The sequence below is a fragment of the Rothia nasimurium genome, assembly GCF_928392795.1.
Classification (GTDB): Bacteria; Actinomycetota; Actinomycetes; order Actinomycetales; family Micrococcaceae; genus Rothia; species Rothia nasimurium_F.
In genome coordinates, this window is record NZ_CAKMTJ010000010.1 from 57,672 (window position 1) to 99,239 (window position 41,568).

Here is a 41,568-nt window from a genome sequence, read left to right on the forward strand (position 1 = left end):
TCCGGTGGTGAAGCCCAGCGCGTCAAGCTGGCTACCGAACTGCAAAAGCGTTCTAACGGCCGCTCCATCTATGTGCTCGATGAGCCCACCACCGGTCTGCACTTTGAAGATATCCGCAAGCTCCTTGGAGTGGTACAGGGCCTGGTGGATAAGGGCAACACCGTCATTACCATCGAGCACAACCTGGACGTCATCAAGAGCGCCGACTGGCTCATCGACATGGGCCCCGAAGGCGGCGACGGCGGTGGCACCGTGCTGGCAACCGGTACCCCCGAGCAGCTGGCAACCGTTCCCGAATCCCACACCGGCCGCTTCCTAGCTGAGATGCTCTAGGGCAGCACCCCGCCGGGGTATGCTAAATAGGTCAAAACAGCCCTAAAATTTCAAAAAGCATACCCCGGGTGGGGTGCCTGCCACGGTAGGCCCTGCCAGCTGTGCACCAAGGAGTTCTCATGTCCCTCAAATACAAGGCAACTCAAAAGACCGTCGAAGCCCTGCTCCGTACCGTCTTCCGCGCCCGCGTGACCGGCCTTGAGAACTTCCCCGCTGAGGGCCCCGTCATCGTGGCCTCCAACCACCTGGCCTTCCTTGACTCCGTGATTATCTCAGCCCTCATGCCCCGCCGGGTTGCCTTTCTCGCCAAGTCTGAGTACGTCAACTCACCGGGTCTTAAGGGCAAGGCCATGAAGACCCTCTTCCAGGTCATCGACATTATTCCGGTCAACCGCACCGACAAAAAAGAGTCCATGAAGGCCCTCGAAACTGCCCTCGACCGCCTCAACGAGGGCAAGGTCTTCGGTATCTACCCCGAGGGCACCCGCTCCCGCGATGGCTACCTCTATAAGGGAAAAATCGGGGTAGCCTGGCTGGCTCACATGACCGGGGCCACCGTAGTGCCTATCGGCCTGATTGGTACCGATAAGATTCAAAAGCCGGGCTCCAACATGGTCTACCCTCACCGTTTTACGGTGCGGGTGGGGGAGCCCATGACCTTCGAAAAACTGGGGGAGCGTATGAGTGGCAAGCAGCGCCGCCAGACCACCGACCAGATTATGGACGCTATCGCCCAGCTCTCTGGCCAGCCCCGCAAAAATGAATACAACGTCTCACCGTCAGCAGAACGCGACGGGGGAATCTAGCCCAGCACCCAGCGCGGGCTAGAGGCTCCTGCCGCTCCTGACCTAGCTCAAAGGACCTGATACACGTGGCCGATCCTGCCTCCTACCGCCCGGCGTCCGGCGAAATCCCTACCAACCCCGGGGTCTACCGCTTCCGCGACGAGGTGGGTCGTATTATCTACGTGGGTAAGGCCAAGAATCTGCGCAACCGCCTGAACTCCTATTTTGCCCGCGTAGATTCCCTGAGCCCCAAAACCTACGCTATGGTGCACACGGCCGCCTCGGTGGAGTGGACGGTGGTGGGCAGCGAGCTCGAATCGCTGCAGCTGGAGTACACCTGGATCAAGGAATACAAGCCCCGTTTCAACATCGCCTTCCGCGATGATAAGTCCTACCCCTACCTGGCTGTCACCCTTAAAGACCGCTTCCCGCGCGCCCAGGTCATGCGCGGGGAAAAGAAGAAGGGGGTGCGCTATTTCGGCCCCTACTCCCAGGCCTGGGCTATCCGCGAAACCCTTGACGCCCTCTTGCGGGTCTTCCCGGTGCGCACCTGCTCAGCCGGCGTTTTCAACCGGGCGCAGGCGTCCGACCGACCCTGCCTGCTGGGCTACATCGACAAGTGCGCCGCCCCCTGTGTGGGTAGGGTGAGCCGCGAAGACCACCAGAAAATTGCTGAGGACCTGTGCTCCTTCATGGCCGGGGGAGCCGAGAAGTTCATTGCCGACCTGACTCGGCAGATGAAGGACGCCGCCGCCGACTTTGATTTTGAAAAGGCTGCCCGCCTGCGCGATGACATCGAAGCCCTGACCAAGGCTTTTGAACGCAACGCCGTGGTGCTGCCCGATTCGGTGAATGCCGACCTGTTCAACTTTGTTGAAGATGACCTAGAAGCTGCGGTGCAGGTGTTTTATGTGCGCGGTGGACGCATTCGCGGCCAGCGGGGCTGGATCGTTGAGAAGGTCGAAGACTCCACCCCCGAAGCCCTGGTCGACCACCTACTGGTTCAGGTCTACGGCGAGGCCGCTGCCGCCCTGGCCGCTGGGTCAACCGAGGAAGAGATCAACCACAACCTCAACGAGATACCCCGCCACATCAACGTGCCGGTCCTACCCGAAAACCACGAGAAGCTCGAAGAATGGCTCTCAGGTGTGCGCGGAGCCAAGGTGACCATTAGCGTGCCCCAGCGCGGCGACCGGGTTGAGCTGATGGCAACCGTTGCCGAGAACGCCAAACAGGCCCTGACCCTGCACAAGACCCGCCGGGCAGGGGACCTCACCACCCGCTCGGCCTCCCTGGTGGAACTCCAAGAAACCCTGGAACTGCCCGAGGCCCTCATGCGCATTGAGTGCTACGATATCTCCCACGTGCAGGGGACCAATGTGGTTGCCTCCATGGTGGTCTTTGAAGACGGCCTGCCCAAGAAAAGCGACTACCGCAAGTTCTCCGTCACCGGGGACGCCGCCCGCGACGACACCGCCAGTATGTACGACGTCATCTACCGCCGCTTCCGCCGCTACCTCACCGACGAGGCCCCCGGAACCCGGGTGCGGGCGTCCGGCCAAATCAGCGAAGATGACCTACACGCCAAGGAACCCGCTAAGTTTGCCTACCCGCCCAACCTGGTTGTGGTGGATGGCGGCCAGCCCCAGGTCGCTGCCGCGACCCGTGCCCTCGAAGATTTGGGTATTACCGATATCTATGTGGTCGGTATCGCCAAGCGCCTTGAAGAGCTATGGCTACCGGGCGATGACTTCCCCGTCATTCTGCCCAGAACCTCTAACGCCCTCTACCTGATTCAGCGCATCCGCGACGAAGCCCACCGCTTCGCTATCACTTTCCACCGCTCTAAGCGGGGTAAAGAAATGGTCAAATCAGCCCTCGACACCGTACCCGGGCTGGGCCCCGCCAAACGCGAAGCCCTCATCAAACACTTTGGCTCTCTCAAACAGCTTTCTGAAGCAAGCGCCGAAGAACTTCAAGAGGTACCGGGCATTGGCCCCGCTATGGCCCAGAAAATACGGGAACGCTTTGCTCCGGGACCTGGGAATGAACCCGAGAGTGAAGCAGTGCACTAAGCTAGAAGTACCAACCGAATGATTCGTGGAAGCGAGAGACCCCCACCCATGTCACCCAACTCCAGCGAGCAGACCGTCAAGCCGCAAATTCTTGTGATCACCGGTATCTCGGGAGCCGGTCGATCCACCGCAGCCAACACCCTCGAAGACGAGGGCTGGTACGTGGTCGATAACATCCCCCCGCAGATGCTCGGCTCCCTGGCCCAGCTCGTCAAAGATTCACCGGGCAAACTCCCCAAGGTAGCTGTGGGCATCGATATTCGTGCCCGCCGACAGCTGGCCGACCTGCCCGAGGCTATTAACAAGCTCCGTGCCTCAGATATCGATTTCTCCATGCTCTTCATGGACGCCGCCGATAAGGACATCATCGCCCGCTACGAGGCTCAGCGCCGCCCCCACCCCCTGCAACAGGGAGGTCTGGTTGCAGAAGCTATCGCCGAAGAACGCCGTATCTTTGCTGGCCTGCAAGAAGAGGCTGACTACGTCATTGATACCACCGGCATGAATATCCACCAGCTGGCTAAGAAGGTGCGTGAAACCTACGCTCCGGGCAAGGAACGCCTGGTCAACATCACCGTCATGAGCTTCGGTTTTAAGTACGGCACCCCCTCGGACGTTCACTACATGGCCGATATGCGCTTCATCCCCAACCCCCACTGGGTGCCCGGCTTACGGGCCCAGACCGGGCAGGACGCCGGCGTCCGCGACTTTGTCTTCGCTCAGGACGGCACTGAAGAGTTCATCAGCAACTACATCGCTGCCCTGCAGCCCGTTATCGCCGGCTACCGCCGTGAGGGTAAGCTCTACGCTACCTTCGCTATCGGTTGCACCGGCGGTAAGCACCGCTCGGTGGCCGTAAGCGAAGAAATCGCCCGCCGTTTGAGCGAGATGGAAGATGTCAACATCTCCGTGCACCACCGCGACATGGGGCGAGAATAATGTCTGAGGCAACCCGCATGAGCCGGTTCCCCGAAACCGGACTACTGCCTGTCACTGCCCAGGGGCACGACCTACCCGTGCGCGTCACTGCCCTGGGTGGTGGGCACGGCCTCTACGGCTCCCTATCTGCCCTCAAGCTCATTACCACCGCTCTGACCGCCGTGGTGACCGTGGCGGACGACGGTGGCTCCTCGGGCAAGCTCCGGGAAGAACTGGACGTGCTCCCGCCCGGTGACCTGCGTATGGCCCTCTCAGCTCTGTGCGACGATACCGATTGGGGTCGCACCTGGCGCGATGTCATGCAGCACCGCTTCACCTCTCGCAGTGCAGATCGTCCCACTGCTTTAGAAAACCACGCCCTGGGCAATCTACTGATTGTCACCCTTTGGGAGCTGCTGGGCGACACTATCGCTGGCCTGGACTGGGCTGGAGCCCTGCTCAATGCCCGCGGGCGCGTACTGCCCATGGCCACCCGTCCGCTTGTCATCGAGGGCGACATCATCAGCACCAACGAGCACGGGGTGACCTTCCGCGATACCGTCCAGGGGCAGGCAACCCTGGCCAAGGCAGGGCGGGTCGACAAGGTCCGCCTGCTGCCAGAGAACACCGACGCTTGCCCGGACGCCGTCCGCTCGGTGCACGAGGCAGATTGGGTGGTGCTGGGCCCCGGCTCCTTCTTTACCTCCCTGCTGCCGCACCTGCTCCTACCCGGGCTACGCGATGCCATTCTTAACACCAGCGCCAAAATTTGCCTGGTCATGAATCTCGAACTGGATGCACAAGAAACCCGCGGCATGAGTGCCGCAGACCACCTGCTCGTTTTGCGTGAATACGTTCCAGAAATTAGGGTTAATACAGTCATCGCTGATCCCGCCGCCGCAGGAGAAGGCACGACATTTGAAGATGTAGCAGCCCAGCTAGGGGCGAAGGTGCTCTGGGCTGATGTGGCAGAAGCTGACCAACCCGGCGTGCACGACCCCCTCAAACTAGCAGCTGCCTACAAGCACGTCTTCAAACACTAACGCCGACCACACACCGGCACCCCGCGCTTACGAGAGCAGACACAACTTTGGAGGAAGACCCGCATGGCCCTGACGGCATCGGTCAAAGAAGAGCTGGCACACTACGAAGCCACGCGCTCATCCGTGCGCAAAGCTGAGGTAGCCACAATCTTGCGCTTCACGAACGGTCTGCACCTCGTGCAAGGCAAAATCGTGGTCGAAGCTGAAGTTGACCTCGAAACCACCGCAGAGCGCCTGCGCTATAACATCGCCGAAATGTACGGCCATGAGGCTTCCATTACCTCTATCTCCGGTGGCGGGCTGCGCCGGGGCGGGCGTTACGTTGTTCGCGTTGATCAGGGCGGTGAGGCGCTGGCCCGGCAGACCGGTTTGTTAGACGGACGCGGCCGCCCCGTCCGCGGTCTACCCCCTGCCGTGGTCAACGGCTCCCTGGCCGATGCTGAAGCTGTCATGCGCGGGGCCTTCCTGGCTCACGGTTCGCTGACCGAGCCCGGGCGTTCGTCCGCCCTGGAATTTACCTGCCCCGGCCCCGAGGCTGCCCTAGCCCTGGTCGGTGCCGCCCGCCGACTCGACGTGATTGCCAAGGCCCGCGAAGTGCGCGGAGTAGACCGGGTGGTCGTGCGCGACGGTGAGACCATCTCCCTGCTGCTAGAGCGCATGGGTGCTGTTGACGCCCTCGATAACTGGCGGGAACGCCGCGCCCGTAAAGAGGTTCGCGCGACCGCTAACCGCCTCGCTAACTTCGACGACGCCAACCTGCGCCGTTCAGCCCAGGCCGCTGTCGCCGCCGGTGCCCGTGTTGAACGGGCTCTGGAAATCCTGGGCGATAAGGTGCCCGAGCACCTGCGCTACGCCGGTGAACTGCGGGTTGCCCACAAGCAGGCGTCCCTTGACGAATTGGGCCGCCTGGCTGAACCACCCATGACCAAAGATGCTATCGCCGGTCGTATCCGCCGCCTGATTGCCATGGCCGATAAGCGAGCCGCCGAGCGTGGAATCCCGGGTACTGAAGCGGGCGTGAACGGCACAAACCACCCCAACTAGGCTGTGTGGGTTTTTGTTGGTTTGCCCTTTACTGGGTGGTCTTCCTCATGCTCTCACCCGACAAAACCCATATTTGCAGGTCAAAACGGGGGTCAAGCGTCCATAAACGCACGTAAGTCCACTTAAAAAAACGACAGAAACACACCAAAACTCACATAAACAGGGTATGATGGTTAACGAACCGGACGAGAGCTCACCCGCTTGAGCTGAAGGAACCACGTTTTCCCAAGTTCGGCGATGAAACGCCAGAACCGGCGTCTCGTCCACCAACGTCACTAACTGTATCTAGGAGTTTGATTTCAGTGACTGTACGCGTAGCTATTAACGGCTTTGGCCGCATCGGTCGTACCTTCTTCCGCGCAGCACAGCAGCACGGCGAAGGCTTCGAAATCGTTGCTATCAACGACCTGACCGACGTCAAGACCCTCGCACACCTGCTCAAGTACGACTCCATCATGGGTCGCTTCGACGGCGAAGTTGCTGTTTCTGAAAACGGCCTGACCGTCAACGGCAAGGAAATCAAGGTTCTGGCTGAGCGCAACCCCGCAGACCTGCCCTGGGCAGACCTCGGCGTAGACGTTGTTCTCGAATCCACCGGCTTCTTCACCGACGGTGAGAAGGCAAAGGCTCACCTCGAAGCTGGCGCCAAGAAGGTTATCCTCTCTGCACCCGGTAAGAACATCGACGGCACCTTCGTTATGGGCGTCAACGACGACCAGTACGATTCAGCCACCATGAACATCGTTTCAAACGCATCCTGCACCACCAACTGCCTGGCACCCATGGCTAAGGTACTGAACGACAAGTTCGGTATCGAGCGCGGTCTGATGACCACCATCCACGCCTACACCGCTGACCAGCGCCTGCAGGACGCCCCCCACTCAGACCTGCGCCGCGCCCGCGCCGCAGCCCTGAACATGGTTCCCACCTCAACCGGTGCAGCAGCAGCTGTTGGCCTGGTTCTGCCCGAACTCAAGGGTAAGCTGGACGGCTTCGCAGTTCGCGTTCCCACCCCCACCGGCTCCATCACCGACCTGACCTTCACCGCTTCACGCGAAGTTACCGTTGAAGAGGTCAACGCAGCCGTCAAGGAAGCAGCAGAGGGTGCCATGAAGGGCATCATCACCTACTCCGAGGAGCCCATCGTCTCCAAGGACATCGAAGGTGAGCCCGTTTCAACCGTCTTCGACGCACCCCTGACCAAGGTCATCGGCAACCAGGTCAAGGTTATCGCCTGGTACGACAACGAATACGGCTACGTTTCACGCCTGGTCATGTTCACCAACAAGGTAGTTGCAGCTCTCTAAGCTGTCATCCACCGGTCTTTCATGAGACAGCAATAGGATAGGGTTAGCGAATCGACGCGCATACGCGCGGTTCGCTAACCCTTACCTATACCCGGCACCGCCCTGGTGTCCACCCCATTTACCCTCACAAACAATGGAGATGAAAACTCCCATGGCTAAGACTCTCGCAGAGCTCATTGACGGTGGCGTAGCAGGCCGCCGCATTCTCGTCCGCTCCGACCTGAACGTACCCCTCAAGGACGGCGTCGTCACCGATGACGGCCGCGTCCGCGCCTCCCTGCCCGTACTCAAGAAGCTCACCGATGCCGGTGCCCGCGTCATCGTCACCGCCCACCTGGGTCGTCCCAAGGGTCAGGTAGACCCCCAGTACTCCATCAAGCCCGCCGCAGAACGCCTGGCAGAACTGGCAGACTTCCCCGTCATCATCGCAACCGACCTGGTGGGCGAGGACGCCAAGGCTAAGGCCGAGGCGCTGAAGGACGGCGAACTGCTCGTTGTTGAAAACGTACGCTACGACGCCCGCGAAACCTCCAAGGACGACGCCGAGCGCGCCGAATTCGCAGCAGAGCTGGCAGCCCTGACCGGCGAGAACGGCGCCTACGTGAATGACGCCTTCGGTGCTGTGCATCGCAAGCACGCTTCGGTGTACGACATCGCTAAGGAACTGCCCGCATACCTGGGCGACCTGGTCAAGACCGAAGTTGACGTTCTGCAGAAGGTCATCAAGAACCCCGACCGCCCCTTCGTCGTTGTCATGGGTGGCGCTAAGGTCTCAGACAAACTGGCAGTTATCGACAACCTCATCGGCAAGGCAGACACCCTGCTGATCGGCGGCGGCATGGGCTACACCTTCGCCAAGGCCATGGGCTACGAGATCGGCCAGTCCCTGCTGGAAGAAGACCAGATCGAAAACTGCAAGCGCTACATGGAAGAAGCCCCCAAGAAGGGTACCGAACTCATCATCGCCTCAGACATCGTCTGGTCAGATGACTTCTCCAACGACGCTAACACCGAAATCCGCCCCATCGAAGACCTCACCGGCGGCAAGCTGGGCGCCAAGGCAGAGGGTCTCGACATCGGCCCCGCCACCCGCGAACTCTTCGCCCAGAAGATCAAGGAAGCTAAGCTGGTCTTCTGGAACGGCCCCGTAGGCGTCTTCGAAATTGAAGCCTTCGCAAGCGGCACCAAGGCAGTAGCCGACGCCCTCGTCGAGTCAGAGGCATTCTCCATCATCGGTGGCGGCGACTCAGCATCAGCAGTGCGCAACCTGGGCTTCTCCGACGACCAGTTCGGCCACATCTCCACCGGCGGCGGCGCTTCCCTCGAATACATCGAAGGTAAGACCCTGCCCGGCCTCGAAGCACTCGGCGCCTAAAACAACACCACGTGGCAGTAAGCCACCCGGCGGTTAAACCACCAGCGGGCAGGACGGGCGCACCCGCTACGTCCTGCCCACCTACCTCAAGATTTCGCGAAAGGAACGAGCCAATGACTCGCAAGCCCCTCATCGCAGGCAACTGGAAGATGAACATGGACCACACCGAAGGTGTGACCCTGCTCCAGAAACTGGCCTGGACCCTGGACGACACCAACTTCGACTACGACACCGCCGAAGTTGCCGTTTTCCCTCCCTTCACCGACATCCGCTCCGTACAGACCCTCGTTGACGGCGACAAGCTCAACATCGTCTACGGCGGCCAGGATCTCTCAGACCAGGACTCCGGCGCCTACACCGGCGACATCTCCGGTGTCTTCCTCAAGAAGCTCGGCGCAACCTACGTGCTGGTCGGCCACTCAGAACGCCGCACCATCCACGGTGAAACCGACGCCGTCTGCGCCGCTAAGGTACAGGCTGCCTACCGCAACGAGCTCACCCCCGTACTCTGCGTCGGTGAAGGCCTCGACAAGCGTGAAGCCGGCGAGCACGTCGACTTCACCCTGGACCAGCTGCGCGGCTCCATCGAGGGTCTGACCGCAGAAGAGGCTGAGACCCTGGTCGTAGCCTACGAACCCGTCTGGGCTATCGGTACCGGCAAGGTTGCAACCGCAGCTGACGCCCAGGAAATGAGCAAGGCTATCCGCGAGGAACTGACCAAGCTCTACTCCGCAGAGGTCGCCGATAAGGTTCGTGTACTCTACGGCGGTTCCGTCAAGGCAGCATCAGCCCCCGAGATTATGGCAGAGGCAGACGTCGACGGCGTACTGGTGGGCGGTGCATCCCTCGACGCCACCGAATTCGCTAACATCGCACGATACAAGGCCTAAAAAATACCCTAACTAGGGGTATAGTAGATTGGTGGCGCTTCGAAACGCCCTTCAACCCGACTGAAAGGTTCTGCGTGGAAACCCTCAAGATTATCCTGATGGTCCTGATCGCTATCGCGAGCATTCTTACCATCCTGCTGGTTCTACTGAACCGCGGTAAGGGCGGCGGCCTCTCAGATATGTTCGGTGGTGGCATGACCACCTCACTGAACTCTTCGGGCATGGCATCTAAAAACCTGATTCGCCTGACCGTCACAGTAATTCTGCTGTGGGCTTTCGCGATCATCGGTTACGCCCTGGTGATGCGTTTCTCTGAGGTTGCTGTTATCTAGGCTTACATCAAAAATTCCCGCCTACCGGTTCACCGGTAGGCGGGAATTTTTTTGTCTCTGAATACCTGAACTTTAGGAAGCTGAGCCGAGGGCGTCTTCGGTTGCCAGAATCAGGGTTTCGAGCAGGCCGCGGGCCCCAGCTGCCGGGGTCTGGGTGAGGATCTCGGCGGTTAGCTGGGTTTCAGGCAGAGCGGACGCCGCCCGCAGGCGGGCAGTTGCCTCGGCCTTGTCGCTACCGGCAACCAGGAACCAGATGCGCTCTGAGTAGTTGATCACCGGCAGGGTCAGGCTCACGCGGGTGGGCGGGGGCTTGGGGGAGTTGTGCACCGCAAGGGCGGTGGCCTCAGCCTCTAGAATCTCGGCCCGGTCGGGGAAGAGGGAGGCGATGTGGCCATCGGGTCCCATACCCAGCAGGGTCAGGCCAAAGAGGGGGGACGCCTCACCCTCGGGGGCGTAGCGAGCCAGCTCAGCGGTGTAGGCTTCGGCAGCTTCCTCCGGGGTGTCAAAAATATCTGAGGCACCCATGACGTGCAGGTTCTCCTCCGGTAGTCCCAGGGACGTGAGCCAGGCGTCCTTGGCCTGCTGTTCGTTGCGATCAGCGTGGCCGCGCGGCACAAACCGCTCGTCTGACCACCAGAAATGAACCTTGGACCAGTCCACGGTAGCGCTCAGAGGGTTTTCTGCAATACCCGCAAGTACCGCAATGCCCATGGTGCCACCGGTCAGCGAGAGGTGGGCAATACCGCGGGCAGCCACAGCGGTGGCAGCTACATTGATGATGCGGGTGGCACCGGCCAGCTGCAGCTGGGCCTTATCGAGGTGGGGAACGACGATAGGGTTAGGCATCGTAGACCTCCGTGTAATCAGCGTTGTCATCGTGAACGTCATCGGAATTAACATCCACCACGATGTTGCCACTGGCGACAACAGACTTGAGCACCTCGCCGTAGACCTCATCGGGGTCAAGGCGGCGCAGTTCTTCTGCCAGGCAGTCAGCCAGGGAGCGGGCCGGCAGGGAAATCTGCTGGTCGGGTACACCGGGGGAAGAAATGGTAGCAATGTTGCGACCGGGGCGGTGGATGATGATGGAGCCGTCTTCACGTTCAAGTTCTACCTTGTAGAGGCCGCGCTGCACGTCGGTGGTGCGCAGGTGCACCTCAGCGCCCAGGCGGTCACCCAGCCAGGCACCGAGCAGAACAACCGAGGGGCTCATGGATGAACCGGAGACCATCACGCGCTTGACGGGGGCAGGCTCAATCTGGTCGAAGACAGCAGCAATCTGAATACGCCAGAGGGTCAGGCGAATCCAGGCCAGGTCGGTGTCGCCGTCCTTGTAGCTGGCAGCCAGCTTCTCTAGCACACCCAGGGGGTCGTAGGCACGGGCTGAATCGGTGATACGGCGCTGGGCAATCTTGCCGATCGAGTGCTCTGCTGGGTTCTCGGGGACCGAGTGGGGCCACCAGGCAACGATGGGGGAGTCGGGTAGCAGCAGCCCCGAAATCAGGGACTCGGTAGCAACAGCCGCTGAACCGTACCCGCGCAGAATGATGAGTTCTGAAGCACCCGCGTCGCCGCCCACGTAAATGCGGGCATCGAGCCGATCATCGGCGTCCTGACCGTAATCAATGTGCACGATAATGCGGGAAGGGTGTTCGTAGGAGGCCTTCAGGGCCGCCTCAACCGCGGTCTTGGAGTGCCCCTTTTCAGCCAGAATAACCAGGGTCAGCACGCGAGAGGACGTGGTTGCCCCCTCCTCACTGCGCAGGCGGGAGAGCTCCTTGGCAACCTCGCCCACGGTGGTGTCTTTGAGTTTCTTCATCATGGGCGCCTCCAAGCACGGCCGTCGCGTTCTAGCATTTCGTGGGCGGAAGCCGGGCCCCAGGAACCGGGTGCGTAGGCTTCGGGTTTGATCTTGTTCTCTTCCCAGTATTCTTCGAAGGGGTCAAGAATCTTCCAGGAGAGTTCGACCTCTTCGTGGCGGGGGAAGAGCGGGGGCTCGCCCAGTAGCACATCGAGAATCAGACGCTCGTAGGCCTCGGGGGACTCTTCGGTGAAGGAGTGGGAGTAGCCAAAGTCCATGTTGACGTCGCGGATTTCCATCTGGGTGCCGGGCACCTTCGAGGCAAAGCGCAGGGTCATTCCCTCATCGGGCTGCACGCGAATCACAATCGCATTCTGGCCGGAGCTATCGGCGCTGCCGCCAAAGAGCAGGTTGGGAGCCTTCTTGAAGACCACGGCAATTTCGGTGACGCGGCGGCCCAGACGCTTACCCGCGCGCAGGTAGAAGGGCACGCCCGCCCAGCGGCGGGTGTTTATGTTCAGCTTGAGGGCGGCGAAAGTTTCGGTGCGGGAGTCGGCGGGAATGTCGTTCTCGTCAAAGAAGCCGTTGACCTCTTCACCGCCCTGGTTGCCGGCAGCGTACTGGCCGATGGCAAAGGCTGAGGCAATATCATCGGGAATCTGGACTGCCTCAAGCACCTTGGCCTTCTCGGCGCGCAGGTGCTCAGCGTTGAAGCTGACGGGCTCTTCCATGGCAGTGAGTGCCAGCAGCTGCAGCAGGTGGTTCTGAATGACGTCGCGGGCAGCGCCCACGCCGTCGTAGTAGCCAGCGCGGGTACCGATGCCGATGTCTTCGGCCATGGTGATCTGCACGTGGTCGACGTTGGTGGCGTTCCACAGGGGCTCGAACATCTGGTTGGCAAAGCGCATGGCCAGAATATTCTGCACGGTTTCCTTGCCCAGGTAGTGGTCGATACGGAAGACCGAATCGGCGGGGAAGACCCGCTCAACAATGGCGTTGAGCTCGCGGGCGGTTTCGAGGTTGTGGCCGAAAGGCTTTTCGATAACCACACGGCGCCACCCCTCGTGCTGGTTGTGGTTGGCCAGGTCGTGATCGGCTAGCTTCTGTAGTACCTGGTCGAAGTCCTTGGGAGGAATTGACAGGTAGAAGGCGTGGTTGCCGCGGGTGCCTCGGGTTTCGTCGAGCTCTGCCAGGGTTGCCTTGAGCTTTTCAAAGGACTCATCGGAGTCGAAGGTGCCGGTGACAAAGCGAATGCCGGCAGCGAACTGGTTCCAGACGTCCTCGCGAAAGGGGGTGCGGGCGTGGGCTTCAACGTGCCCGCGCACCTCCTGCTGGAAGTCCTCGTGGCTCCACTCGCGGCGTCCAAAACCCACCAGGCCAAAGCTGGGCGGGAGCAGGCCGCGGTTAACCAGGTCATAGACCGCGGGGAGTAGTTTCTTGCGCGCAAGGTCGCCGGTGACGCCGAAGAAGACCAGGGAGGACGGGCCTGCCACGCGGGTCAGTCTGCGGTCGCGCGGGTCGCGCAGGGGGTTTGAATCGTGAGTGTTGGCCACCGCCGTGAATCCTTCACAGGTTGGTTGGGGCGGCAGCTGTGAAAGGTGTGGGTGCTGCCGCGGTTCTCTTGTTCTAGTGTACTAGTGCCCACCGCCGGCGGGTGCTTGCCGCCGGGCTGGGGTGATGGTGAGCGGGTGCAGTGAGGGTGGGGGATACGACCCCCACCCTCAGCGTGAAACGGTACTACTTGCTGTCAGCCAGTGCGGCGGTGACGGTGTTGAGCAGTTCCTTCCAGGAGACCTCGAACTTCTCAACGCCTTCGGTTTCCAGCTTTTCTACCACGTCGTTGTAGGAGATACCTACAGCTTCGAGCTGGTTGAGGATCTCGGTGGATTCCTCGTAGGTGCCCTCGATAGCGTTACCGGCAACCTCTGCATGGTCGAAGGTTGCGTTGAGGGTTGCCTCGGGCATGGTATTGACGGTGCCGGGGGCTGCAATTTCGGTGACGTAGAGGGTGTCGGGGTAGGCGGGGTTCTTCACGCCGGTGGATGCCCAGAGCGGACGCTGGCGGTTGGCACCTGCGGCTTCCAGACGAGCCCAGCGCTCGGAGGAGAAGGCCTGCTCGTAGACTTCGAAGGCCAGGCGGGCGTTAGCTACACCGGCCTTGCCGCGCAGGGCGAGGGCTTCGTCGGTGCCGATGGCCTCAAGACGGGCATCGATTTCGGTGTCGACGCGGGAGACGAAGAAGGAGGCAACGGAGTGGATCTTTGAGAGGTCCTTACCGTTTTCCAGTGCCTTTTCGAGGCCCAGCAGGTAGGCGTTGATGACGGCGCGGTAACGCTCCAGGGAGAAAATCAGGGTGACGTTGACCGAGATACCTTCAGCCAGGGCCTCAGCGATGGGCTCTAGGCCCTCTTCGGTGGCGGGAATCTTGATCATGACGTTGTCGCGGCCAACTGCTGAGTAGAGTTCCTTAGCCTGGGCCAGGGTTGCAGCTGATTCGCGGGCCAGCAGGGGAGAGACCTCGATGGAGACGCGGCCGTCAAAGCCCTGGGTTGCCTCGTAGATGGGGGCAAACACGTCGCAGGCGTCGCGCACGTCGTCAATCATGGCAGCAAAGCCAGCTGCCTCTGCTTCGGTGCCCTCTGCTGCCAGCTTCTTCATCTGCTCGGCGTAGGCTGCGCCGTTCGACAGAGCGGCAGCGAAGATGGAGGGGTTGGTGGTTACACCGACCACGTTCTTGGTGTCGATGAGCTCCTGCAGGTTACCGCTGGTGAGGCGCTCGCGGGAGAGGTCATCGAGCCAGATGGAGACGCCTGCGTCTGAAAGCTTCTGGGTGGGGGTAGTCATAATGTTTTCCTTAACTTGACGTTCGGTTAGCGGGCAGCGGCGATGGACTCGCGGGCCTTGGCTGCGACGTTCTCGGCGGTGAAACCGTAGTCGGCGAAGAGTTCCTCGGCGGAGGCTGAGGCACCGTAGTGTTCCAGGGAAACGGCGCGGCCTGCTTCGCCCAGAATGTCCATCCAGGGCATGGCCAGGCCGGCTTCAACGGTCACGCGGGCCTTAACTGCGGAGGGGATGACTGACTCGCGGTACTCGGCAGACTCGGCTGCGAACCACTCGCGGCAGGGCATGGAGACAACGCGGGCGGCGATACCCTCTTCTGCCAGCTGGGTGCGGGCAGCTAGGGCAACCTCGACCTCAGAACCGGTGGCAATGAGGATGACGTCGGGGGTGCCTTCGGTATCAGCCAGCACATAACCGCCGCGGGCAGCGCCGTTAGCTGAAGCGAACTTCTCGCCCTCGGCGTCCGCGTGCAGGTCTTCACGGGCCACGTTGGTCAGGTTCTGGCGGGAGAGCACCAGGCCGGCGGGGTGGTCCTTGATGTCCAGGATCTTGCGCCAGGCTACAGCGGTTTCGTTACCGTCAGCGGGGCGCACAACATCGAGGTTGGGGATTGCGCGCATAGCGGTCAGGTGCTCAACGGGCTGGTGGGTGGGGCCGTCCTCGCCCAGACCGATGGAGTCGTGGGTCCAGACGAAGATGTTGGGCACACCCATGAGCGCTGCCAGGCGGACGGCCGGGCGCTGGTAGTCGGTAAAGACGAAGAAGGTTCCGGAGAAAGGACGGGTGGGCGAAGACAGCGCGATACCGTTGGTGATAGCTGCGGCGGCGTGCTCGCGAATACCGAAGTGCAGCACACGACCGTAGGGGTGACCGGTCCAGCTCTTGGTGGAGCGGGACTCGGGGTTGAAGGACTTCTCGGTATCGATGGTGGTGTTGTTTGACCCTGCCAGGTCGGCTGAACCGCCCCAGAGCTCGGGCAGAACCGGAGCGATTGCGTTGATGACCTTGCCCGATGCTGCACGGGTTGCGATGGAGGTGCCAGCCTCAAAGGTGGGCAGGGCCTCATCAAGCTCGGCGGGGAGCTCGCCAGCAACCAGGCGCTCGTAGAGATTGGCCTGCTCGGGGTTGGCGGCAGCCCAGGCATCGAAGGACTTCTGCCACTCGTCGCGCTCAGCTGCGCTGCGCTCAACCAGGGCGCGGGTGTGCTCAAGAATCTCGGGCTCTACCACGAAGTGCTGTTCGGGGTCGAAGCCCAGTACCTTCTTGGTGGCTGCAACTTCGTCGGCACCCAGCTTGGAACCGTGGATGCCACCGGTGTTCTGCTTGGTGGGGGCGGGGTAGCCGATAATGGTGCGCAGCTCGATGAAGGAGGGCTTGTCGGTGACCTTGGTTGCTGCGACGATAGCGTCGTAGAGGGCCTCGACGTCTTCCTTGTAGTCGCCGCCAGCGGTCCAATCGACCTTGGCAACGTCCCAGCCGTAGGCCTCGTAGCGGGCTGCGACGTCCTCGGTGAAGGCGACGTCGGTGTCATCTTCAATGGAGATGTGGTTGCGGTCGTAGATCACGACCAGGTTGCCCAGCTGCTGGTGGCCGGCCAGAGCGGACGCCTCGGCGGTCACACCCTCCTGTACATCGCCCTCAGAAGCAATGGTGAATACGGTGTGGTCAAAGGGGGAAGTGCCGGGGGCAGCTTCGGGGTCGAAGAGGCCGCGCATGCGACGCTGGGCGTAGGCAAAGCCCACAGCGGACGCCAGACCCTGGCCCAGGGGGCCGGTAGTGATTTCGACGCCCTTGGTATGGCCAAATTCGGGGTGGCCGGGAGTCAGGGCGCCCGCGGTGCGCAGGGCCTTAATGTCGTCAAGTTCCAGACCAAAACCACCCAGGAACAGCTGGTTGTACAGGGTCAGTGAGGTGTGGCCGGGGGAGAGAATAAAGCGGTCACGACCCTCCCAGCGGTCATCGCGGGGATCTTGACGCATGACCTTCTGGAAGAGCAGGTAGGCCACAGGAGCCAGGCTCATCGCGGTACCGGGGTGGCCCGAGCCAACCTTCTCAACGGCGTCCGCAGCAAGCACGCGAGCGGTATCAACCGCGCGCTGGTCTTTCTCGGTCCATTCAAGCTTCTGATTCAGGTTAGGCATCAGCCGTCCTCTCTCAATCTGGCTACCCAGAAATATTCATCAAACTTATCCTTCTACCCGCCCACCGACGCCCAGCGAGACAAGCCCACACAAGCACACGGTAAAACCGGCAAAAGACGCTACTTCCAGGATAGTTCACCTGCGCATATGTGGGCTTGGTTTGCCTCTCAGCGGACGCCCCCGCTTTAGGGGTGCGCTTAATCTATTAGCCAGGGGGTAGGTAGGCGTTATACGATGTAATTTGACCAAAAGCTCTTTTGGCGTGCTCACAAACCGGCCAACCCCGGCTAAAAGTGATGGGCACCACCCCAAAAATCGGTGTGAGGGGCACCCGGGCGCGCAGACGGCGTCCGCACCCCAACACGCCGAAAACCGCTACCTGTTTCACATAGTGAATCACCCGGCGGGGGAACCGAAGAGCTGAACACACAACAGTCAAGGGAAGTCAGCATACGTGAAGGGCCATGGCATCAACACCGTGATCGACCGTACCGAAGAAGGCCAGCAAACCCCCGCTGCGCCTGCACCCGGCCGCGTCTCCCTGGGTCGTAAAATTAGGGCCTACATTCACCTCACGAAGCCTCAAATTATTGAGCTGCTTCTGGTAACCACCGCGCCCACCATGATTTTTGCTGCCGGTGGCTTTCCCAACCTCTGGCTGGTGCTCCACACCATGATTGGCGGGTCACTTGCCGCTGGTGCGTCCTGTGCCTTCAACTGCTATATCGACCGCGAAGCTGATCGACTGATGAAGCGCACCGAGAAGCGTCCGCTGGTCACCGGCGAGCTGACTGACCGGGAAGCCCTTATCTTTGCCTGGGTGCTGTCGGTTGTTTCAATCGTGTATCTCTACTTCCTGGTGAACCCGCTGGCTGCCGGTCTCGGTGTCGTAGCGATTTTCCTCTACGTTGTCTTCTACTCCCTGTGGCTGAAGAAGCGCACCAAGCAGAACATCGTCTGGGGCGGCCTGGCGGGCTGCATGCCGGTCTTTATCGCCTGGGCGGCTGTAGAGAACACCATTTCTTGGGCAGCTGTGGTGCTCTTTATGGTGATTTTCCTCTGGACACCCCCGCACTACTGGCCTCTGTCGATGAAGTACGCCGAGGACTACCGGGCCGCCGGCATTCCCATGCTGGGTGCGACCGATTCTGCTAAGAGTGTTTCGGTGCAGGTGGTGCTGTACGGCTGGGCCATGGTGATGTGTTCCCTGCTGCTGGTGCCCCTGGGCGGCGCTGGCTGGGTGTACACGGCGACCGCTGTGCTGATTGGGGCCTGGTTCCTCTACCACTGCCACAAGCTGCACCGCCTGGCGCTGGCGGAGCAGGCAACCAGCCGGACAGCTATGGTGGTCTTCCACGGCTCAATCACCTACCTGACCGTGCTGTTCATTGCCCTCGCAGTCGACCCCTTCGTGGGCGGCCCGGTGCTCCCCCTCTAAACAGGTAGGTACCATCTAAATCAGAAAAACCCACCAACTAGGTGGGTTTTTCTGATTTAAATGGTCTTTTCTGGCGGACGCTAGCGGTTAAGGAGGTAACGGATTTCGGCAACGATTTCTGCCCGACGTGTCATAAGATCAACCCATCGATACCGGCGGACTGTCCACCCCGAATTTTGGAGAAGAGACTCCCGACGGCGCTCAGACCACTCAGCATCTTGTCGTGGGCCGAAGTTCTCATACTTGACCTCGCCATCAAACTCAAGGGCAATCATCTGATCAGGGTAGGCCAAATCAAGCCTGAAACGTAGCCCGCCAACGGTTACCTCAACCTGTTCGGCCGGTGCTGGCAGACCCGCATCAATCAAGATAAGACGAAGTAAGGTTTCACCCGGGCTTTCGGCATGGGGGCTCATACCCAGTGCAACCCTTCGGCATTTGCGAGAACCCCACCCAACTATCTGAGAAAGCTCGTGTGAGAGTTCCTCCACACTCACCAGTTTTTGGTTCAAGGCACTATCTGCGATGACGGTTGACTCGTTTACGGGAAGATACCGCGCGCAATCTACCACCGTCTGAAGCAAGCCTGTCACTCTCAAGCCGCCCACGAGCGTCCTGTGCTCCTCTATCGGTTTGTAGGTGTAATGTTTGCGGGTTCCGGCAGCCCGTCCGCGTGAATCTGGTGGGCCAACGATATCGACTGCTGGCGGGGTTTTCGCTAGAGCTAATCCGTGTAGGCAAGCGGCAGCGGCGTGCGAAAAAGTGGTAGATGGGTCTGACAGGTGTACTGCGGCGATCTGGACTCTGTAGATTTCATAGGGTTTCAGGGAGTCCCACCAGGCTGTTGGGCAGTAGATACCCTTTCTGACGCGTGTGAGTTTCTGGGTTTTTACGTCTCGGTTGATGTGGTCGTAGGTGTAGCCCTGGTTCAGAAGCTGCCGGGCCGTGCGGACTGCGTTGATGTATTCATGCATTGACATGGCTCTAGACTCACTGATGCAGTCTCACTTTTGCTAGAGCCAGTGCAGTCTGTGGATAACCTGAAGGCGGGTGAAGCGAGAAAATTCAAGGGAATGAGCCCTGACACGGTAGTAAGTTGGTGCAGTGATGACGCCTCTATGAAGCATTGGCGCGCGCCTGTGGAAAAGACCATTTAAATCAGAAAAACCCACCTAGTTGGTGGGTTTTTCTGATTTAGATGGTACCTACTGGAGGAGGAGGAGGGCTACGCCGTCCGGACGCGCCCCGCCGCCTTCTCGCGCGCAGCGGGGGATGACAGCACCAGCTGACGCTCAAACAGCGAAGACGCCGCCAGAGCGAACACACCCGACCCGATCAGGTGCATCTCCACCAGCCAAATCGGCAGCCCGTTGAAGTACTGGGTGTAACCCACGATAGCCTGGTAGCCCAGCACCGCCAGCACAAAGGCCAGAGACTTCCCAAAGATAGGGGCCCACCCCTTTGACCGCCACAGCGCAAAGAAGCCCAGCACCGAAGCGCAGTAAATCCACACAAGAGAACCGTGCAGGCGGGTCACCCACACCGGGTTAAAAGCGTGGCGGTGGGTTTCGGCGTCCCCGGCGTGCGGGCCGGTGCCCGTAGTAACGGTGCCCATGAACATCAGCGCAACAACCAGCACCACACCGATCCAACCGAGTGCCCGCATGAGATGGGCGGACGCGGGGGCGGCGGCGTCCGCACCCCGAGACTGGCCAGCGGGGGAAAGACCTTCGCGGGCTGCGGTTCCCTCAAAGTAGCGGTAGACGCGGTTGAGGTAGATACCGGCGATCATGATCATCAGGGCTGAAAGCATGTAGTGGGCGGTAATCATCCAGGGGTTGAGGCGCAGCCAGACCGAAATACCGCCGACCACAGCCTGCACCGGAATACCCCAGAGCAGCAGTAGGGTGAGGTTAAAGAGATCGGAGTAACGAGACCGAGGGGCTACGAGACAGCGGGCTTCGAACCAGGCGCCCAGGCCGCCAGCTTTGTAGGCCTCTGGGCGGGCACCAACGAGAAGTCCCCACAGGAAAGAGATGGGGGAAAGGCGCTTAGGGAATACCACTCCCAGCACCGCCAGGAAGGCGATGACGGTAACGGCAACCAGTACGAAGGTTAGTAGGCGGTTGCCGAATTCGACCATGCCGTGGATGCCCATTTCGGGGGTGGTGGTCCAGGAGCCGTCTGAGGTGCAGCGGGGCCAGGCATCGCAGCCCAGGCCGGAGCCGGTCAGGCGGACGACGCCGCCGGAGATAATGAGCACGATGTTGGCGATGGCTACGGCCCAGGCGGTCTGTCTGATCCAGCGGGTGTAGGAGCGGGGGATAAGTTTTTCACCCAGGCTGGCTTGCTGGTTGGCGCCGGGGGTGGGTGTGTGCGTGGTCGGCATGGAGCTTTCCTTCACGAGGGTTGCGGACGGTGTGGGTCAGGTTAGGCTGACCATTTGAAGAATCGGGTGGCCAGGGTGGTAAAAACGACGGTTGCTATTACCAGGATGAGATGGGGGAGCAGCAAGAAGCTGTGGTAGATGTAGTCCCCGCGCAGGGCGTTGCCTAAGGCGGCTGAGGGCAGCAGGTCGATGATGGAGCCCAGCCAGCTGGGGTAGCGGTCGGTGGGAATCAGGATTCCCCCGGCTGCGGCCAGCAGCACCCAGGCCATGTTGACGATAGCCAGGGTTGCTTCGGCACGCACGGTCCCGGCGATGAGTAGCCCCAGGGAGGTGAAGCAGGCTGCCCCCAGTAAGAGGGTCGGCAGGGACATGAGGACGCCGGGCACGGTGGCCGTCCAGCCCAGCAGCTGGCCGAGTGCCCCCACCAGCAGGTACTGAATTAGGAGGACCGCGAGCACCGCCAGCACCTTGCCCGCGATCAGGCCGCCCTTGCCGAGCGGGGTGGTGGAGATAAAGCGCAGCACCCCGTAGCGGCGGTCGAAGCCGGTGGCAATACCCTGACCTGAGAGCGCGGTGGAGAGCACGCACAGGGCTAGCACGCCGGGCACAGCAATGTCGACGCGGCTTACCCCGTAGCGGTTCGCCCAGGGGTCGAGAAAGCCGGTGTAGGCAAGTGCCAGTAGGCCCATGATGGGGAAGGCGATGTTCAGCATGAGCTGCTCACCGTTTTTGAGCATGGCGATGGTTTCGAACTTGCCCTGGGCTAGCACACGGGTGAGGGCTGGTGCTGCTGTTGAGGTGGTGCTCATCGGATATCACTGCCTGATAGTTCGAGGAAGACGTCTTCTAGTGTTCGGCTGGCCAGGGAGAATTCGCCGGGCATGTAGCCCTGGGCTGCCCAGTAGGCGGTGAGGTCGGCTAGGTACTGGGCCGTGAGCGGGCCGGTGAGCTGGTAATGACCCTGGGGCTCTTCGACCAGGTGCAGGGGGGAGTCGCCTGCGGGCCAGATGGCTGCAAGGGTGATGCCGGGCGGGGCGGTAAAGGTGAGGCGGCGGGCGTCGTCCTGCCCGCTGGCTAGCACCTGGACCATGGTTCCGGCCAGTACGACTCTGCCGTGCTCAATCATGTAGACGTAGTCGGCGATGCGCTGGGCGTCGTCGAGCAGGTGGGTGGTGAGTACAACGGCTACGCCAGCGTCGCGCTGTTCGCGGATGATGTCGAAAACGACGCTGCGTGATTGGGGGTCAAGGCCGGCGGTGGGTTCGTCGAGAAAGAGAATGTCGGGCCGGCCGATGATGGCAGCTGCCAGGGCGACCCGCTGCTTTTGCCCGCCCGAGAGTCTGCGGATGGTGGTGCCGTTAAAGGCATCAATCCCGAGTCGGGCTGCTAGGGCGTCAACGTCGAGGGGGTTGGTGTACATGCTGGCGATGTGCCGCAGCAGGGGAAGCGGACGGACGGACGGGGGTAGGCCGCCGTCCTGCAGCATGATGCCAACGCGGGCACGCAGTTCAGGGGAGGCCCCCCAGGGGGTGCGACCGAGCAGGGAGATGCTGCCGCCGGTGGGTTTGAGCAGACCCTGGGCGCAGGCTAGGGTGGTGGTTTTCCCGGCCCCGTTAGCTCCCAGCAGAACCGTTACCTGACCCGGTTCAATGGTGAGGGAGAGGTGGTCTACCGCTCGTTTGAGCCCCTCGCTGGTGAGGGCTTCGGGGTGCTTGCGCGCGAAGTCCTTGGAGGGGGTGAAGTCCTTGACCAGGTTGTCAATGATGAGAGCGGCGGACGCGGGTGCGTCAGATACGCTCTCACGTGGGCTAAGGCTGGGGGGCAGGTGGTGTGTCGTCACCCGTCTATTCTAGCCCTTTCGTTTCGGCTCTGGGCGGACGCCTGCTGCCGTACTGCCTTAAATAGGTAGTCCTTACTAGCTTAAAGGACCCCAATTACGACATACTTTATTTGTGTATTCCGCAGAGAAAGGCAGAACTGTGACCACTAAAACTGCCCGCCCTGCAGAAACAGAGGAACGCACGCGCGACCGCGTGCTCCAGGGAGTTCTCACTCACGGCCCTGTTTCTGCGGCCAAACTGGGTGAACTGCTCAGCCTCACCCCGGCAGCCGTCCGCCGCCACCTCGACGCGCTTGAAAAGAACAGCCTCATCGAGGTTGCCTCCCACCGCCAGCACGGTGCCGGAGCGGGCCGTCCCGCCCGCCGCTACGTCATCGCCCCGCAGGGGCACAGCGAACTGGGCAACGACTACCTCGACATCGCCCGCGACGCCCTCACCATGCTGAAGGACGCCGTCGGCGAAGACGCCCTGCGCCAGTTCGCCTCAGCCCGCGCCCACGACATGGCAGAGCGCTACCGCCCCATCGTCGAAGCGGCAGGCGATGACGTCTCAGCCCGCGCCGAAGCGCTCGCAGAAGCAATGACCCACGACGGCTTCGTCGCCACCGCCAACGAAATGGCCCCGACTGTTGGCATGCGGTCTAAGCTGCCCGATAACCTGCTGGCCTCCATCCAGCTCTGCCAGGGCCACTGCCCCGTACGAGATCTAGCCGAAGACTTCTCCGTCTTTTGTGACCAGGAAACCGAGATTATCTCCGAACTCCTCGGCGTCGATGTGCGCAGACTCTCCACCATGGCAGGTGGCGCCCACGTCTGCACCACCCACATCCCGCTCGGCCGCCCACCGGCGTCCGCACCGCAGACCCCCGAAGAAACCCCAGGCGACACCGCCCCCTAAACTTTCCACCGGCAGGACCTGCCTCGCAGAGCCTCGCCACTGAGAAGAAGATTTCACCGACTTACCTCGGTGAAAACCAACCCACCAAGAAAGGCCGTAATGACTGAACAGGTTGAGCGCACCGCCAACAACACCGTCATTTCAGAAATTCTGGAGGCAAACCCCGAACTCGAAGGTATCGGTACCTACGAGTACGGCTGGGCTGACTCCGATGAAGCAGGCCAGGCTGCAAAGCGTGGTCTTGACGAAGATGTCGTGCGCGACATTTCAGCCAAGAAGAACGAACCCGAATGGATGCTGGACCTTCGCCTGAAGGCCCTCAAGTTCTTCGACCGCAAGCCCATGCCCACCTGGGGTGCAGACCTCTCGGACATCGACTTCGATAACATCAAGTACTTCGTCCGCTCCACCGAGCGGCAGGCAGAAACCTGGGAAGAACTGCCCGAAGACATCCGCAACACCTACGAGAAGCTCGGCATCCCCGAAGCAGAACGTAACCGCCTGGTCGCCGGCGTTGCCGCCCAGTACGAGTCTGAGGTTGTCTACCACCAGATCCGCGAAGACCTCGAAGCCCAGGGCGTTATCTTCCTAGATACTGACACCGCCCTCAAGGAGCACCCCGAATTCTTCGAAGAATACTTCGGCTCCGTGATCCCCGCAGGCGATAACAAGTTCGCAGCCCTGAACACCGCCGTATGGTCAGGTGGCTCCTTCGTCTACGTTCCCCCGGGAGTTCACGTAGAGATCCCCCTGCAGGCCTACTTCCGCATTAACACCGAGAACATGGGCCAGTTCGAGCGTACCCTCATCATCGCTGACGAGGGCTCCTACGTTCACTACATCGAAGGCTGCACCGCCCCCATCTACAAGACCGACTCCCTGCACTCCGCAGTCGTTGAGATCATCGTGAAGAAGAACGCTCGCGTTCGCTACACCACCATCCAGAACTGGTCCAACAACGTCTACAACCTGGTGACCAAGCGCGCCATCGCCCACGAGGGCGCCACCATGGAATGGATCGACGGCAACATCGGCTCCAAGGTCACCCAGAAGTACCCCGCTGTCTACATGGTCGGCGAGCACGCCAAGGGTGAAACCCTCTCCATCGCTTTCGCCGGCGAGGGTCAGCACCAGGACACCGGTTCCAAGATGGTTCACATCGCCCCCAACACCTCATCCACCATCGTGTCCAAGTCTGTGGCTCGTAACGGTGGCCGTGCCGCCTACCGCGGCCTGGTGCAGGTGCGCGAAGGTGCCTCCCACGCTAAGAGCTCGGTAGTCTGTGACGCCCTGCTGGTTGACACCATCTCCCGCTCAGATACCTACCCCTACGTAGATATCCGCGAGGACGACGTCACCATGGGCCACGAGGCAACCGTCTCCCGCGTCTCAGAAGAACAGCTCTTCTACCTGCAGCAGCGCGGCCTGCCCGAAGACGAAGCCATGGCCATGATTGTGCGCGGCTTCGTGGAGCCCATCGCCCGCGAGCTGCCCATGGAATACGCGCTTGAACTCAACCGCCTGATCGAACTCCAGATGGAAGGATCCGTAGGCTAAATTATGGCTAACGCAGAAAACCAGGGTCACAACAACCCCGCGATTCCCGGTATGGACCAGGAAGGTGAGAAGCTCGCAACCGAGCTGGCCACCGACGACACCATCCGCGTCTCAAAGCACAACACCGACAAGGTCGAGATTGACGGCTCCCGCGCCGAGCGCAAGACCTCCTACAAGGTTGAAGACTTCGCAGCCCTCACCGGCCGCGAAGAAGACTGGCGTTTCACCCCGCTCAAGCGTCTGGGCGGCCTGCACACCGATGAACTCACCGGTGCTGCCCCCGCCGTAGAGGTCAACGCCCCCGTCGGCGTCCAGGTCGAGACTATCACCCGTGACGACGCCCGCATCGGCTCAGCCGGTATTCCCGAGGACCGCGTAGCGGCCAACGCCTGGAGCACCTTCTCCGAGGCAACCGCCATTACCGTTCCCGCCGAAGCTGAACTGGAAGGCCAGATTGAGGTTGCTATCAACGGCACCCACAAGGACGCCGCGGCCCAGCACCTCTTCATCGAGACCAAGCCCTTCTCCAAGGCCGTTGTCGTGCTGCGCCACACCGGCTCAGCCGTGCTTTCCCAGAACGTTGAATTCAAGGTGGGCGACTCGTCCTCACTGACCGTCATCACCGTTCAGCAGTGGGAGGACGACGCGATTCACGCCTCAGCCCAGTACGCTGCTCTGGGTCGTGACGCCAAGTTCAAGCACGTCAACATCTCCCTCGGTGGCGACCTGGTGCGCGTCACCCCCTCCACCAAGTTCACCGCCCCCGGCGCTGAAACCGAGATGTACGGCCTCTACTTCGTCGATGCCGGCCAGCACATTGAGAACCGTCTCTTCGTGGCCCACACCGAGCCCAACTGCAAGTCCCGCGTCACCTACAAGGGTGCCCTGCAGGGCAAGGGCGCACACTCGGTATGGGTGGGCGATGTGCTCATCGGTAAGGATGCAGAAGGCACCGACACCTACGAGCTCAACCGCAACCTGATTCTCGAAGACGGCCCCCGCGCTGACTCCGTGCCCAACCTGGAAATCGAAACCGGCCTGATTGAAGGCGCCGGCCACGCATCCACCACCGGTCAGCTCGACGAGCAGCACCTCTGGTACCTGCAGGCCCGCGGTATTCCCGAGGCTGAAGCCCGCCGCCTGGTCGTCCGCGGCTTCCTCAACGAGATTATTCAGCAGATCCGCATCCCCGAGCTCGAAGAACAGCTCACCGACGCCCTCGAAGCTGAACTCGCGATTTCCAACAACTAAAGCTTTACCTTTTACAGGAGAAACAAACTATGGCAACCCTTGAAATCAAGGACCTCCACGTCTCCGTTATTCTGGACGACGAAAACACCAAGCCCATCCTCAAGGGCGTTAACCTCACCATCAACTCCGGTGAAATCCACGCCATCATGGGCCCCAACGGCTCCGGTAAGTCCACCCTGGCTTCTACCATCGCCGGCCACCCCAAGTACCAGATTGACTCCGGTGAGATCCTGCTCGACGGTGAAGACGTCACCGAGATGTCCGTCGACGAGCGTGCCCGCGCTGGTCTCTTCCTGGCTATGCAGTACCCCGTTGAAATCCCCGGCGTCACCATGAGCAACTTCCTGCGCTCAGCCAAGACCGCTGTTGACGGTGAAGCACCCGCCCTGCGCACCTGGACCAAGGACGTCAAGGCAGCCATGGAGAACCTCTCCATCGACCCCGCCTTCATCTCACGTAACGTCAACGAAGGCTTCTCCGGCGGCGAGAAGAAGCGCCACGAGATCCTGCAGCTGGAACTGCTCAAGCCCAAGTTCGGTATTCTCGATGAGACCGACTCCGGCCTGGATGTTGACGCCCTCAAGGTCGTTTCAGAAGGCGTCAACCGCGCCCACCAGGCAAACGACATGGGCGTTATGCTGATTACCCACTACACCCGCATCCTGCGCTACATCAAGCCCCAGTTCGTTCACGTCTTCGTGGACGGCAAGATGGTAGACCAGGGCGGCCCCGAGCTCGCTGACCGTCTTGAAGAAGAGGGCTACGAGCGCTACCTGGCTGCTAAGTAGTAGCGGCTGAACTGAAAGGTGACTGCTATGTCAGAAGCCCCCGCTGGTGCCCCCAGCCAAGAGGTCATCGAAGAAGCCCTCATGAACGTGATTGACCCCGAACTGGGCGTCAACATCGTTGATCTGGGTCTGCTCTACGGTATGCGCTGGAATGACGAAGGCGCCCTCGTGCTCGACATGACCCTGACCACCGCCGCCTGCCCCCTGCAGGATGTCATCGAGGAACAGGTTCAGCAGAACCTGGAAACCATGATTGACGAGTGGCACGTGAACTGGGTTTGGATGCCCCCGTGGGGCCCCGAGCGCATCACCGAGGATGGCCGCGACCAGATGCGCGCCCTAGGCTTCAACATCTAACCAACGCGGTTAACATGTGAGGACGCCGCCCCGCACCTTTCTTGCCCTCGGGCAGGGGAGTGCGGGGCGGCGTCCTTGCTGCAACCGGTCATGGTGAGCCGGTGTGGCTGGTTCCACAGTTTGGTCTTTATTGCGCTGAAGACTCATCTTGGGCGCTGCAGGGGCTTTCACGTGGTCATATACCCTGACCGGTTTTTATTTGTGGGCCGGTTGGTGGTGATTAGCCCCAGCAATGACCACAGGCCGCAATAGGCAGGATGGGTGCGGTAAACCCTAAGCTATATATAACGCACATTGATTCGCCGACTAACCGGCGGACAACTCGCACACTAGGGAACACATGGAACATAAAGACACTTCGGCGCGCCCGTCGAAGCGCACCACAGCGCGCGATTTTTGGGCGGCTACCCGCACCCAGCTCAAAGCCCCCTTCTCACTCAAAAAACCCAACTTGGCCACCAAAGCCGGGGTGGGCGTCCTCGCTCTTGCCACCGCAGTAACCGTGCTGCCGGGAGCAACCGCATCCGACACCTACACCCCCGACGGCAAGACCAGCGAAACCGCTGCGGCCAGCTGCTGGGAAGCCAAGCAGACCGACCCCGCCGCAACCAGCGGCACCTACTGGCTCTGGACCCCGGAGATGGCAGCCCCCGAACAGTTCTACTGCGACCAGGAAACTGACGGTGGCGGCTGGGTCATGATCGGCCGAGGCCGCGATGGCTGGGAAGAAAACTACAACGGCAAGGGCAAAGCCTCAGAGCTTTACACTAACCCCGACGGCACCGACGCCTTCACCCCCGTGCAGTTGCCATCCACCACCATCGATGCCCTGATCGGCAACCAGAAGGTCTCAGACCTGACCGGGGGCTTCCGCATCCGCCGTGCAGCCAACGCCGAGGGCACCAAATGGCAGAACGTCACCGCCACCCGCGCCAACGCCACCGACTGGACCTGGGCCCTCTCAGGTACCCAGACCTGGCGTGACATCAAATTCCGCGGCGATTCACCGACCGTCACCAGCTCCAACCGAAACTTCTCATCGCTGACCGGCCAGATGATGAAGCCGGTACTCTCCATGTACCAGGTCAATTTCCTCGGTACCAGCAAGCAGGCCTGGCGCATGGGCTTTGCCTACGGCCCTATCGCTCGCGGCGCCGATAATGCCACCACCCACCTGTGGTCCAAGACCGGCTCCAACCCCATTCCCTTCTCCCAGGTGTTCCTGCGCCCCAAGCTGACCCAGGCAGACCTGAACCTATCCGACTACGCTGACGCGGGGGCGTCCGGCTCTACCCGCCGTGCCCTGCCCAACTCCTACTCAGCCAAGGTCACCTGGCGCACCAGCAACACCACCGGTACCGGAACCCTGGGCGAACTCAACACCTACGTGCAGGCCATCACTCAGGTGGGCAACACCGTCTTCACCGGCGGCGACTTCGCCTGGGTAGAAAACGCTGCCACCGGCGAAAAGGTACAGCAGAAGTTCCTCGCTGGCTACGATGTGACCACCGGTGAACTCGTGCGCACCTTCATGCCCACCCTCAACGGCCAGATCAAGGCCCTCGAAGCCCTGCCCAACGGCACTCTGGCTGTAGGCGGTGAGTTCACCGAGGTTAACGGCGAAAAGGTTGCTGGTCTGGTCATCCTTGACCCCGTCACCGGTGCGATTGACCGCACCTACAACTTTGGCATCGAAAACCGCGGTGCAGGCTCCATCACCAGTGCCCGCACCCTGGATGTGCAGGGCGACTACCTCTACGTGGGTGGCGCCTTCTCCCACGTGGTCAATACCGAAACCGGCGCTACCGGCTACTCCCGCAACGCCGGTCGCTTTAGCTTCAGCCAGAACGGGCCGGACGCCAGCTGGCGCCCCTACCTCAACGGCACCGTCAACGGCCTCTCAGCCTCAGACGACGGAGCAACCGTGGCAGCAGCAGGCTACTTCTCAGAGGTCAACGGCACCAAGACCTGGAAGCTAGCCCAGCTCAACACCACCGACGGCAACATTGCCAAGGCCTGGACCTGGGAACCCTCCTTCCCCACCATCCAGCGCCAGGGCTACCAGAACGACGTTGAGGACGCCGGTTCCACCGTCTGGGCTGCCGGTTCAGAACACATCATCCACCAGTACGCCAAGAACACCATGAGCCGCCTCTACTCGGCAATCACCATCGAAGGCGGCGACTTCCAGGACCTCTACGAAGACCAGAACAACAAGGTCATCTACGGTGCCTGCCACTGCGGCAACTACATCTATGAAGGCTCTGGCACCTGGATGCAGCCCTGGACCAACAAGGGCTTCTTCAACCTGCAGTCCATCCGCCTCTCAGCAGCCTTTGACGCTGAAACCGGTCGCGTGATCGGCGAGTTCGCCCCCAACCTGCGCGGCCCTCGCGGTGACGGTGTTTGGGAACAGTTCGTTGACTCCACCGGCACCCTCTGGCTGGGTGGCGACATCAACCGTTCCCAGGGTGCTAACGGTATGCAGCAGACCGTGGGCTTTGCCCGCTACGCACCTCGCGACGTTACTGCCCCTGCCGCCCCGCGCTCACTGGCTGTGAGCACCGATGGTGCCACCGACGTCCTGACCTGGCCCTCAGCCGGTCGCAACGTAACCTACCAGGTGCTGCGCGATAACCGCGTTATCGCAACCACCACCGACACCACCTACTCGGTAGCCCACACCGATGACGCCCGCTACTTCGTGCGCTCCGCGGACGCCGCAGGTAACTTCTCAGCCTCAACCCCCGTTGCTGTGGCACAGAAGACCGAGCAGCCTGTAGCTCCGGTGGAGCCCACCGCCGAACCTACTGTTCAGCCCACCGCTGAGCCTACCGCTGAGGTGCCTGCCGAGCCTACCCCGACCGCCGAAGCAACCACTGAGGCCCCTGCCCCGGTAGAGCCCCCGGTTGTGGAAGAGCCCGCTCCCGCTGAGCCCGAGCGCCTTGCTGAGGCACCTGCCAACGGTACCGTCATCAACAACCCTGCTCCCATTGAACCTTTTGCGGTTCCGGCTGAAAACTCTGAGCCTGTTCTGGCATCTGGTGATGAGTGGAAGATTGCCTTTGGCCTGAACGCCTGGCAGGGGCTGGACTCCACCTGGCGCGCCACCGACTATAAGTACGACACCGCCAAGTGGTACACCACCTACTCGTCTGTAGGTTGGGGTGAGCCGCGTGTGGCGACTATGTACCAGTTCTCATCCAGAGCTCAGCCGGTGTCGATGATGCTGCGCAAGGAGCTCAACCTCAACCTGGCAGCGGGCCAGAAGCTGGTGCTCACCACCTACGTGGATGACGGCATGATGATCTGGGTCAACGGCAAGGAATACACCCGCCAGAACCTCATCTGGGGTGCCCTGCCCACCTACACCGCCACCCGCGCTGTGGACTTCGGCGCCGCCCGCACCACCCCGCTGGTCATCGAGATTCCCGCTTCTGACCTCAAGCAGGGCAAGAACTCCATTGCGGTGATGGTCAACTCCAACACCAAGGGGGCAGCAACCACCTTCGACATGATCGGTGAGGTGCGCTAACCCAGAGCTAGAACTTACCCTAGCCCCGAAAACTCCCCGCGAGCAGACGAACTCTATCTGCTAGCGGGGAGTTTTTTCTCTGCGAAATTGCTAGGCAGGTGCCCGGGGCGGAGACCTGCCGGGAGTAAAGTAGGCAGGGTAAACCCCTAAGAAACACAGAGGAGTCATGATGGAACAACTCACCGTCGATGTACTGGTGATTGGTTTTGGCAAGGCCGGAAAGACCATTGCGATGAAGCGGGCTGCTGCCGGCGACAGGGTAGCGCTGGTGGAGCAAAACCCGGCCATGTATGGCGGTACCTGCATCAACATTGGTTGCGTGCCGACCAAGTTCTTACTGGAACAGGCCCACTCCCACCGGGAATTCACCCGGGCCCGCGACGCTCGCAATACTTTCATCGACCGCCTGAACGCCGCTAACCAGAAGATGGTGGAAGGCAAAGGCGTGCTGCTTCTAGACGGCGCTGCCCGGTTCCTTGATTCTTCTACTGTTCAGGTGGGGGAGCAGGTGCAGGTGAGCGCCTCGACCATCATTATTAACACCGGGGCCAGCTCGGGCGTGGAGGTGGGCGGACGCGTGCACGACTCCACCAGTATCCAGCAGCTAGAGCACACCCCGGCGTCACTGGCCATTATTGGCGGCGGGCCGATTGGCCTAGAGTTCGCTACCATGTTCTCGGGCTTCGGTAGCCGGGTGACCATTTACAAGGGCGAGGGGGACTTCCTGCCCGCCCTCGACCGGCACATTGCCCAGGCTGTGCGCGAGCACCTAGAAGCCCAGGGCGTAACTCTTGTTGATGAGCGCGTCTCGGTAGACCAGGCCACAGACCAGCTCGACGATGAGGTGATACTGGTAGCGACAGGACGCCGCCCGGCAGTTGCGGGGCTGAACCTTGAGGCTGCCGGGGTCAAGTACACCGAGAAGGGAATCGAGGTCGATGAACACTGCCGCACCAGCGTTGAGGGTATCTACGCGGTCGGGGACGTAACCGGCGCACCCCAGTTCACCTATGCGTCCTATGATGACCACCGCATTGTGCTCTCAGACCGCTGGGGCGATGGTTCCCGTACCCGCACCGGTCGTCTGCTGCCCACGACCACCTTTATTGACCCGCCGCTCTCAACTGTAGGGCTCACCGCTGAGGCTGCTGGGCGTGACTACAAGGTTGAGGTGCGCGAGTCAAAAATCGCTGACCTGGCGATTGTGCCCCGCCCCAAGATCATGGGTCAGCCAGAGGGTATTGCCCAGTTCGTTCTCGACCAGGAAACCAACCAGATCCTGGGTGCCACCCTCTGGTGCATTGACTCCCAGGAGCTGATTAACACGGTAGCCCTGGCCATGACCCAGAAGATCCCGGCCGCTGCGGTCGGTGAGGGCATCTACACCCACCCCTCGACCTCTGAGGTGTTCAACGCGCTGCTGGCTTAGGCGAGCGAGCGTGCACCAAATCGCCGAGCGTGCGCCCGATAGGTGCACGCTCAGCGATATGACGCACGCTCGGTGAGGGCGCAGCGGAGCCTACCGCCGCCACAGCCGCCCCCACCCGCGTGAGCGGGCTTCGGCGTCCTGAACCTGCCGGGTCAGCAAAGCAACCCGCTCAGCCTCTAACTCCAACCTCAGCTCAGCCTTCTCCCGCTCAGCCCGCTCCCGCTGCGCTTCGAGCAGGGCAAGGGCATGCTCGTTTTTGGTGACCACATTGAGCGGGCTGCGCTCGCGATAGCCGGCTAGCAGGGGCTCGCCCAGATAGGCGTCGGTGCGCTCGATGTTCAGCGTGATGGCCTTAGGGGTCGCCTCTAAAACGCAGTCGGCGGGCAGAATAGAGCGAAATTCAATCATCTCTTCTTTCTGGGTCTTGTTGAAGGTGCCGGTTGCCTCCCAGGCAGAGCGCAGGACGGACGCCACCTCGGGACTGTGCGCGTTAAAGGCTAGGGCGTCCTTGGCGTGGGCCTGGTGGATGGTGTCGGTGATGATACCGCGGGCGATTTCGTCGCGGTAGCTGTAGGGGGTGAACATTTTGGCGGGAAAGGCCGTTTCTAGCCCAAAACGGGCCAGGGTTTCTTGCAGAATCTCAGCGGTGAGCCAGACCCAGTTGCGTGAAAAACGCTGAATCTCGTGGGCGGTCAGGTGGTCGAGCCGCTGGCTGAGGGTGTAGACCACGTGGCGGTAGAGGTTGTTGTTGACCGACCCCGCCAGGGAAGTGAAGTTATAGACCTGCTGGTCAGTGGGCTTGTAGTCGCTGGTAATAGAGATGTACCAGACGCGTTTTTTGATGGCTTCTTGCAGCACAGCCCCGTCGGCGTTTGAGGTCAGAATGATGGTTCCCTGCGGGCCCTCAAACCCGTTGGAGCGCAGGTTGGCCCAGTGCTTGATTTTGCCTTGCACCGTTGCCCCGTTGAGAAACTGGGTGCCCACCTCGTCGATGATGAGGGGTGAGACTTCGCCCGATTCCATATAGCTGTTCATATAGTTGATGGACCCGGTTTTAGAGCCGTAGGTGGTTTTGAGCAGTTCTTCAGCCAGTAGGGGAGAGTAGTCACCGATGAAGGGCTTGAGGTAGTCGTCAACCATAGTGGTTTTACCCGATGACCCAGACCCCAAGATAGCCAGGAGAACGGGGATTTTGTCGGGATTTTCGCCGGTTTCCATAACCAGGTGGCGGATGCGCCAGAGCACCGGAGCCGTCATGGCAAAGAGGAAAGCACTCAGGGCCTGGTGGGATTCATCGCGCATCTTGTTGTCCCGGTAGGAGAGCACGATATCGACGAAGGTTGAGGCGTCACGGGCGGTGACTTCTGCGTCAGTGAGCGGTGAAAGTTCCTTTCCTTCGTGGTTGATGAGCAGGGTACCGTCGTCGGTGGCAACCCAGCGGGGTTGCGCACCCGTGATGGGGCTGGCGTCCGCCGGGGCGACCTGCCTTTGTTTGAGGTGCACGGTCTGCAGGGCCTTGGTCGCGGTGGCGGGGGTGCGCGGTTTACCGGTGGGGGTGTAAGTGGCTTTGAGAGTGTGCAGGACGACGGGGTCACCCAGCTGGTAGGTTGTGGTCACGCTCTCGGGGGTGGCTGTATCAGATTTTTCCTCGCGCAGGAGCTGGCCGATGGTTTCGCGGTGTTCGGTGGGTAGGCGTTTGGCGTCCTTGATGATGCGGGTATCGATGATGCTGGTGCGCTGCTCGGTGGTGCTGGCCTGCCGGAATTCCTGCACGGTGTTGCGGTCGAGATAGTCGGTGGCTTCTACCTCGAAGTTTTGGGTGAAGAGCTCGGTGTATTCGCGCAGGTAGGCGGTGTCAGCGGGGTTGTTGAAGCGGCCCCGGTAGAGGGTGTTGTGCTCGTGGTTTTGGGTCATGGCTGCCCGGGTGAGGTTCATGGACCCGGTGAGGATCGCAAACTCGTCGGCCGATGTGAGGATGAAGTACTTGGAATGAAAGAGCTTATCGGCGTTGTATTTGAGGTGGACTCGGCCGCTTTCGAGGGCATCGAGCAGGGGCTCGCTGGCGGTTTCTAGTTCGCGGACGCGCCGGGTTGGGTCGAAGATTTGCCGCAGCAGGCTGCCGGTTTTGGCTTCTTCTAGGCCCAGAATCAGCTTGACCTGCTCGAACCTCTGGCTGAGGTGGTCAATCGTAGCGAAGGACGAGACGAAGCTGACCCCGTGGAACTCCGTGTAACCTGCCGTGAGCTCCCAGAAATCCGGTCCGTAAAGCATGGTGCGGGTGTTGAGGTCGAAGACGGTAAGCATGAGTATGCCTTTCAGCTAGTGGGTGGGGTGTGTGGTTTACCCAGTAGCATGACAGGCTATTGTGAACAGGGTGCAAATGGCGGCAAGATGGCGAGAAGATGTCTGGTAAATGAATAATGAAAACTTTTAGTTGCCGGTTTTCTGCACATTGCGGCGAAATCAAGCGAGCGTGCGTCATATCGCTGAGTGTGCGCATGGCTAGTGCACGCTCAACGATATGACGCACGCTCGGTTAGGGGCGAGATGTTTTTTAGTCCCAGGTGGGGTTAGTCAGGTCCACCCCGGCCCGCTGAGCCTCCGCCTCGATGGCGTCAGCCAACCACTGAGCCAGGCCCAGCTGCTGTGAGTCGTAGTAGCGGGTGAACCGCTCATCGGTAATATAACCGCGTGAGATCAGGTAGTGCTTGGCGGGGGTGACGGGGAAGAACTCGCTCAGCAGCTGACGGTGGGCGTGGACGAGTTCGCCCGCCTCGGTGCCATCCGTCGGCAGGCCACGGCGCACGGCATCCGCTAGTTTTCCGTCCAGCTCAGCGGCGCGATTCTTGTAACCTGCCCAGTCGGCCTGGCTCCAGGTAGCGGTGCGCTGCTGACTGATAGCCCAGTCGTCCGTACCGGCGTAGCGTTCCTCAGCTTCGGCCTGGTAATCGGCAAAATTGGCGTCGCCGAGAACTTCGCCAATTTCGGTGAGGGTGGGTTTCTTATGGGCCATATGGTTTTCCATAAAGGTGTCTTATTCCTTCAACCCAGCCCAAATAGTAATTGGTTGATATAGCGAGCTGGGTGAGCCTGTTTTCTATTTTTTATAGACTTCTCGTCGGTGGCCAATTGTTAGAACCAAGATAATGAGCCGGCCTTCTTCGACAGCGTAGATTACCCTGTAGTTACCAACTCTAAGTCTGAGTTCACCATCTCCCCCAACTATTTTCTTGATCCCTGGCGGGTATGGGTTTGAGGCAAGCTCTTGGATTTTCTTGGCAATGCGGGTCTGATCGTTTTTATTGATTTTGCGCAGTTCTTTTGCTGCAGAAGGTTTGAAGGTAACTGAATAGTTAGCTGTCATGAGAGCTTAATGCCGAGCTCATCCATGAGCTGGTCAAAGGGGATTTCGTCTTCTTCTTGGCGGGCTTGACGGGCTTTAGCAGCATCAAGTTTGTCTTCAAGTGCTTCGAGCGCTTGATCGAAAAAGACGGGGGAGACAAGGACGGCTCTGCGGCGGCCTCTGCTTTCGATAGCAATGGGCTCTCGCTGCACTTCGTCAAAGTAGTGGCCGAGGTTCTGGCGAAATTCTGCTGTTCCGGTAGTTGTTGTCATGTACTAAATGTACATTACGTACAGGGTGAGGGCTATGGCTGAGCAAGAATTTTTACCGCCAGCAGTCCTCAACGAAACAGAGGTGCCCGGCCATACCGGCTAGGGTCATGCTGCTGGGGTGCAGGGGAGTTGCAAGGACGCTCTCGTCCAGCCATCTGCCGTCCGCGCCCCGGAGCTTACGCAAGAATATCCCCTGTTGAAAACGGATATAGCCAAGCACCAGCTCTTTTTCGGAGCCGGTCAGGGGCGGGTCTGTAAAGGGCATTTTAAAGGCTCAATTTACCGGCGGTACAACGAACGTGCGTCATATCGCTGAGCGTGCGCACGGTCGGTGCACGCTCAGCGATATGACGCACGCTCGGTTAGGGAAGAGGCGGTTGCTAGTCCCAGGTGGGGTTAGCCAGGTCCACCCCGGCATGTTCAGCCTCTGCCTCGATAGCATCGGCCAGCCACTGGGCTAGGCCCGGCTGCTGGGACTCGTAGTAGCTGGTGAACCGCTCATCCGTAACGTAACCGCGTGAGATGAGATAATGCTTGGCGGGGGTGACGGGGAAGAACTCGCTCAGCAGCTGACGGTGGGCGTGGACGAGTTCGCCCGCCTCGGTGCCGTCCGTCGGCAGGTTGCGGCGCACGGCATCCGCTAGTTTTCCGTCCAGCTCAGCGGCGCGATTCTTGTAACCGGCCCAGTCCTCCTGGTTCCAGGTAGCGGTGCGCTGCTGGCTGATGGTCCAGTCATCTGTGCCGGTGTAGCGTTCCTCAGCTTCTGCCTGGTAGCTGGCAAAGTTGGCATCGCCGAGAACTTCGCCGATTTCGGTGAGGGTGAGTTTCTTGTTCGTCATTTCGTTCTCCATGAGGGTATCGATAGCAGCGACCATAGCGGAGAGCTACTGTTGTTGGTCCACGAGGGCCTGGCGTTGCCTGCGGAGGTGCTCCAGGCTGGTTGAGTTACTGACCAGGGCTTCTTTAATGTCGGTGAGTTTCATGCCGGTTGCCCGGTAGATAAGGATCCGTTGCAGAGTCGCAATATCATCGGGAGTGTACAGCCGATAATTCGACCAGGTACGCTCAGCAGGGGCAACGAGCCCGAGGGATTCCCAATGGTGCAGGGTGCGCACCGTGACACCGAGCGCCTGCGCTACTTCCCCTACCGTGTAGAGGGTATCTTGATCCTTCATGATTCCATTGTGGGGTCTAACGTGGCGTGAGGGTCAAGCTCGGACTAAGTTAGATATTGACCGTAGCGAAATTCCTGATATTGGTGGCGGAGACGTTGAGTTCCAGATTGCATGGCAGTTACCCTGAGCGTGTTGCCCTCGCCCGTAAACGGCGGGGGCATACCCGTGTGTCTTTGGCACAGGAGTTAGGGGTGACAGACCGTACTACCCAGAAGTATGAAAAAGAGGGCGCCCCTGATTCTGCAGTCAGTCAGTTAGCTCAAGTTCTTGGATACCCGGTTGAGTATTTTTCACGCCAGCCGCAGGTTGCGGTTGAAGTTGACGGTGTTAATTTTAGGGCTGGCCGTGCGGCTACTCGCAGTGCCCGTGATTCTGCAGTTGCAGCAGGCGTTACCGGTATTGAGGTCATGCAGTGGGTGGAAGATAAGTTCACCCTACCTTCAATTGTTGTGCCCTCATTTGAGGGGATAGCTCCAAGGGTAGCTGCTCAATTACTTCGTGAGGAGTGGGGGCTAGGTACTAAGCCCCTGCCGAATTTGGTGCAATTGTGCGAGTCGCGGGGTATTAGTGTGATGGTGCTTCCAGAAGCTGCCATGCAGGTTGATGCTTTCTCGCTCTGGTATGAGGGTAAGCCCTTTATTTTTATTGCTCGGCAGAAGACGCCCGAGCGGGCTAGGTTTGATATTGCTCATGAGCTGGGGCATCTTGTGCTGCACCGGTTTGCTCCTGTTGATGATTCTTCGGCTGTGCAGGAGCGCGAGGCGGATGAGTTCGCGTCTGCCCTGTTAATGCCTGAGTCGCTGTTGGCCGAGTATCTTCCTCAGAATGCTTCAGTGGACGATCTTGTAGAAGCTAAGTACATTTTTCAGGTATCTGCCTTTGCCTTGGCAACCTCTTTGCATAAGAGTGGGCGGATGACTGATTGGATTTACCGCAAGGTGTGTATTGAGCTAACACGCCGGGGGTATAGGGACGGTGAGCCCGAGGGTATGGGAGCGTTTGAGCAGTCCAGGCTTTTCCCACAGGTGTTCACTGCTGATAAGGGCGGTGCTGTGACGGCTGAGCGTATTGCTGCTGATCTGGCGGTGCCCGTTGATGACGTGCTGACTTTGACGTTTAGTTCTCGTCTGCGCCTGGTGCAGGGGGAGGGCAAGGCCGAAAAGCATGGTGAGAGCGGACGCCCGGCCCTGCGCGTGGTGCGTTAAGTTGAACCCGATTTGTTAAAAGTTACGGAGTGTGTGCAATTTCGGTAGTTGTCTTGCCGGTGTAACTGACGGCGCTATTTCTGCCGAAGGTCCTTGTCTGGCAGGGCGGGGACTAGCTCGAAGAAACGCTCAGTCATGGCGAGCAGTTTGCCTGTTTTTACGAAGCCAGCGATGGTGCCTTCACTGAACCGCTCGCCGCGTCCTGCCATGTAGAAATAGAGGGTGAGGTCAGCCAGGCTGCATTCCTCAATGGGGGCGGGGTGCTGGTGGTTCTTCAGCCAATTACTGTAAGGCTCGGAGCCAACACCCATGAGGTCAGACAGGAAGGTCATGGCGTCAGAGATTCCGTTCCACAGCCACGGGGGAACTTCCGAATATCCCAGGCGGGCGGGGGAGTCCTCAGCGGGGTTTGTTTCTGCACCATCTTTTAGGTTGCGGTGCATGAGGGTAATACCGTCGAAAAGTTGTTCAGCAGTTTTGTTGTCCCTTAATCCCATATACCTATTAAGCCAGATAAGAACAGAAAATCGAAGGGATATCAGCGGTTCGATGTTCAGTAGATATCTTCGATATCACCGGGCAGTCCACGGTGAGGTTTGGTTGCTGGGTATTGCCCGATTTCACAGATGATTTTGGTATGCCTGGCGCCAGTACTGCCGGACATAAGTACAACGCCTATGAACCTCTTGTTTTCAGAACTATTTCTGAATCAGCTATTTGTATGTCTACTCTTACCTACGCTCGAACCTTCAATTCCTCAGAGCTAAGCCGCAACCTCAAACCAGTTATTGAAGCGGTTGAGTCTCAGCCTGTTCTTGTGACCCGTCGTGATGGTGAAAACCTGGTGCTAATGACTGAGCACGAGGCAGACGATCGTCGCGACATGTTTGCAATTGCAGCTCAGATTATTGCTGCAACAACACTTAAGGGTGGTTCACTAGCTGAACGTATGGCCACTGTTTCCCCCCTGGATGTTAGCGCTCGATACTGAGGACCGTGAGCTTTGCGCCCGTGAACTGATCGACACTGCCCGAGCTGCTTTTGCTACCAACCAGCCAAAGACTTTGCTGGTAGGGGTAAGAAGCTGGTTTGAGTCCGCAACTGCCCTTGCTGCTGGGCTGGATGAAGTGGAACCTGAATGGTTGCCTGAGCCTGTGAACTTAGAGGTTCCTTGAAAAACTTATTGCGTTAGCTGTCACTAGCGGAAGAATAAGCCTGTCTAATATTGCTATGATAATCGAAGATGTATTCGAGAGGTGGTGCATGATGGCAGGCCATCAGAATCTTGCTTCAGGAACGAAGTTCCACAGCCGGTGTGACGAGTGTGTAGAGACCTTGCCAGCGATCAGGTTTCACCTGGACGAGGAACGGCAACTGGAAGCAATCGACAGGCATATTACTTGTTCTTCGTTTTCCAGGAATAATCCTTTAGTTGTGCAATTCAGTGTTGGATTAATGGCCTACCATTCACCTTCAAAAGATGTGGTTGATGTGATTCGAGCATGCTCAGCTCACGAGAACTTCCACTACCATGTTGGTGATTATCTGAGGCCCAAAAAGAAGCTACCTGCTCGGGGCATTCGAGTATTAAATAGTGCTGAGGATAGCCACGAAGCGTATGATGAAGCTTGTAGCTACGTTATTGGTGAAGCGTTTGAAAGGTGGCGAGAATGGCATCCGAGAAAATAATTATGAAGAGAGCTCAACTGGCGGCGTCATTTAGCCGGGCCGCCAGAACAACCGTCGAAGGTAAGGCATTTGTTGAGGCGGTCATGGAAAGCTCTCCTGAACAAGCGGAGCTAACGGTGGTTCCTGCTGCTGCTGAAGAGTCCGCAGTTCTAACTTTTCACCGGATCGAACGGCTAAACGTTCCTGTTGTCGTGTTGGTAACCAATGATGGGAATGAAATTGTTGCGCGTAACCTGTTATGGAACAGTCAAGAAGTTAAGACTAGCTCCTACACCGATATCTCTACAGAAATCACAACCTTGGACTGGATGAAGTCTATGGATGAAACTCCAGGTCAGAACTTTGCTGTTACTGGTTCTGAGTTTGCAACTAGAATCAATTCTTTAGCCACTTTGACTGTGGCTTGAAACCACTTATTCGCTTTACCAAAGAAAGACTACTGTACTGTGCCTAACGCTTCTGTAGATTTTGTTGCCGTTGATTTTGAGACTGCAAATGCGAGCCGGGCTTCGGCTTGTGCAGTTGGTTTGACGGTGGTGAGGGGCGGCCAAGTTGTAGAGACTGTGTCGTGGTTAGTGAAGCCTCATGAGTCTGTTGCTGATTTTCATCCCTTAAACGTGAGTATCCACGGTATTACTCCTGCAATGGTTGAGGCTGATGGTGTGGGATGGGTTGAAACTCGCCAGAGAATGCAAGAAATTATCGATGATCTGCCTGTGATTGCTCATAATTCGGGCTTTGATCGGTCAGTGTGGAATCATGCCAATAAGGTTGCTGGTATTGATGAGTTAGCTCCTGATTTTTATTGCACATTGAGCTTGTCTCGTAGGTTGAGTAAGACTGGTGTGATTGAAGGACTGGACCAACACCGTCTTGATGTTCTGGCTGAGTTCTTTGGGCTGGAGCAGCTTCATCATCATGAGGCTGGCGAGGATTCCTTGATGGCAGCTTTGGTTGCTTTACGTTTGGTTGATCTTGTGGGGGCGTCTTCGGTTGAGGACGCTTGGGGCGGGCCAACTAGTTCAGGCATGATTCGTGCTGACCGTGTTCCGGTGCCTCGTAAGGTTCGACGAAATAATGTTCCGTCTGTTGTTCCGGTGGCTCCTGCGCCGGAGGGAATAGCGGGGGAGACTTTTACCTTGACGGGTGGGCTTGACGCTATGACTCGTGAGGAGTGTTGGGGTGCTATTGAGGCTGCTGGTGGCTTTATTGCAAAGTCGGTGACGAAGAAAACCACTGTCTTGGTGATTGGCGCCGGAGCTGAGGAAAGCATGCCGCCTTTGCTGGGTGAGAACCGTAAGGAGCTTAAGGCTATTTCTTTGATTGAGGCGGGGCAACGAATTGCGGTGATTGGGGAACCTGATTTGCTTGAGCTGCTAAATGAAAACTTAGAGGCTTATTCAAAAGTCCCACCCGCAGCCAAAAACACCAACCCCCGCACCACCGAAAACACCCGCCCATACAACCCTAACGGCCGCCTAAACCCCGTATGAAGAATCCGCCAAGTCTTGATGTGC

General features: G+C 59.7%; 40 protein-coding genes (1 of these 40 cut by a window edge). 23 read left to right on the forward strand and 17 right to left on the reverse strand.

Annotated features, from left to right (window positions below; translation table 11 throughout):
• The 10 genes from uvrA to secG form a co-directional block, all read left to right on the forward strand.
• On the forward strand, nt 1-333 hold the final stretch of the coding sequence (gene uvrA / locus L6963_RS10515; RefSeq protein ID WP_237206855.1) for an excinuclease ABC subunit UvrA. Its footprint begins 2,541 nt before the window's first position; only the last 333 of its 2,874 coding nucleotides appear in the window; the start codon falls outside the window, past its left edge; the stop codon is at nt 331-333.
• A 119-nt stretch (nt 334-452) separates the two neighbouring features.
• The gene (locus L6963_RS10520) at nt 453-1,139 is read left to right on the forward strand and encodes a lysophospholipid acyltransferase family protein (protein ID WP_237206854.1); all 687 of its coding nucleotides are present in this window, start codon (nt 453-455) and stop codon (nt 1,137-1,139) included.
• Between the two features lie 65 nt (nt 1,140-1,204).
• Nucleotides 1,205-3,193, forward strand: coding sequence for an excinuclease ABC subunit UvrC (gene uvrC, locus L6963_RS10525; RefSeq protein WP_237206853.1), 1,989 nt, complete (start codon nt 1,205-1,207; stop codon nt 3,191-3,193).
• A gap of 48 nt (nt 3,194-3,241) precedes the next feature.
• Nucleotides 3,242-4,132 carry an RNase adapter RapZ gene (rapZ, locus tag L6963_RS10530; RefSeq protein WP_237195866.1) on the forward strand — a complete coding sequence of 297 codons (891 nt, stop codon included), beginning with the start codon at nt 3,242-3,244 and terminating at the stop codon, nt 4,130-4,132.
• Entirely contained in the window at nt 4,132-5,154 is a 1,023-nt protein-coding gene (locus L6963_RS10535; RefSeq protein ID WP_423816781.1) for a gluconeogenesis factor YvcK family protein, read from the forward strand. The genes rapZ and L6963_RS10535 overlap by 1 nt, the downstream gene beginning before the upstream one ends.
• A gap of 63 nt (nt 5,155-5,217) precedes the next feature.
• Nucleotides 5,218-6,198, forward strand: a complete 981-nt coding sequence (gene whiA / locus L6963_RS10540; protein ID WP_237195868.1) for a DNA-binding protein WhiA — start codon at nt 5,218-5,220, stop codon at nt 6,196-6,198.
• Between the two features lie 302 nt (nt 6,199-6,500).
• Nucleotides 6,501-7,505: a type I glyceraldehyde-3-phosphate dehydrogenase gene (gap, locus tag L6963_RS10545; protein WP_237185603.1), complete on the forward strand. Its 1,005-nt coding sequence runs from the start codon at nt 6,501-6,503 to the stop codon at nt 7,503-7,505.
• 151 nt (nt 7,506-7,656) lie between these two features.
• The gene (locus tag L6963_RS10550; RefSeq protein ID WP_237206895.1) at nt 7,657-8,880 is read left to right on the forward strand and encodes a phosphoglycerate kinase; all 1,224 of its coding nucleotides are present in this window, start codon (nt 7,657-7,659) and stop codon (nt 8,878-8,880) included.
• Between the two features lie 113 nt (nt 8,881-8,993).
• Nucleotides 8,994-9,770, forward strand: coding sequence for a triose-phosphate isomerase (tpiA, locus tag L6963_RS10555; RefSeq protein ID WP_237206852.1), 777 nt, complete (start codon nt 8,994-8,996; stop codon nt 9,768-9,770).
• 74 nt (nt 9,771-9,844) lie between these two features.
• Nucleotides 9,845-10,102 carry a preprotein translocase subunit SecG gene (secG, locus tag L6963_RS10560; RefSeq protein ID WP_237206851.1) on the forward strand — a complete coding sequence of 86 codons (258 nt, stop codon included), beginning with the start codon at nt 9,845-9,847 and terminating at the stop codon, nt 10,100-10,102.
• A gap of 72 nt (nt 10,103-10,174) precedes the next feature.
• On the opposite strand, the gene pgl is transcribed toward secG, so the two are convergent.
• The 5 genes from pgl to tkt form a co-directional block, all read right to left on the reverse strand.
• Nucleotides 10,175-10,948: a 6-phosphogluconolactonase gene (gene pgl / locus L6963_RS10565; protein WP_237206850.1), complete on the reverse strand. Its 774-nt coding sequence runs from the start codon at nt 10,946-10,948 to the stop codon at nt 10,175-10,177.
• Entirely contained in the window at nt 10,941-11,924 is a 984-nt protein-coding gene (locus L6963_RS10570; RefSeq protein ID WP_237206849.1) for a glucose-6-phosphate dehydrogenase assembly protein OpcA, read from the reverse strand. The genes pgl and L6963_RS10570 overlap by 8 nt, the downstream gene beginning before the upstream one ends.
• Nucleotides 11,921-13,456 carry a glucose-6-phosphate dehydrogenase gene (zwf, locus tag L6963_RS10575; RefSeq protein WP_185172973.1) on the reverse strand — a complete coding sequence of 512 codons (1,536 nt, stop codon included), beginning with the start codon at nt 13,454-13,456 and terminating at the stop codon, nt 11,921-11,923. Before zwf ends, L6963_RS10570 begins: the two co-directional genes overlap by 4 nt.
• A 184-nt stretch (nt 13,457-13,640) precedes the next feature.
• The gene (gene tal / locus L6963_RS10580) at nt 13,641-14,747 is read right to left on the reverse strand and encodes a transaldolase (protein ID WP_237199906.1); all 1,107 of its coding nucleotides are present in this window, start codon (nt 14,745-14,747) and stop codon (nt 13,641-13,643) included.
• A 26-nt stretch (nt 14,748-14,773) separates the two neighbouring features.
• Nucleotides 14,774-16,885, reverse strand: coding sequence for a transketolase (gene tkt, locus L6963_RS10585; RefSeq protein WP_237206848.1), 2,112 nt, complete (start codon nt 16,883-16,885; stop codon nt 14,774-14,776).
• Between the two features lie 478 nt (nt 16,886-17,363).
• Between tkt and L6963_RS10590 the strand changes: the two genes are divergently transcribed.
• Nucleotides 17,364-18,323 carry a heme o synthase gene (locus L6963_RS10590; protein WP_423816782.1) on the forward strand — a complete coding sequence of 320 codons (960 nt, stop codon included), beginning with the start codon at nt 17,364-17,366 and terminating at the stop codon, nt 18,321-18,323.
• An 80-nt stretch (nt 18,324-18,403) separates the two neighbouring features.
• On the opposite strand, the gene L6963_RS10595 is transcribed toward L6963_RS10590, so the two are convergent.
• The 4 genes from L6963_RS10595 to L6963_RS10610 all read right to left on the reverse strand — a co-directional run bounded on the left by L6963_RS10595 (nt 18,404) and on the right by L6963_RS10610 (nt 22,552).
• Nucleotides 18,404-18,739, reverse strand: coding sequence for a hypothetical protein (locus L6963_RS10595; RefSeq protein ID WP_237195883.1), 336 nt, complete (start codon nt 18,737-18,739; stop codon nt 18,404-18,406).
• 809 nt (nt 18,740-19,548) lie between these two features.
• The gene (locus L6963_RS10600) at nt 19,549-20,712 is read right to left on the reverse strand and encodes a COX15/CtaA family protein (RefSeq protein ID WP_237206847.1); all 1,164 of its coding nucleotides are present in this window, start codon (nt 20,710-20,712) and stop codon (nt 19,549-19,551) included.
• Nucleotides 20,713-20,753: 41 nt separating this feature from the next.
• Nucleotides 20,754-21,521, reverse strand: a complete 768-nt coding sequence (locus tag L6963_RS10605; protein WP_237206846.1) for an ABC transporter permease — start codon at nt 21,519-21,521, stop codon at nt 20,754-20,756.
• Entirely contained in the window at nt 21,518-22,552 is a 1,035-nt protein-coding gene (locus L6963_RS10610) for an ABC transporter ATP-binding protein (RefSeq protein WP_237206845.1), read from the reverse strand. The genes L6963_RS10605 and L6963_RS10610 overlap by 4 nt, the downstream gene beginning before the upstream one ends.
• Nucleotides 22,553-22,691: 139 nt before the next feature.
• Between L6963_RS10610 and L6963_RS10615 the strand changes: the two genes are divergently transcribed.
• The 7 genes from L6963_RS10615 (at nt 22,692) to L6963_RS11820 (ending at nt 32,367) form a co-directional block, all read left to right on the forward strand.
• A complete protein-coding gene (locus L6963_RS10615; RefSeq protein WP_237206844.1) occupies nt 22,692-23,450 on the forward strand; it encodes a helix-turn-helix transcriptional regulator in 759 nt (252 codons plus the stop codon).
• A 99-nt stretch (nt 23,451-23,549) separates the two neighbouring features.
• Entirely contained in the window at nt 23,550-25,007 is a 1,458-nt protein-coding gene (gene sufB / locus L6963_RS10620; RefSeq protein WP_237206843.1) for a Fe-S cluster assembly protein SufB, read from the forward strand.
• A 3-nt stretch (nt 25,008-25,010) separates the two neighbouring features.
• Nucleotides 25,011-26,258 (forward strand): Fe-S cluster assembly protein SufD, encoded by a 1,248-nt coding sequence (gene sufD, locus L6963_RS10625; RefSeq protein ID WP_237206842.1) that lies wholly within the window; start codon nt 25,011-25,013, stop codon nt 26,256-26,258.
• A gap of 29 nt (nt 26,259-26,287) precedes the next feature.
• Nucleotides 26,288-27,046, forward strand: coding sequence for a Fe-S cluster assembly ATPase SufC (gene sufC / locus L6963_RS10630; protein ID WP_185172967.1), 759 nt, complete (start codon nt 26,288-26,290; stop codon nt 27,044-27,046).
• 27 nt (nt 27,047-27,073) lie between these two features.
• Nucleotides 27,074-27,403 (forward strand): metal-sulfur cluster assembly factor, encoded by a 330-nt coding sequence (locus tag L6963_RS10635; RefSeq protein ID WP_185172966.1) that lies wholly within the window; start codon nt 27,074-27,076, stop codon nt 27,401-27,403.
• A 340-nt stretch (nt 27,404-27,743) separates the two neighbouring features.
• Nucleotides 27,744-30,938 carry a fibrinogen-like YCDxxxxGGGW domain-containing protein gene (locus L6963_RS10640; protein ID WP_237206897.1) on the forward strand — a complete coding sequence of 1,065 codons (3,195 nt, stop codon included), beginning with the start codon at nt 27,744-27,746 and terminating at the stop codon, nt 30,936-30,938.
• 166 nt (nt 30,939-31,104) lie between these two features.
• On the forward strand, nt 31,105-32,367 hold the full coding sequence (locus tag L6963_RS11820) for an FAD-dependent oxidoreductase (protein WP_272878935.1): 1,263 nt from the start codon (nt 31,105-31,107) through the stop codon (nt 32,365-32,367).
• A gap of 90 nt (nt 32,368-32,457) precedes the next feature.
• On the opposite strand, the gene L6963_RS10655 is transcribed toward L6963_RS11820, so the two are convergent.
• From L6963_RS10655 to L6963_RS10685, 7 genes are all read right to left on the reverse strand, one after another.
• Nucleotides 32,458-34,671 carry a phospholipase D family protein gene (locus tag L6963_RS10655; RefSeq protein ID WP_237206841.1) on the reverse strand — a complete coding sequence of 738 codons (2,214 nt, stop codon included), beginning with the start codon at nt 34,669-34,671 and terminating at the stop codon, nt 32,458-32,460.
• 250 nt (nt 34,672-34,921) lie between these two features.
• Nucleotides 34,922-35,380: a TipAS antibiotic-recognition domain-containing protein gene (locus tag L6963_RS10660; protein ID WP_237206840.1), complete on the reverse strand. Its 459-nt coding sequence runs from the start codon at nt 35,378-35,380 to the stop codon at nt 34,922-34,924.
• Between the two features lie 84 nt (nt 35,381-35,464).
• Entirely contained in the window at nt 35,465-35,731 is a 267-nt protein-coding gene (locus tag L6963_RS10665) for a type II toxin-antitoxin system RelE family toxin (RefSeq protein WP_237185622.1), read from the reverse strand.
• Nucleotides 35,728-35,982, reverse strand: coding sequence for a type II toxin-antitoxin system Phd/YefM family antitoxin (locus tag L6963_RS10670; protein WP_237185623.1), 255 nt, complete (start codon nt 35,980-35,982; stop codon nt 35,728-35,730). The genes L6963_RS10665 and L6963_RS10670 overlap by 4 nt, the downstream gene beginning before the upstream one ends.
• A 52-nt stretch (nt 35,983-36,034) precedes the next feature.
• Entirely contained in the window at nt 36,035-36,247 is a 213-nt protein-coding gene (locus tag L6963_RS10675; protein ID WP_237206839.1) for a DinB family protein, read from the reverse strand.
• A 115-nt stretch (nt 36,248-36,362) separates the two neighbouring features.
• Nucleotides 36,363-36,857 carry a TipAS antibiotic-recognition domain-containing protein gene (locus L6963_RS10680; protein ID WP_237206838.1) on the reverse strand — a complete coding sequence of 165 codons (495 nt, stop codon included), beginning with the start codon at nt 36,855-36,857 and terminating at the stop codon, nt 36,363-36,365.
• A gap of 9 nt (nt 36,858-36,866) precedes the next feature.
• Nucleotides 36,867-37,157, reverse strand: coding sequence for a MerR family transcriptional regulator (locus L6963_RS10685; protein ID WP_237206837.1), 291 nt, complete (start codon nt 37,155-37,157; stop codon nt 36,867-36,869).
• Between the two features lie 167 nt (nt 37,158-37,324).
• Between L6963_RS10685 and L6963_RS10690 the strand changes: the two genes are divergently transcribed.
• Entirely contained in the window at nt 37,325-38,362 is a 1,038-nt protein-coding gene (locus L6963_RS10690; RefSeq protein ID WP_237209112.1) for an ImmA/IrrE family metallo-endopeptidase, read from the forward strand.
• A 74-nt stretch (nt 38,363-38,436) separates the two neighbouring features.
• On the opposite strand, the gene L6963_RS10695 is transcribed toward L6963_RS10690, so the two are convergent.
• Nucleotides 38,437-38,859 (reverse strand): hypothetical protein, encoded by a 423-nt coding sequence (locus L6963_RS10695; RefSeq protein ID WP_237206835.1) that lies wholly within the window; start codon nt 38,857-38,859, stop codon nt 38,437-38,439.
• A gap of 113 nt (nt 38,860-38,972) precedes the next feature.
• Between L6963_RS10695 and L6963_RS10700 the strand changes: the two genes are divergently transcribed.
• The 4 genes from L6963_RS10700 (at nt 38,973) to L6963_RS10715 (ending at nt 41,544) form a co-directional block, all read left to right on the forward strand.
• Nucleotides 38,973-39,353, forward strand: a complete 381-nt coding sequence (locus L6963_RS10700) for a type II toxin-antitoxin system Phd/YefM family antitoxin (protein WP_237206834.1) — start codon at nt 38,973-38,975, stop codon at nt 39,351-39,353.
• Nucleotides 39,354-39,625: 272 nt separating this feature from the next.
• Nucleotides 39,626-40,051: a hypothetical protein gene (locus tag L6963_RS10705; protein WP_237185628.1), complete on the forward strand. Its 426-nt coding sequence runs from the start codon at nt 39,626-39,628 to the stop codon at nt 40,049-40,051.
• Nucleotides 40,033-40,458 carry a hypothetical protein gene (locus tag L6963_RS10710; protein WP_237185629.1) on the forward strand — a complete coding sequence of 142 codons (426 nt, stop codon included), beginning with the start codon at nt 40,033-40,035 and terminating at the stop codon, nt 40,456-40,458. The genes L6963_RS10705 and L6963_RS10710 overlap by 19 nt, the downstream gene beginning before the upstream one ends.
• 39 nt (nt 40,459-40,497) lie before the next feature.
• Nucleotides 40,498-41,544 (forward strand): exonuclease domain-containing protein, encoded by a 1,047-nt coding sequence (locus L6963_RS10715; protein ID WP_237206833.1) that lies wholly within the window; start codon nt 40,498-40,500, stop codon nt 41,542-41,544.
• The last annotated feature ends 24 nt before the right edge of the window (nt 41,545-41,568 follow it).

What these genes read in the sequence shown, in the direction of transcription:
- L6963_RS10520 (WP_237206854.1), top strand. Translation starts at nt 453, where the DNA reads ATGTCCCTCAAATACAAGGCAACTCAAAAGACCGTCGAAGCCCTGCTC.
- rapZ (WP_237195866.1), top strand. Translation starts at nt 3,242, where the DNA reads ATGTCACCCAACTCCAGCGAGCAGACCGTCAAGCCGCAAATTCTTGTG.
- L6963_RS10535 (WP_423816781.1), top strand. Translation starts at nt 4,132, where the DNA reads ATGTCTGAGGCAACCCGCATGAGCCGGTTCCCCGAAACCGGACTACTG.
- whiA (WP_237195868.1), top strand. Translation starts at nt 5,218, where the DNA reads ATGGCCCTGACGGCATCGGTCAAAGAAGAGCTGGCACACTACGAAGCC.
- L6963_RS10550 (WP_237206895.1), top strand. Translation starts at nt 7,657, where the DNA reads ATGGCTAAGACTCTCGCAGAGCTCATTGACGGTGGCGTAGCAGGCCGC.
- tpiA (WP_237206852.1), top strand. Translation starts at nt 8,994, where the DNA reads ATGACTCGCAAGCCCCTCATCGCAGGCAACTGGAAGATGAACATGGAC.
- pgl (WP_237206850.1), bottom strand. Translation starts at nt 10,948, where the DNA reads ATGCCTAACCCTATCGTCGTTCCCCACCTCGATAAGGCCCAGCTGCAG.
- L6963_RS10570 (WP_237206849.1), bottom strand. Translation starts at nt 11,924, where the DNA reads ATGATGAAGAAACTCAAAGACACCACCGTGGGCGAGGTTGCCAAGGAG.
- tal (WP_237199906.1), bottom strand. Translation starts at nt 14,747, where the DNA reads ATGACTACCCCCACCCAGAAGCTTTCAGACGCAGGCGTCTCCATCTGG.
- tkt (WP_237206848.1), bottom strand. Translation starts at nt 16,885, where the DNA reads ATGCCTAACCTGAATCAGAAGCTTGAATGGACCGAGAAAGACCAGCGC.
- L6963_RS10595 (WP_237195883.1), bottom strand. Translation starts at nt 18,739, where the DNA reads ATGAGCCCCCATGCCGAAAGCCCGGGTGAAACCTTACTTCGTCTTATC.
- L6963_RS10600 (WP_237206847.1), bottom strand. Translation starts at nt 20,712, where the DNA reads ATGCCGACCACGCACACACCCACCCCCGGCGCCAACCAGCAAGCCAGC.
- L6963_RS10605 (WP_237206846.1), bottom strand. Translation starts at nt 21,521, where the DNA reads ATGAGCACCACCTCAACAGCAGCACCAGCCCTCACCCGTGTGCTAGCC.
- sufB (WP_237206843.1), top strand. Translation starts at nt 23,550, where the DNA reads ATGACTGAACAGGTTGAGCGCACCGCCAACAACACCGTCATTTCAGAA.
- sufD (WP_237206842.1), top strand. Translation starts at nt 25,011, where the DNA reads ATGGCTAACGCAGAAAACCAGGGTCACAACAACCCCGCGATTCCCGGT.
- sufC (WP_185172967.1), top strand. Translation starts at nt 26,288, where the DNA reads ATGGCAACCCTTGAAATCAAGGACCTCCACGTCTCCGTTATTCTGGAC.
- L6963_RS10635 (WP_185172966.1), top strand. Translation starts at nt 27,074, where the DNA reads ATGTCAGAAGCCCCCGCTGGTGCCCCCAGCCAAGAGGTCATCGAAGAA.
- L6963_RS10640 (WP_237206897.1), top strand. Translation starts at nt 27,744, where the DNA reads ATGGAACATAAAGACACTTCGGCGCGCCCGTCGAAGCGCACCACAGCG.
- L6963_RS11820 (WP_272878935.1), top strand. Translation starts at nt 31,105, where the DNA reads ATGATGGAACAACTCACCGTCGATGTACTGGTGATTGGTTTTGGCAAG.
- L6963_RS10655 (WP_237206841.1), bottom strand. Translation starts at nt 34,671, where the DNA reads ATGCTTACCGTCTTCGACCTCAACACCCGCACCATGCTTTACGGACCG.
- L6963_RS10660 (WP_237206840.1), bottom strand. Translation starts at nt 35,380, where the DNA reads ATGGCCCATAAGAAACCCACCCTCACCGAAATTGGCGAAGTTCTCGGC.
- L6963_RS10665 (WP_237185622.1), bottom strand. Translation starts at nt 35,731, where the DNA reads ATGACAGCTAACTATTCAGTTACCTTCAAACCTTCTGCAGCAAAAGAA.
- L6963_RS10670 (WP_237185623.1), bottom strand. Translation starts at nt 35,982, where the DNA reads ATGACAACAACTACCGGAACAGCAGAATTTCGCCAGAACCTCGGCCAC.
- L6963_RS10675 (WP_237206839.1), bottom strand. Translation starts at nt 36,247, where the DNA reads ATGCCCTTTACAGACCCGCCCCTGACCGGCTCCGAAAAAGAGCTGGTG.
- L6963_RS10680 (WP_237206838.1), bottom strand. Translation starts at nt 36,857, where the DNA reads ATGGTCGCTGCTATCGATACCCTCATGGAGAACGAAATGACGAACAAG.
- L6963_RS10685 (WP_237206837.1), bottom strand. Translation starts at nt 37,157, where the DNA reads ATGAAGGATCAAGATACCCTCTACACGGTAGGGGAAGTAGCGCAGGCG.
- L6963_RS10695 (WP_237206835.1), bottom strand. Translation starts at nt 38,859, where the DNA reads ATGGGATTAAGGGACAACAAAACTGCTGAACAACTTTTCGACGGTATT.
- L6963_RS10705 (WP_237185628.1), top strand. Translation starts at nt 39,626, where the DNA reads ATGATGGCAGGCCATCAGAATCTTGCTTCAGGAACGAAGTTCCACAGC.
- L6963_RS10710 (WP_237185629.1), top strand. Translation starts at nt 40,033, where the DNA reads ATGGCATCCGAGAAAATAATTATGAAGAGAGCTCAACTGGCGGCGTCA.